General features: G+C 61.1%; 53 protein-coding genes (2 of these 53 running past the window's edge). 31 read left to right on the top strand and 22 right to left on the bottom strand.

Annotated features, from left to right (window positions below; all coding sequences use genetic code 11):
• On the top strand, positions 1-37 hold the end of the coding sequence (gene guaA / locus J3P90_RS20875; protein WP_420764167.1) for a glutamine-hydrolyzing GMP synthase. Its footprint begins 1,541 nt before the window's first position; the window shows 37 of its 1,578 coding nt (coding positions 1,542-1,578); its start codon lies beyond the left edge, outside the window; it ends in the stop codon at positions 35-37.
• Positions 38-368: 331 nt separating this feature from the next.
• On the opposite strand, the gene treR is transcribed toward guaA, so the two are convergent.
• The gene (gene treR / locus J3P90_RS20870; RefSeq protein WP_434609731.1) at positions 369-1,073 is read right to left on the bottom strand and encodes a trehalose operon repressor; all 705 of its coding nucleotides are present in this window, start codon (positions 1,071-1,073) and stop codon (positions 369-371) included.
• A gap of 234 nt (positions 1,074-1,307) precedes the next feature.
• Here treR and treP point away from each other — a divergent pair, with 234 nt between their 5' ends.
• The 7 genes from treP (at position 1,308) to tadA (ending at position 10,761) form a co-directional block, all read left to right on the top strand.
• A complete protein-coding gene (treP, locus tag J3P90_RS20865) occupies positions 1,308-2,750 on the top strand; it encodes a PTS system trehalose-specific EIIBC component (RefSeq protein WP_434609733.1) in 1,443 nt (480 codons plus the stop codon).
• 62 nt (positions 2,751-2,812) lie between these two features.
• Positions 2,813-4,459 carry an alpha,alpha-phosphotrehalase gene (gene treC, locus J3P90_RS20860; RefSeq protein WP_434609735.1) on the top strand — a complete coding sequence of 549 codons (1,647 nt, stop codon included), beginning with the start codon at positions 2,813-2,815 and terminating at the stop codon, positions 4,457-4,459.
• A gap of 143 nt (positions 4,460-4,602) precedes the next feature.
• The gene (locus J3P90_RS20855) at positions 4,603-5,826 is read left to right on the top strand and encodes a maltoporin (RefSeq protein WP_434675320.1); all 1,224 of its coding nucleotides are present in this window, start codon (positions 4,603-4,605) and stop codon (positions 5,824-5,826) included.
• 71 nt (positions 5,827-5,897) lie between these two features.
• Complete coding sequence (gene ptsP / locus J3P90_RS20850) at positions 5,898-8,432, top strand: phosphoenolpyruvate--protein phosphotransferase (RefSeq protein WP_434675319.1); 2,535 nt, start codon at positions 5,898-5,900, stop codon at positions 8,430-8,432.
• Between the two features lie 2 nt (positions 8,433-8,434).
• A complete protein-coding gene (locus J3P90_RS20845) occupies positions 8,435-8,722 on the top strand; it encodes a PTS transporter subunit EIIB (protein ID WP_434609741.1) in 288 nt (95 codons plus the stop codon).
• Positions 8,723-8,887: 165 nt separating this feature from the next.
• Complete coding sequence (locus tag J3P90_RS20840) at positions 8,888-10,264, top strand: multicopper oxidase family protein (RefSeq protein WP_420764170.1); 1,377 nt, start codon at positions 8,888-8,890, stop codon at positions 10,262-10,264.
• Entirely contained in the window at positions 10,264-10,761 is a 498-nt protein-coding gene (gene tadA / locus J3P90_RS20835; protein ID WP_420764171.1) for a tRNA adenosine(34) deaminase TadA, read from the top strand. Before J3P90_RS20840 ends, tadA begins: the two co-directional genes overlap by 1 nt.
• A gap of 197 nt (positions 10,762-10,958) precedes the next feature.
• On the opposite strand, the gene cmoB is transcribed toward tadA, so the two are convergent.
• The 8 genes from cmoB to J3P90_RS20795 all read right to left on the bottom strand — a co-directional run bounded on the left by cmoB (position 10,959) and on the right by J3P90_RS20795 (position 20,197).
• On the bottom strand, positions 10,959-11,915 hold the full coding sequence (gene cmoB, locus J3P90_RS20830) for a tRNA 5-methoxyuridine(34)/uridine 5-oxyacetic acid(34) synthase CmoB (protein WP_420764172.1): 957 nt from the start codon (positions 11,913-11,915) through the stop codon (positions 10,959-10,961).
• On the bottom strand, positions 11,912-12,655 hold the full coding sequence (gene cmoA / locus J3P90_RS20825) for a carboxy-S-adenosyl-L-methionine synthase CmoA (protein ID WP_434562463.1): 744 nt from the start codon (positions 12,653-12,655) through the stop codon (positions 11,912-11,914). The genes cmoB and cmoA overlap by 4 nt, the downstream gene beginning before the upstream one ends.
• 59 nt (positions 12,656-12,714) lie before the next feature.
• Positions 12,715-13,350, bottom strand: coding sequence for a lysoplasmalogenase (locus tag J3P90_RS20820; protein ID WP_434676595.1), 636 nt, complete (start codon positions 13,348-13,350; stop codon positions 12,715-12,717).
• A 2-nt stretch (positions 13,351-13,352) separates the two neighbouring features.
• Positions 13,353-13,745, bottom strand: a complete 393-nt coding sequence (locus J3P90_RS20815; RefSeq protein WP_434650073.1) for a protease inhibitor I42 family protein — start codon at positions 13,743-13,745, stop codon at positions 13,353-13,355.
• Positions 13,746-13,951: 206 nt separating this feature from the next.
• Positions 13,952-16,366 carry an endopeptidase La gene (gene lon / locus J3P90_RS20810; protein ID WP_420764176.1) on the bottom strand — a complete coding sequence of 805 codons (2,415 nt, stop codon included), beginning with the start codon at positions 16,364-16,366 and terminating at the stop codon, positions 13,952-13,954.
• A gap of 150 nt (positions 16,367-16,516) precedes the next feature.
• Positions 16,517-17,830, bottom strand: coding sequence for an MFS transporter (locus tag J3P90_RS20805; protein ID WP_434562467.1), 1,314 nt, complete (start codon positions 17,828-17,830; stop codon positions 16,517-16,519).
• A gap of 303 nt (positions 17,831-18,133) precedes the next feature.
• Positions 18,134-19,372, bottom strand: coding sequence for a CNNM domain-containing protein (locus J3P90_RS20800; protein WP_434562469.1), 1,239 nt, complete (start codon positions 19,370-19,372; stop codon positions 18,134-18,136).
• A gap of 12 nt (positions 19,373-19,384) precedes the next feature.
• Entirely contained in the window at positions 19,385-20,197 is an 813-nt protein-coding gene (locus J3P90_RS20795) for a cytochrome C assembly family protein (RefSeq protein ID WP_434562471.1), read from the bottom strand.
• A 206-nt stretch (positions 20,198-20,403) separates the two neighbouring features.
• Here J3P90_RS20795 and ffh point away from each other — a divergent pair, with 206 nt between their 5' ends.
• The 11 genes from ffh (at position 20,404) to J3P90_RS20740 (ending at position 30,785) form a co-directional block, all read left to right on the top strand.
• Positions 20,404-21,780 carry a signal recognition particle protein gene (gene ffh, locus J3P90_RS20790; protein WP_413794151.1) on the top strand — a complete coding sequence of 459 codons (1,377 nt, stop codon included), beginning with the start codon at positions 20,404-20,406 and terminating at the stop codon, positions 21,778-21,780.
• A gap of 251 nt (positions 21,781-22,031) precedes the next feature.
• Positions 22,032-22,283, top strand: a complete 252-nt coding sequence (gene rpsP / locus J3P90_RS20785) for a 30S ribosomal protein S16 (RefSeq protein ID WP_003198088.1) — start codon at positions 22,032-22,034, stop codon at positions 22,281-22,283.
• Positions 22,284-22,288: 5 nt separating this feature from the next.
• Positions 22,289-22,825: a ribosome maturation factor RimM gene (gene rimM / locus J3P90_RS20780; protein ID WP_420764180.1), complete on the top strand. Its 537-nt coding sequence runs from the start codon at positions 22,289-22,291 to the stop codon at positions 22,823-22,825.
• Positions 22,807-23,580 carry a tRNA (guanosine(37)-N1)-methyltransferase TrmD gene (trmD, locus tag J3P90_RS20775; protein WP_434675318.1) on the top strand — a complete coding sequence of 258 codons (774 nt, stop codon included), beginning with the start codon at positions 22,807-22,809 and terminating at the stop codon, positions 23,578-23,580. Before rimM ends, trmD begins: the two co-directional genes overlap by 19 nt.
• Before the next feature lie 45 nt (positions 23,581-23,625).
• Positions 23,626-23,976: a 50S ribosomal protein L19 gene (rplS, locus tag J3P90_RS20770; RefSeq protein ID WP_003175895.1), complete on the top strand. Its 351-nt coding sequence runs from the start codon at positions 23,626-23,628 to the stop codon at positions 23,974-23,976.
• Positions 23,977-24,102: 126 nt separating this feature from the next.
• Positions 24,103-24,999: a site-specific tyrosine recombinase XerD gene (xerD, locus tag J3P90_RS20765; RefSeq protein WP_420764181.1), complete on the top strand. Its 897-nt coding sequence runs from the start codon at positions 24,103-24,105 to the stop codon at positions 24,997-24,999.
• Between the two features lie 161 nt (positions 25,000-25,160).
• The gene (locus J3P90_RS20760; protein ID WP_420764182.1) at positions 25,161-25,892 is read left to right on the top strand and encodes a DsbC family protein; all 732 of its coding nucleotides are present in this window, start codon (positions 25,161-25,163) and stop codon (positions 25,890-25,892) included.
• A gap of 132 nt (positions 25,893-26,024) precedes the next feature.
• A complete protein-coding gene (locus tag J3P90_RS20755; RefSeq protein WP_420764183.1) occupies positions 26,025-27,329 on the top strand; it encodes a homoserine dehydrogenase in 1,305 nt (434 codons plus the stop codon).
• A 104-nt stretch (positions 27,330-27,433) separates the two neighbouring features.
• Positions 27,434-28,843, top strand: a complete 1,410-nt coding sequence (gene thrC / locus J3P90_RS20750; RefSeq protein ID WP_420764184.1) for a threonine synthase — start codon at positions 27,434-27,436, stop codon at positions 28,841-28,843.
• Between the two features lie 120 nt (positions 28,844-28,963).
• Positions 28,964-30,340, top strand: a complete 1,377-nt coding sequence (locus tag J3P90_RS20745) for a transporter substrate-binding domain-containing protein (RefSeq protein ID WP_434562475.1) — start codon at positions 28,964-28,966, stop codon at positions 30,338-30,340.
• A 157-nt stretch (positions 30,341-30,497) separates the two neighbouring features.
• Positions 30,498-30,785 carry a DUF3509 domain-containing protein gene (locus tag J3P90_RS20740; RefSeq protein ID WP_420764186.1) on the top strand — a complete coding sequence of 96 codons (288 nt, stop codon included), beginning with the start codon at positions 30,498-30,500 and terminating at the stop codon, positions 30,783-30,785.
• A 245-nt stretch (positions 30,786-31,030) separates the two neighbouring features.
• On the opposite strand, the gene J3P90_RS20735 is transcribed toward J3P90_RS20740, so the two are convergent.
• Positions 31,031-32,230, bottom strand: coding sequence for a CaiB/BaiF CoA transferase family protein (locus J3P90_RS20735; RefSeq protein WP_434609757.1), 1,200 nt, complete (start codon positions 32,228-32,230; stop codon positions 31,031-31,033).
• A gap of 147 nt (positions 32,231-32,377) precedes the next feature.
• On the opposite strand from J3P90_RS20735, the gene J3P90_RS20730 reads away from it, so the two are divergent.
• The 3 genes from J3P90_RS20730 (at position 32,378) to J3P90_RS20720 (ending at position 36,158) form a co-directional block, all read left to right on the top strand.
• Positions 32,378-32,920: a YaeQ family protein gene (locus tag J3P90_RS20730; protein ID WP_420764188.1), complete on the top strand. Its 543-nt coding sequence runs from the start codon at positions 32,378-32,380 to the stop codon at positions 32,918-32,920.
• 157 nt (positions 32,921-33,077) lie between these two features.
• Positions 33,078-34,787: a single-stranded-DNA-specific exonuclease RecJ gene (recJ, locus tag J3P90_RS20725; RefSeq protein WP_434675317.1), complete on the top strand. Its 1,710-nt coding sequence runs from the start codon at positions 33,078-33,080 to the stop codon at positions 34,785-34,787.
• Positions 34,788-35,051: 264 nt separating this feature from the next.
• Positions 35,052-36,158, top strand: coding sequence for an NADH:flavin oxidoreductase/NADH oxidase (locus J3P90_RS20720; protein ID WP_434562481.1), 1,107 nt, complete (start codon positions 35,052-35,054; stop codon positions 36,156-36,158).
• Positions 36,159-36,234: 76 nt separating this feature from the next.
• Here the strand turns inward: J3P90_RS20720 and J3P90_RS20715 are convergent, their stop codons facing one another.
• Entirely contained in the window at positions 36,235-37,860 is a 1,626-nt protein-coding gene (locus J3P90_RS20715; protein ID WP_420764191.1) for a glucan biosynthesis protein D, read from the bottom strand.
• 359 nt (positions 37,861-38,219) lie between these two features.
• Here J3P90_RS20715 and J3P90_RS20710 point away from each other — a divergent pair, with 359 nt between their 5' ends.
• On the top strand, positions 38,220-38,405 hold the full coding sequence (locus J3P90_RS20710; RefSeq protein WP_434562483.1) for a hypothetical protein: 186 nt from the start codon (positions 38,220-38,222) through the stop codon (positions 38,403-38,405).
• 45 nt (positions 38,406-38,450) lie between these two features.
• On the opposite strand, the gene J3P90_RS20705 is transcribed toward J3P90_RS20710, so the two are convergent.
• The 9 genes from J3P90_RS20705 to J3P90_RS20665 all read right to left on the bottom strand — a co-directional run bounded on the left by J3P90_RS20705 (position 38,451) and on the right by J3P90_RS20665 (position 47,379).
• On the bottom strand, positions 38,451-38,750 hold the full coding sequence (locus J3P90_RS20705; RefSeq protein WP_434609763.1) for a type II toxin-antitoxin system RelE/ParE family toxin: 300 nt from the start codon (positions 38,748-38,750) through the stop codon (positions 38,451-38,453).
• Entirely contained in the window at positions 38,713-38,976 is a 264-nt protein-coding gene (locus tag J3P90_RS20700; RefSeq protein ID WP_420764194.1) for a CopG family ribbon-helix-helix protein, read from the bottom strand. The genes J3P90_RS20705 and J3P90_RS20700 overlap by 38 nt, the downstream gene beginning before the upstream one ends.
• A gap of 145 nt (positions 38,977-39,121) precedes the next feature.
• Positions 39,122-40,546, bottom strand: coding sequence for a gamma-aminobutyraldehyde dehydrogenase (locus tag J3P90_RS20695; protein WP_434675316.1), 1,425 nt, complete (start codon positions 40,544-40,546; stop codon positions 39,122-39,124).
• A 146-nt stretch (positions 40,547-40,692) separates the two neighbouring features.
• Positions 40,693-41,505, bottom strand: coding sequence for an ABC transporter permease (locus J3P90_RS20690; RefSeq protein ID WP_434609768.1), 813 nt, complete (start codon positions 41,503-41,505; stop codon positions 40,693-40,695).
• Positions 41,495-42,442: an ABC transporter permease gene (locus J3P90_RS20685; protein WP_434609770.1), complete on the bottom strand. Its 948-nt coding sequence runs from the start codon at positions 42,440-42,442 to the stop codon at positions 41,495-41,497. Before J3P90_RS20685 ends, J3P90_RS20690 begins: the two co-directional genes overlap by 11 nt.
• A gap of 1 nt (position 42,443) precedes the next feature.
• Entirely contained in the window at positions 42,444-43,481 is a 1,038-nt protein-coding gene (locus tag J3P90_RS20680; RefSeq protein ID WP_434609772.1) for an ABC transporter ATP-binding protein, read from the bottom strand.
• A 194-nt stretch (positions 43,482-43,675) separates the two neighbouring features.
• Positions 43,676-44,827 (bottom strand): putative ABC transporter substrate-binding protein YdcS, encoded by a 1,152-nt coding sequence (ydcS, locus tag J3P90_RS20675; protein WP_434675315.1) that lies wholly within the window; start codon positions 44,825-44,827, stop codon positions 43,676-43,678.
• Positions 44,828-44,909: 82 nt separating this feature from the next.
• Positions 44,910-46,367 (bottom strand): gamma-aminobutyraldehyde dehydrogenase, encoded by a 1,458-nt coding sequence (locus J3P90_RS20670; RefSeq protein ID WP_420764200.1) that lies wholly within the window; start codon positions 46,365-46,367, stop codon positions 44,910-44,912.
• A 97-nt stretch (positions 46,368-46,464) separates the two neighbouring features.
• On the bottom strand, positions 46,465-47,379 hold the full coding sequence (locus J3P90_RS20665) for a LysR family transcriptional regulator (RefSeq protein ID WP_420764201.1): 915 nt from the start codon (positions 47,377-47,379) through the stop codon (positions 46,465-46,467).
• A gap of 185 nt (positions 47,380-47,564) precedes the next feature.
• On the opposite strand from J3P90_RS20665, the gene J3P90_RS20660 reads away from it, so the two are divergent.
• The 8 genes from J3P90_RS20660 (at position 47,565) to J3P90_RS20625 (ending at position 55,438) form a co-directional block, all read left to right on the top strand.
• Positions 47,565-48,275 (top strand): tellurite resistance TerB family protein, encoded by a 711-nt coding sequence (locus J3P90_RS20660; protein WP_434650084.1) that lies wholly within the window; start codon positions 47,565-47,567, stop codon positions 48,273-48,275.
• A 390-nt stretch (positions 48,276-48,665) separates the two neighbouring features.
• Positions 48,666-49,761 (top strand): peptide chain release factor 2 gene (gene prfB / locus J3P90_RS20655; protein WP_095963568.1). Its coding sequence is split into 2 segments (ribosomal slippage): positions 48,666-48,737 and positions 48,739-49,761, totalling 1,095 coding nucleotides; the frame shifts between segments, so codons are not numbered across the junction.
• Between the two features lie 107 nt (positions 49,762-49,868).
• A complete protein-coding gene (lysS, locus tag J3P90_RS20650) occupies positions 49,869-51,371 on the top strand; it encodes a lysine--tRNA ligase (protein ID WP_434675314.1) in 1,503 nt (500 codons plus the stop codon).
• Between the two features lie 101 nt (positions 51,372-51,472).
• Positions 51,473-52,189, top strand: coding sequence for a TetR/AcrR family transcriptional regulator (locus J3P90_RS20645; RefSeq protein ID WP_420764204.1), 717 nt, complete (start codon positions 51,473-51,475; stop codon positions 52,187-52,189).
• 87 nt (positions 52,190-52,276) lie between these two features.
• Complete coding sequence (locus J3P90_RS20640) at positions 52,277-52,831, top strand: hypothetical protein (protein WP_434562495.1); 555 nt, start codon at positions 52,277-52,279, stop codon at positions 52,829-52,831.
• Between the two features lie 13 nt (positions 52,832-52,844).
• Positions 52,845-54,146: a flavohemoglobin expression-modulating QEGLA motif protein gene (locus J3P90_RS20635; protein ID WP_434675313.1), complete on the top strand. Its 1,302-nt coding sequence runs from the start codon at positions 52,845-52,847 to the stop codon at positions 54,144-54,146.
• Between the two features lie 60 nt (positions 54,147-54,206).
• On the top strand, positions 54,207-55,112 hold the full coding sequence (locus J3P90_RS20630; protein ID WP_434650086.1) for an alpha/beta hydrolase: 906 nt from the start codon (positions 54,207-54,209) through the stop codon (positions 55,110-55,112).
• A complete protein-coding gene (locus tag J3P90_RS20625) occupies positions 55,109-55,438 on the top strand; it encodes a hypothetical protein (protein ID WP_434609784.1) in 330 nt (109 codons plus the stop codon). Before J3P90_RS20630 ends, J3P90_RS20625 begins: the two co-directional genes overlap by 4 nt.
• 186 nt (positions 55,439-55,624) lie before the next feature.
• On the opposite strand, the gene J3P90_RS20620 is transcribed toward J3P90_RS20625, so the two are convergent.
• Positions 55,625-56,416, bottom strand: a complete 792-nt coding sequence (locus J3P90_RS20620) for an OmpA family protein (protein WP_420764209.1) — start codon at positions 56,414-56,416, stop codon at positions 55,625-55,627.
• 49 nt (positions 56,417-56,465) lie between these two features.
• Positions 56,466-56,655, bottom strand: the final stretch of a protein-coding gene (locus J3P90_RS20615; RefSeq protein WP_014336761.1) for a DUF4398 domain-containing protein. 224 nt of this gene lie beyond the right edge of the window; the window shows 190 of its 414 coding nt (coding positions 225-414); the start codon falls outside the window, past its right edge; it ends in the stop codon at positions 56,466-56,468.

Here is a 56,655-nt window from a genome sequence, read left to right as displayed (position 1 = left end):
GTCGAGCAAGCCGCCGGCGACGATTGAGTGGGAGTGATGGGGCGCCGGCGCTGACCGGTAGCCTCTAGCAAGGAACACCCTAAAGCCCGCTTAATTGCGGGCTTTTGGCGTGTTGGGGGTCGGCATCTCCTTGTAGTCGGTCCGCGCCAGCACGCGGTCGGCTTCCAGATCCCTCTATTGCGGGATCAGCACTTTGTCACTGACGTGATGAGACTTGAAAGGCTCGCGTCATTGCCCGCCAAACACAAAACCGTGGCGAGGGAGCTTGCTCCCGCTGGGGTGCGAAGCGCCCCCAATCCAAGCGCGCAGGAGCAACCTGACACAACTGAATGATGCCCTATCTGTCGCTCGGACGGCCATCGCCGACCTCACCGCCGCGCCACATCCGAAAAATAAAACTTATCCAGCGTATGCCGCGATTCGGTGTACTCGAACTGCCGACCGTCCTGGAGAAAGGTCTGGTTACTCACCACGATGACATGGCTCTGGCCTTCGAGGTCCAGGTGTTGCTGGTCGTCCTTGCCGCAGCGGACCGCTTCGATGGTGCGCTGGGCGTAGGCGATCTGCAGTTGCAGGGTCTGTTCGATGAAGGCGTAGATCGACTGCACGGCGATGTCGCGGGTCAGGCCGGGGATCACGTCGCTGACGAAGTGGTTGATGTCCAGGATCACGCGCTTGCCGTCGATTCGCCGGACCCGCTTGATGCGGGTGATCTGGCTGCCGACGGGGGCCTTGATGTGCTCGAGCAGCGCTCCTTCCAAGGGTAACTGACTGAACTCGACCACTTTGGTACTGACATCGTTGCCCAGGCGCGGGTAGGTCTCCTGGAAACTGACGATGCCGCCGAGCTGGAATTCGATCGGCTGGGTCGATAGCACGAAGGTGCCCTTGCCATGGATCTTCTGGGCGAAGCCGCGCTCCTGGAGCTGTTCGATGGCCTTGCGCACCGTGCCACGACTGGCCTGATAGCTGTCCATCAGTTCGGTTTCGGAGGGCAGGCGGGCGCCTCGCTCCAGGCGTTCGGTGGTAATGCTGGTCAGCAGATCGTTGTAGATCTGGTTGTATTTGCTCATGGAGAGGGCTCTGTACCGCGCTGTTCACCGGGGCGGAACCTTACGGGCCAAGTGGGGGATTTGTCCATCCGGCTGTCACCGTTTGACGACATGAGCGTAGGACGTTTCTGGGCTCATCATAAACAAAAACATAACTCGTCTGTACGAGTTGTTGATTTAACTCGTACAGACGAGTACTTTCTCTTCCACGTGCTGTCGACTCTCAATAACAAGAATGACGCGGAAGAAAAAAGCATGAGCCACGATTACTCCAGAATCGCCAGCGAGCTGCTGCACAGCTTGGGTGGCGTCGACAATATCGAGCAGGCCGCCCATTGCGTGACGCGCCTGCGCCTGTCCCTGAATGACGCGGCGCGGGTGGACAGTGCCACGCTGAACCAGATCGACCTGGTCAAGGGCTCGTTTTTCACCGGTGGCCTGTTCCAGGTGGTCATTGGCCCGGGCGAGGTGGAAAAGGTCTACGCCGCCCTGCGCGAGCTGACGGGCCTGGCCGCCGCGACCATCGCCGACGTCAAGCGCCAGGGCGCGCAGAAGGGCAACGGGATGCAGCGCCTGGTGCGGGTGCTGTCCGATGTGTTCATGCCTATCCTGCCCGCCCTGGTGATCGCCGGCCTGCTGATGGGTGTCAACAACCTGCTGGGCGCCAAGGGCATGTTCATTGCCGGGCAAACGTTGCTCGATGCCTATCCGAACCTGGACGGCGTCTGGAGCCTGATCAACCTGATGGCCAATACCTCCTTCGTCTTTCTCCCGGCCTTGGTGGGCTGGTCGGCGGCCAAGCGTTTCGGCGGCAGTGAGATCCTCGGCATCGTGCTGGGTCTGATGCTTGTCCACCCAGACCTGCTCAACGCCTGGAACTACGGCAAGGCGGTAGCGGGGCTGGAAGGCCAGAGCCTGCCGTATTTCGATATCTTCGGCTGGTTCCGGATCGAGAAAGTCGGCTACCAGGGCCAGATTCTCCCGATCCTGTTGGCGGCCTATGTCATGAGCGTGATCGAGCGATGGTTGCGGGCCAGGGTGCCCAACGCCATCCAATTGCTGGTGATCCCCATTACCACCATTGTGATCACCGGGGTGCTGGCCCTCGCCATCATCGGTCCGGTCACCCGGCACCTGGGCATCCTGATCACCGAAGGCATGGTGGCGCTGTTCGACCTGGCGCCGGTGATTGGCGGGGCGATTTTCGGCCTGCTCTATGCGCCGCTGGTGGTGACCGGCATGCACCACATGTTCCTGGCGGTGGACCTGCAATTGATCTCGACCCAGGGCGGCACCTTCATCTGGCCGATGATCGTCATGTCCAACCTGGCCCAGGGCAGCGCGGCGCTGGCAGTGTTCTACATGACCCGCAATGCGCGGGACAAGAGCATGGCGTCGACCTCGGCGATTTCCGCTTATTTCGGCATCACCGAACCGGCGATGTTCGGGGTCAACCTGCGCTACAAATTTCCCTTCTATTGCGCCCTGGCCGGCTCGGCCCTGGGCTGCATTTTCCTGTCGCTGAACAAGATCAAGGCCTCGGCGATTGGCGTGGGAGGCCTGCCGGGGTTCATTTCCATCGTGCCGGACTACATACCGATGTTCGTGGTCGGCATGGTCATCGCCATGAGCGTGCCCTTTGCCCTGACCTGCGCCTTGAGCATGAAGATCGTTCGGCCGGGGTATCGGGTGGCCTGACACCGGGTGCTTGCACGATGAGGCCCGCAAGGCCAGTACCAAACAGACTGAAGGATTTGCACATGCAAGACTGGCAACGCTCGGTGATCTACCAGATCTACCCCAAGAGTTTCTACAGCCATGGCGGCCAGGCCACCGGTGATTTGCTGGGGGTGGTGGACAAGCTCGACTATTTGCATTGGCTGGGTGTGGACTACCTGTGGCTGACGCCGTTCCTGCGTTCGCCGCAACGGGACAATGGGTACGACATCAGTGACTACTACGCCATCGACCCCAGCTACGGCACCATGGCCGACTGCGAGTTATTAATCGCCGAGGCGCGCAAGCGCGGTATCAAGCTGATGCTCGACATCGTGGTCAATCACACGTCCATCGAGCACCCCTGGTTCCAGGCCGCCCGCAGCAGCCTCGATAACCCGTACCGCGATTTCTATATCTGGCGGGACCAGCCGAACACCTGGGAGTCCAAGTTCGGTGGGTCGGCCTGGGAGTACGAAGCCCAGACCGGCCAATATTACCTGCACCTGTTCGACCATACCCAGGCCGACCTGAACTGGGATAACCCCCAGGTCCGCGCCGAAGTGTTCAAGATGATGCGTTTCTGGCGGGACAAGGGCGTGGGAGGCTTCCGTCTCGATGTGATCAACCTGATCTCCAAGCCAGCCGACTTTCCTGACGACCACACCGACGGTCGACGTTTCTATACCGACGGTCCCAACGTTCACCGCTACTTGCAGGAAATGCACCGGGAAGTCTTCGAGGGTTTCGACCTGATCAATGTTGGCGAGATGTCGTCCACCAGCCTCGAGCACTGTGTCCGTTATTCGTGCCCGGCCTCCCGGGAACTGTCGATGACCTTCAATTTCCATCACCTGAAGGTGGATTATCCGAACCTGCAAAAGTGGGTACGGGCCGACTTCGATTTTCTCGAGCTCAAACGCATCCTGTCCGACTGGCAGAGCGGCATGCAGGCCGGTGGCGGTTGGAATGCGCTGTTCTGGTGTAACCATGACCAGCCGCGGGTGGTGTCGCGGTTCGGTGATGACGGTGAGTACCGCGTGCCTTCGGCGAAGATGCTCGCCACGGCGTTGCATTTTCTCCAAGGCACGCCGTTCGTGTACCAGGGCGAGGAGCTGGGCATGACCAATCCGGATTTCGATCACATCGAGCAATACCGCGATGTGGAAACCCTGAACATCTATCGCCTCAAGCGCAACGCCGGAGTTCCCGAAGCCGAGGCCATGGCGCCAATCATGCAGAAGTCCCGAGACAACGGACGCACGCCGATGCAATGGAGTGCCGGGCCGCACGCGGGCTTCAGTCGGGTCGAACCCTGGATTGGCGTGCCTGCCAACGCCGCTTTCATCAATGTCGAGCAACAACGAGAAGACGCGACCTCGGTGCTGCATTTCTACCGCGAGCTGATCGCCCTGCGCCGCAGCGAAGCCTTGATCCAGGACGGCGTCTATCGCCTGCTTTTGCCCGAACATCCGCACGTGTGGGTGTACCTGCGCGAAGGGCAGGGAGAGCGTCTGCTGGTGGTCAGCCATTTTTATGGGGGCAACTGCGAGGTGGAGCTGCCCGAAGGGATCCTCACCCAAGAGACGACACAGCGCTGGGTGATTGGCAACTACGAAGCGGGTGAACACCGATACCAACGGCTGCGCCTGCGGCCCTACGAGTCGTTCGTGCTGCACCTGAGCGACTGAATAAAAAACTTCCTCTGACCCAGGCAATGCCTGAAAGCGAACACGTTGCGCCAGACGCATCGTGAGCCCCTTGTCGTCGGCCAAACGGCAAACAAGGGGGGAAGTCACGGAGCAAAAAACAATAAGAAACAATGGAGAGGCGTATGAAAACAATAATAAACCGTGGCCTTGCCGCGTCCTGTATCTGCCTGGCGCTGCCGTTCCCGGTCCAGGCGCTGGAGTTTTCCGGTTATTTGCGCAGTGGCGTCGGCAGCGCGACCAATGGCCGTTCCCAATCCTGTTTCCAACTGCCTGGGGCGCAGACTAAATATCGGTTGGGCAACGAGTGCGAGCAGTACGGGGAGTTGGAGCTGCGCCAGGACTTGTTCACCCTCGACGATGGCTCGGTGTTGAGCGTGGACGGCATGGCTTCGCTGTACAACCGCTACGACCGCGCGCCGACCTTCCAGGGTGAAAACGGCGCGGCGCGCATGCCGCAGATGTATGCCCAATGGTCGAACATGCCCAGCCTGAACGGCGGATCGTTGTGGGCCGGGCGGCGGTATTACAAACGCAACGACATCCATATTTCGGATTTTTACTACTGGAACCAGAGCGCCACCGGTGGCGGGATCGAGGACGTGTTGATCGGCGGGTTGAAATACAGTTACGCCTTCTCGCGCAAGGACAACCTCTACCAGAAAGACCCGGTCAACCGGCACGACTTCAACGTCGCCGGTTTCAGGACCAACCCTGGCGGCGAGTTGGAATTTGGCCTGAGCTTCATCGATCGGGCGAACCGTCGCGACGCCCACCGCGGTTGGGCCCTGACCGCCCAGCACGTGCAGCAGGACTTCCTGGGCGGCAAGAATAAATTGGCCTTGCAATACGGCGAGGGGCCCGGAACTGGGCTGGGTTATACCGGCGACACGGGGCTGGACGACAGCAACAAGCGCTATCGTCTGGTGGAGTTTTTCGATTGGCAGGTCACGCCGCGTTTCGGCGGGCAGGTGCAGGCGGTGTACGAGAAGAACATACGCCCCGACGGCACCGACCAGGACTGGCTGTCACTGGGGGTTCGCCCGGCGTACGCCATCACCGATCAGTTCAAGCTGGTGGCCGAACTGGGCCATGACCAGGTGCAGGCCAACGATGGCACACGCAAGCTGAGCAAATTCACCTTTGCTCCCACCTGGTCGCCCAAGGGCCCGGAATTCTGGGCGCGCCCGGAAATACGGCTCTATTACACCTACGCCAGTTGGAACGCGGCGGCCCAGCGAGCAGCCAATGAGCTGGCGGCCGGTTCGGCGCTGTCCGACACCGGTGCGTTTGGTGGGGCGCGACATGGTTCCAACGTGGGCCTGCAGGTCGAATACTGGTGGAAGTGACCCGTGCAGGCGCGGGTCGCTGATCTGCGTGCCCGAGATGCGAAAAAGAACAGACAGCAGCAGGTGAAGTCATGAACACAACGCAATCCTTGCAATTGCTCGCACCGCTGTCCGGGGTCTTGATGCCTTTGGACAACGTGCCGGATCCGGTTTTCTCCAGCCGTGTGGTGGGGGATGGCATTTGTATCGATCCGACCTCGCAAACCCTTTGCGCTCCGCTGTCCGGTGTCATCGGCACGCTCCAGGACAGCGCCCATGCGGTGAGTATCACCGCTGACAATGGTGTCCAGGTGCTGATGCATATCGGCCTGGACACGGTCAACCTGGCGGGCAAGGGGTTCACCTCGCGGGTGACCATGGGGCAACGGGTCGAGGCCGGTCAGCCGCTGATCGATTTCGATGCCGACTACATCGCCTTGCACGCGCGCAGTCTGTTGACGCTGATGCTGGTGGTCAGTGGCGAACCCTTCAGCCTGCTCGTGGACGAGGCTACTTGCGTCGAGAGTGGCGTGCCGTTGTTGCAGGTGCGCCCGGGTGAGCAAGGGGCGATCGATGAGGCGCAGCCGGGGACGGTGCTGTTTTCCCGGCCGCTGGTCGTGCCCAATGAAAGCGGCCTGCATGCCCGTCCCGCCGCGGCGTTTGCCCAAGCGGCCAAGGGATTCGATGCGCATATTCAGCTCCATAAGCAGCAAGCCAGCGCCAACGCCAAATCCCTGGTGGCGATCATGGCGTTGCAGACGGCCAAGGGCGACAGTGTGCAGATCAGCGCCGCCGGTGCCCAGGCTGGGCAGGCCATCGAAGCGCTGGAGCAATTGCTGCTGTCAGGGTGCGGCGAAACAGTACGAGCGCCGCTAACGCTGGAACCGATCATCGCCGTCGAACCACCGACGCCTGGCCGGCTGCGGGGTGTTTGCGCATCGCCCGGCTCGGCGTTTGGTGAAGTGGTCCAGATCGCCTCCCAGGTGTTGGACATCGAGGCTGCGGGCGTCGGCATCGAGGCCGAGCAGGCGGCCCTTGTTCAAGCACTGGAGCAGGCGACGCAAGCCTTGAAAGCATTGCAGGACGAGGCAGCGGGCAGTGTCCAGGCACAGATTTTTCGTGCCCATCAAGAGTTGCTCGAAGACCCCACCTTGCTGGAGCAGGCCCAAGCCTTGATGGCCGCGGGCAAGAGCGCGGCGTTCGCCTGGAAAACCGCCACCGAGGCGAGTGCTGCGCTATTCCAGCAATTGGGCAGTGCCTTACTGGCCGAGCGCGCAACGGACCTGGCCGACGTCGGGCAACGGGTGCTCAAGCTGATCCTGGGCGTGCAGGACAACGCCTGGAACCTGCCCGAACAGGCGATTCTGGTGGCCGAGCAATTGACGCCCTCCCAGACCGCCAGCCTCGACACCTCACGCATCGCCGGTTTTGTGACCGTGGGCGGCGGCGCCACCAGCCATGTCGCGATCCTGGCCCGTGCGCTGGGTTTGCCATCGTTGTGTGGCGTGGCGCAAGACGTGTTGGTCTTGGATAACGGCACCCGGGTGTTGCTGGACGCTGATAGCGGTGAGTTGCACGTGAACCCGGATCAGGCCCTGATCGAGCAGCGCCAGGCCGCGGGTGAGCGGCAGCGCCAGCGACATCAACGTGACCTGGAACAGTCCGCCCTGGCGGCTCGTACCCTTGACGGTCATCGAATCGAGGTCAGTGCCAATGTCGGGTCGCTGCGGGACGTGGAGCAGGCCATGACCCTAGGGGGCGAAGGTGTGGGACTGTTGCGCTCCGAACTGCTCTACCTGGATCGCGCGCACCCACCGGGTCACGACGAGCAAGCCGCCCTCTACAGCGCCGTCGCCCGGGTTCTCGGACCTGAGCGCAACCTGGTGGTTCGCACCCTGGACGTGGGTGGGGACAAGCCGCTGGCTTATGTGCCGATGGCTCATGAAGCCAATCCATTCCTGGGCATGCGTGGTATTCGCCTGTGCCTGGAGCGACCGCAGTTGTTGCGTGAACAATTCCGGGCCATTCTCGCCTGTTCGCGGCTGGCGCGGCTGCACATCATGTTGCCCATGGTTACGCAACTGGCGGAGCTGCGCCTGGCGCGGCAGATGCTGGACGAAGAGGTCCGTCAGTTGCGGCTCGAGCACGCGCCGAAGCTGGGCATCATGATCGAAGTGCCGGCTGCTGCGCTGATGGCCGATCTGTTTGCCCCTGAAGTGGATTTCTTTTCCATCGGCACCAACGACCTGACCCAATACACCCTGGCGATGGACCGTGACCATCCTCGCCTGGCCAGCCAGGCCGACAGCCTGAATCCCTCGGTGTTGCGCCTGATCGCCCGTACGACCGAGGCCGCTCGCGCCCATGGCAAATGGGTCGGCGTATGTGGCGCGCTGGCCTCGGAATCCCTGGCGGTGCCGCTCTTGTTGGGGTTGGGCGTGGACGAATTATCGGTCAGTGTGCCGCTGATTCCGGCGATTAAGGCCTGCGTGCGTGAATGGGATCTGAAGGACTGCCGCACGCTCGCTCAACAGGCCTTGGGCCAGGACAGCGCGGAGCAGGTTCGTGACCTCCTGCGTACTCATTCATCCGGGGCCCATCCGGCCACCCTGGCCATGGAGCATTGAACATGTTCGATAAACTACAACAGGCCTTCTGGAAAGCCTTGACCCCGGACCTGGTCCCGGAAGAACCCAAGCAGCCGCCAACGGTGGACGGGCTGGCACCGGCCATCATCGCTGCATTGGGTGGCGCGGAAAACCTCAAGTCTCATCAGCCCGTGGCCTTGACGCGGCTGCGGGTGGAGCTGCGGGATGTGGCGCGCATGGATCGGGCCGGGTTGAGCGACGCCGGTGTGACGGGGGTGATGGCGCTGGACGACGGCGTGGTGCACCTGATCACTGGCTTGCAAGGCTGACTGCTCGGGGGCTGCTTGATTCATCCTCTTGTCGGAAAAGCTTAGTCGATAGCCCCCACACGTTTTTTTCATCTTGGTTTCCTTACCGTTTCTCATCTGCGGGTGTATCGTATTCGCCTTTTGCGGGCCCACCGGTCCGTCGCAGATCCAGAGGTAGTCGCGTTCATGTCTTTCACCCGTCGCCAAATACTCGGTGGCCTGGCCGGTCTTGTTGTCGTTGGTGTGGGGGCGGGAGGCGCGTCGCGGTACTGGCTGGGGAAAATGGCCGATGCCGAGGCCGGTCACGACTACGAGCTGATCGCGGCGCCTTTGGACGTGGAGCTGGTGGCCGGGCACAAGACCCAGGCCTGGGCGTTTGGCCCCTCGGCGCCGGGGACGGAGTTGCGGGTGCGTCAGGGCGAGTGGTTGCGGGTTCGCTTTATCAACCATTTGCCGGTCGCGACGACCATTCACTGGCACGGTATCCGTTTGCCGCTGGAGATGGACGGCGTACCTTATGTCTCGCAACTGCCGGTGCTGCCGGGTGAGTACTTCGACTACAAATTCCGCGTGCCGGACGCCGGCAGCTATTGGTACCACCCCCACGTCAACAGCAGCGAAGAACTCGGGCGCGGGCTGGTGGGGCCGCTGATCGTCGAAGAGCGCGAGCCCACCGGTTTCAAATTCGAACAGACCCTGAGCCTCAAGAGCTGGCACGTGGACGAGCAGGGCCAGTTCGTCGAATTCAGCATTCCCCGCGAGGCTGCGCGTGGTGGTACGGCTGGACGGTTGTCGACCATCAACGGCGTGCCGCAGGCGGTAATCGATCTGCCGGCAGGGCAGATTACCCGGGTGCGTTTGCTCAACCTCGACAACACGCTTACCTATCGCATCAACATTCCAGGCGTAGAGGCGCAGATCTATGCGTTGGATGGCAACCCCATCGAGCCGCGTCCGTTGGGCAAGGAATACTGGCTGGGGCCAGGCATGCGTATTTGCCTGGCGATCAAGGCCCCGCCGGCCGGTGAAGAATTGTCGCTGCGCAATGGCCCGGTGCGCTTGGGGACCTTGCGTTCGGTGCCAAACAATGAGGCGCCGACCCCATGGCCGCCGGCATTGCCGCCCAACCCGGTGGCTGAGCCGGACCTGGCCAATGCCGAGAAGCTCAACTTCAATTTCGAATGGGTCGGTTCGGTGTCGGTCAATGTCGACAATGGCAAGCCGCCGAGCCTGTGGCAGATCAACGGCAAGGCCTGGGACATCACCGACAAGACCTGTTCCGACCGGCCGATCGCCACGCTGAAAAAAGGCCAGAGTTACATTTTTGAATTGAAGAACATGACTCAGTACCAACATCCGATCCACCTGCACGGCATGAGCTTCAAAGTGATCGCGTCGAACCGGCACAAGGTCATCCCGTACTTCACCGACACCTACCTGCTGGGCAAGAACGAGCGGGCGCAGGTGGCGTTGGTGGCGGATAATCCGGGCGTATGGATGTTCCACTGCCATGTGATCGACCACATGGAAACCGGCCTGATGGCCGCCATCGAGGTGGCGTGATGCGCCAGATTCGTCCCGCCAAGATCATTGATCGTAGCCGTGACCAGGATTTCATGCGCGAAGCCCTGGCCCTCGCCGCACAGGGCGCCGCCTTGGGCGAAGTGCCGGTGGGCGCGGTGTTGGTGCAGGATGGCGAAATCATCGGGCGTGGTTTCAACTGCCCGATCAGTGGCCACGACCCCAGCGCCCATGCCGAAATGGTCGCCATCCGTGCCGCCGCCCAGGCGGTGAGCAACTATCGCCTGCCGGGTAGCACCCTTTATGTCACGTTGGAGCCGTGCAGCATGTGCGCCGGGCTGATCGTGCATTCACGCATCGCCCGGGTCGTCTACGGCGCATTGGAGCCCAAGGCCGGAATCGTGCAGAGTCAGGGGCAGTTTTTCAGCCAGGGGTTCTTGAACCATCGGGTACTGTTCGAGGGCGGGGTGCTGGCTGAGGAGTGCAGCACGGTGCTGAGTGAGTTCTTCAAGACACGAAGAGCCAAATCGCAAGGTTGAACACATACCCTTGTGGCGAGGGAGCTTGCTCCCGCTGGGCTGCGCAGCAGCCCCAAACCGTTCAACACAGTGCATCAGGAAAAACGGTTGGCAGCTTTTACGACTGCTGCGCAGCCGAACGGGAGCAAGCTCCCTCGCCACAATGATTGGCAGCCCTTAAGTGAGTAGGTTGCTCTCCCACAGGGGGCTCGGGCGATTTATTTGCGCGCCACAATCACCGCCCGCATCGGCGCTGGCAGCCCTTCGACGGTTTTGCTGTGGTCGGCGGGGTCGAGGAAGTCACTTAGGGATTGATACTTCATCCATTCGGTGCCGCGCTGTTCCTCCACGGTCGTCAGGCTCACGTCCACGCAGCGCACGTCGCTGAACCCGGCGCGACGCAGCCAGCGCTCCAAGGCCGGAACCGATGGCAGGAACCACACGTTGCGCATCTGCGCGTAGCGATCTTCGGGCACCAGCACTTGATGCTCGTCGCCCTCGATCACCAGGGTTTCCAGCACCAGTTCGCCGCCCTTGACCAGGCAATCCTTCAAAGCAAGTAGATGCTCGATTGGCGAGCGGCGGTGGTAGAACACGCCCATGGAAAACACCGTATCGAAGCCTTCGAGCTCTGGCGGCAGGGCCTCGAAGGGGAACGGCAGGTGCCAGGCGTTGGGCTGGGACAGGTAGCGCTGTACCGCCTGGAATTGGCAAAAGAACAGCCAGTTCGGGTCGACGCCGATCACCGTGTCGGCTCCGGCGCCCAGCATGCGCCACATGTAGTATCCGTTGCCGCAACCAACGTCGAGGATCCGCTTGCCCTTGAGATCCAGATGCGGGGCGACGCGCGACCATTTCCAATCCGAGCGCCATTCGGTATCCACATGCACGCCAAACAGATTGAACGGACCTTTGCGCCAAGGCGAAAGGCCCATCAACGCGGTACGCATTTGGGCGCGGGTTTCGTCGGAGCAATCGGCGTCCAGCGTCAGCCCATTCAGCAAATCCACCGTGGTGGGCTGCAAGAGCGGCAGCGCATCGAGGGCGCTTTGCCAACGCTCCAGGTCGCCGTGGCCCTTTTCCATCTTGACGTCGAGCTGCGTTTGCAACGTCGCGGCCCAGTCGGCCAGAGGTGTGCCGGCCAGATGGCGGGCGAGGGGAGACAGATCGATCATGGCAGGGCAATCAACGAGGCAAAGTTAAGACACTGGAACCACGGCACGACTTTCGAGAACCCGGCGGCCAGCAGGCGCTCGCGGTGCTCTTCGAGGCTGTCGGGTTTCATGACGTTTTCGATGGCGCTGCGTTTCTGGGCGATTTCCAGTTCGCTGTAGCCGTTGGCGCGCTTGAACGCCACGTGCAGCTCGGTGAGCAACGCGTGTTCCTCGGCATCGTTGAAGCGCAGCTTCTCCGAAAGGATCAGGGCGCCGCCGGGTAGCAACGATTGGCGAATGCGGCCCAATAGCGCGGTGCGCTGGTCCGGCGCGATGAATTGCAGGGTGAAGTTCAACGCCACCACCGAGGCCGGTTGAAACGTCAGGGCCAGGATGTCACCTTCGATCACTTCCACCGGCAGCAGCTCTTGGAACATCGAGTCCTGGCCGTTGAGGTATTCGCGGCAGCGCTCGACCATGGCCGAAGAGTTATCCACCGCAATCACCCGGCAACCCTCGGTGCGCACGTGGCGGCGCAATGCCTGGGTCACGGCTCCGAGGGAGGAGCCCAGGTCATAAAGCACGCTGTTGGGCTGGGCAAATTGCGCCGCGAGCACGCCGAGGTTCTCGACAATGGTCGGGTAGCCTGGCACTGACCGCTTGATCATGTCCGGGAACACCCGCACCACGTCTTCATTGAAGGCGAAGTCGGGCACCTGGGCCAAGGGTTGGGCGAATAGGCGATCGGGCTCTTTGCTCACGGCGGTTCCAGCGGCTGGGGTGTTGAAAAGGCCGGCATTTTAACCAGAAAAATGCTGCTTTAGTGCGGCTTTCGGGGGAACGCCGATGCGGTGATGCCCCACTGTCCCAGCCAGTAACTGATGATGATCAGGTAGGGCGCGGCATGGAACGGCGCCACGAACCGGTTGATCCCGATCAGGCTGTCGGAAAAGACAAACCCCAGCGCTCCAACGGCTGCGAGCAGGGCCGAGCGTTTCGGCACCTCGGTCCCCAAGCGCGCCAGGGCCCTCCAGAGCATAGCGCTGATGACCAAGCCATAGACGACCACCGGCACCAGCAGCGGCCCGAGGCCGTTCGACACCAATATTCCCAACAGCAAGGCGCCAATGCACAAGGCAATCGTCAACGGCATGAGCGCCGGGCGGCGGCAGTCACTGAGGTAGGCTTTCAAATAGGCCAGGTGCGCCAACAAAAAAGCGCCGAGCCCCAATACAAACAAATCTCCTGGCCAGGCCAGCAATACGTCGCCCACCACTGAAAATATCAGGCCCAGGCTTATCCAGCGTCGGTATTCGCCCGGCGGCGCGTCGTGCAGCCAGCCCAGCAGGGCCAGCACCGGCATCGGCTTGACCAGCAGGCACAGCAACGTGGCATGCACGCTCAGGCCATATAGAAAGGTGGCCGCACCCATCAGCGCGAGGATCAGCCAACCCACAGTCATTTCACCGAAATAGCGCAGTCAAACGTTTCCACGGGTGGCACTTCGGGTGCCCATGGCTGTTGATAAGTCAGGCGCAAGCGCCCGGTGCCGGCGTCGAACGCCTGGAAGCGCCAAGTCGAGACACCGGCGGCGCCGACGATGCCGGCGTCTTCCGGGTTACGGTAAACCTCGGGGCCGAGGCCTTTGAGAACACCGCCGGCCGAATCCTGGATGCTCCAGCGATAGCCGGTGGTGGGATTGCTCGGCAAACTCAGGATCAGGTTCTGCCCGTTTTTGAGCTGCACCGGGCATTGGCTCTGTTTTTCCACCGTCACATTGTGTTTCGGCTGTGTGGCGCAGGCGCTCAGCAAGGCGAGGCTGACGGGGACAAGCAGGCGGGTGAGGGACATAAGGGCTCCGGCATTCACGACGAACGGCGAGCATAACCGAAGATGCTACTGGGTGTGTCAGCTGGACATGTGCTGGTGCAAATGACGCCTTCGCGAGCAGGCTCGCTCCTACAAGGGTTCGTTGCGAATCACATACCGTGAACACCACAAATCCCCGGGGGAGCGGGCCTGCTAGCGATGAGGCCAATGCAGTCACTGCAGAACGATCAGAACAACACCTTCACCACGTCCGCAAACCGCTTGGCAAAGTGCACCGTGACGCCTTCCTTCAGATAGTCCGGCAGCTCCTCGAAGTTGCCACGGTTGGCTTCCGGCAGGATCAACTCATTGATTTTCTGCCGGCGCGCCGCGATGACCTTTTCGCGTACGCCGCCAATCGGCAGGACGTGGCCGGTAAGTGTCAATTCGCCAGTCATGGCCACGCCTTTCTTCGCCGGCTGGTTGCGCGCAAGGGACAGCAAGGCGCTGGCCATGGTCACGCCGGCACTCGGGCCGTCCTTGGGCGTGGCGCCTTCCGGTACGTGCAGGTGCACGAAGGCCTCGTCAAAGAACTTCGGATCGCCACCGAATTGCTTCAGGTGGGAGCTGACGTAGCTGTGGGCTATCTCCGCAGACTCCTTCATCACCTCGCCCAGTTGCCCGGTGAGCTTGAAGCCGCGATTGAGAGTGTGGATCCGCGTTGCCTCGATCGGCAACGTGGCGCCGCCCATGCTGGTCCAGGCCAGGCCGGTGATGACCCCGACGCCAGACAGCACCTGCTCGTTGCGAAATACCGGTTTGCCCAGGGAGGCTTCGAGATCCTTGGGCCCGAGCTTGATCACGGCTTTTGGATCTTCGATCAGTTTCATCACGGCCTTGCGCACCAGTTTGCCCAGTTGTTTCTCCAACTGGCGTACCCCGGCTTCACGGGCGTAGCCGTCGATCAGGGCCTTCAGGGCGCTATCGTTGATGCTGAGGCTGCCCTTGGACACGCCGGCCTTGGCCAGTTGCTTGGGCCACAAGTGACGCTTGGCGATGGCAACCTTCTCTTCGGTGATGTAGCCCGACAGGCGAATGACTTCCATGCGGTCCAGCAGCGGGCCGGGGATCGAGTCGAGGGTGTTGGCGGTGCACACAAAGAGCACTTTCGACAGGTCCAGGCGCATGTCCAGGTAATGATCGAGGAATTCGACATTCTGCTCGGGGTCGAGAGTTTCCAGCAGCGCGGACGCTGGGTCGCCCTGGTAGCTCTGGCCCATCTTGTCGATTTCGTCGAGCATGATCACCGGGTTCATCACTTCGACGTCCTTGAGCGCCTGCACCAGCTTGCCCGGCTGGGCCCCGATGTAGGTGCGCCGGTGACCCTTGATTTCGGCTTCGTCGCGCATGCCGCCGACGCTGAAGCGATAGAACGGCCGCCCGAGGGATTCGGCAATGGATTTACCGACGCTGGTCTTGCCCACGCCGGGCGGGCCCACCAGCAACACAATGGAACCGCTGATCTCACCCTTGTAGGCGCCCACGGCGAGGAATTCCAGGATGCGCTCCTTGATGTCGCCCAGCCCGGCGTGGTGCTGGTCGAGAATCTTGCGCGCATGCTTGAGATCGAGCTTGTCCTGGCCATACACGCCCCAAGGCACCGATGTTGCCCAGTCCAGGTAATTGCGTGTGACGGCGTACTCCGGTGAGCCGGTTTCCAGGATCGAGAGTTTGTTCATTTCCTCTTCGATGCGCTTCTCGGCCTGGGCCGGTAATACCTTGCCTTCAAGGCGCTGTTCGAACTGTTCCAGGTCTGCGCTGCGGTCGTCCTTGGTCAGACCCAGCTCCTGCTGGATGACCTTGAGTTGTTCCTTGAGGAAGAACTGGCGCTGATGTTCGCCGATCTTGCTGTTGACCTCGGCGGAAATTTCTTTCTGCAACCGCGCGACCTCGACTTCCTTGCGCAGCATCGGCAGGACTTTTTCCATGCGCTTGAGCATCGGCACGCAATCGAGTACTTCCTGCAATTCGCTGCCGGTGGCGGAGGTGAGCGCGGCGGCGAAATCGGTCAGCGGCGACGGGTCGTTGGGGCTGAAGCGGTTGAGGTAGTTTTTCAGCTCTTCGCTATACAGCGGGTTGAGCGGCAGCAGCTCCTTGATCGCGTTGATCAGCGCCATGCCATAGGCCTTGACCTCGTCGGTCGGCTCGCTCGGCTGGTGCGGGTATTCGACTTCCACCAGGTACGGTGGGCGGTGGTGCTTGAGCCAGGTGCGGATGCGCACGCGGGTCAGGCCCTGGGCAACGAACTGCAATTTGCCGGCTTCACGGCTGGCGTGGTGGACCTTCACCAGCGTGCCGTAGAGCGGCAGCTTCGAAGTGTCGAAATGGCGCGGGTCTTCCTGGGGTGAGTCCATGAAGAACAGCGCCAGGGAATGATGTTCGGACTTGGCCACCAGTTCCAGGGTTTCGGCCCACGGCTCTTCGTTGACGATGACCGGCAGCACCTGGGCCGGGAAGAACGGGCGGTTGTGGATAGGAATGATGTAGACCTTGTCCGGCAGGCTCTGGCCGGGCAGGGCCAGGCCGGTGCCGGAAACGGTGTGTTCGATGTGCTCGGATTCTGTGTATTCGTTATTCGCTTCAGTAGAGTGCTGGTCGCTCATGGGGCACCTGCGCAATGGGGTATGGACCTTAGATGGGGCGGGCAGGGGGTTGTTTCAATGGCGGGCAATTGTCAGCGGTTATTTCATTGATGGGTATTCAGGTGGGCGACAGGTTGGCGTGGCGAGGGGATGCCCCCCTCGCCACGCGTTTCAGCCTACGCGGTTCAGGTCGTTATGGCGTGTTTCCTTCAGGCACAGCACCGCGATCACGCTGAGCACCGCGGCAGCGGATACGTAACCGCCGACGTAGCTCAGGCCGCCCATCGCCACCAGCTTCTGCGCGAAGAACGGTGCCGCAGAAGCGCCGACAATGCCACCCAGGTTGTAGGCCGCCGACGCGCCGGTGTAGCGCACATGCGTAGGAAACAGCTCCGGCAGCAACGCGCCCATGGGCGCGAAGGTCACGCCCATCAGGAACAGCTCGATGCACAGGAACAGCGCCACGCTTCCCGTGGAGCCTTGAGTCAGTAGGGGCTCCATGAGGAAGCCCGAGGCCACCGCCAGCAGGCCGCCGGTGATGAGCACCGGCTTGCGGCCAAACCGGTCGCTTGCCCAGGCCGACAGCGGCGTGGCGGCGGCCATGAACAACACTGCAAAGCACAGCAGGCCGAGGAAGGTCTCGCGGCTATAGCCCAGGGTCGCGACGCCATAGCTCAAGGAAAATACCGTGGAGATGTAGAACAGGGCGTAACACACCACCATCGCGGCCGCGCCAAGCAGTGTCGGCGCCCAGTACTGGCTGAACAACTCCACCAGCGGGATTTTCACCCGTTCCTGGCGGGCCATGGCGTTGGCGAACACCGGCGTCTCGTGGAGCTTGAGACGTACATAGAGGCCGACGATCACCAATACGGCGCTGAGCAAGAACGGAATCCGCCAGCCCCATGAGCGGAACTGCTCGTCATCCAGGGTCATGGCAAGGGTAAGGAACAATCCGTTGGCCGCCAGGAAACCGATAGAGGGGCCCAGTTGCGGGAACATGCCGAACCAGGCGCGCTTGCCTTTCGGGGCGTTCTCGGTGGCCAGCAAGGCCGCGCCGCCCCATTCGCCGCCAAGCCCCAACCCTTGGCCGAAACGCAAAAGGCACAAGAGAATCGGGGCCCAGGCGCCAATGCTGGCGTAGCCAGGCAGCACGCCGATGAGCGTGGTACACACGCCCATCAGCAGCAGCGAGGCCACGAGTGTCGACTTGCGCCCGATGCGGTCGCCGAAGTGGCCGAACAGCGCCGAGCCCAGGGGGCGGGCGAGAAACGCGATACCGAAGGTCAGAAAGGACGACAGCATCTGTGCCGTGCCTGAGGTCTGCGGAAAGAATACCGGTCCGATGACCAGGGCCGCGGCGGTGGCATAGACGTAGAAATCATAGAACTCGATGGCGGTGCCGATGAAGCTCGCGGTCGCCACGCGGGTGGCGGAGTTGGTCGGCTCGACAGGCACTGCTTCGTTGCAGGTAGTGGTTGTCATGCGGTTGTCCCTGACAGTCATATGCTCCGTTGGAGCGAATTATTATGGTCAAACACCCAGGGATGTGGGGTGGGCGCTGTCGCTGTTTCGGGTAGGAACAGTCGCAGGGCTGAAGCGAATAGAACCGGTGAACGGCCCGGAACCGTCTGGGTGCAGGGTAGGCACGAGGTTCGGGCGGGGCTGGGTAAGCGGGTTGAGTATAGGAAGGAGGCTAACGAATCAACAAGTGAGCCCGCACACAATTTGGAACATGCGCTGAGCTTTTGTAGCGAGGGAGCAAGCTCCCTCGCCACGGTGCGGTGATTAGAGAACTACCGGCACCGAACTGTTATGCCACACCAGCACCTGGCTGACGCGGTTGTCGACGGTCTCGATGATTTCCAGGCGGTAGCGGCCGATCTTCAGGCACACCGGGCTTTCCGGGATGGTTTCCAGTGCTTCGGTCACCAAGCCATTGAGCGTCTTGGGGCCGTCGCAGGGCAAATGCCAACCGAGGGTCTTGTTCAGCTCGCGGATCGACGCGGCGCCATCGATCATCAAGCGGCCGTCGGGTTGGGGATGAACGTGGGGATTGTCGAGGCTGTGCTCGCTTTCGAACTCGCCGACAATCTCCTCCAGGATGTCCTCCAGGGTCACGATGCCCATGACTTCGCCATATTCGTCCACCACCATGCCCAAGCGGCGTTGCTGCTTGTGGAAGTTGAGCAACTGCAGCTGCAGGGGGGTGCTCTCGGGAACGAAATACGGTTCGTGGCAGGCTGCCAGCAGTGCTTCCTTGGTCAGGCTCGCATCCGCCAGTAGATGGCGAACCTGGCGGGTATTGAGGACTGCTTCGACCTGGTTGATATCGCTGTGGAACACGGGCAGGCGGGTTCGCCGATTCAGGCGCAACTGCTCGATGATGTCGCCGATGGGGTCGTCGAGATTGATCCCGTCCACCTCGCTGCGAGGGACGAGGATGTCGTTGACGGTGATGTTGTCCAGCGCATGGATACCGGAAACCGGATGCACCCGACCGCTGGTCTGTTCCTGTTCCTCGGCACGCGGCGTCGCGGGGGGCTCGTCGTCGCTTTGCTGGACCGCGCCAGCCTTGCGGGCAAAAGGGCGCAGCAGCAACTGGCTGAGGCCATTGAGCAGCCAGGCCACCGGATAAACGATTTTCAACGGCACGCCCAGCAAACCGTTGCCCAGGGCCAGCACCGCATCGGGATGACGGGTGGCGAGCGTGCGTGGCAGGTAGTCGGCGAAAACCAGCAGGGCCACGCTGGTGCCGAGCCAGGCCAGCCAGGGACCGTTTTCCAGCCAGGTGAAAATAGCCAGCCACGTGCCGATGACCACGGCGAGGGCGCGACAGAGGGTGTTGCACAGGATCAGGCTGGCCAAGGGAAAGCTGAGCTTCGCCAATGGCTTGTCGCCGGAGCGCGAGGCCCTGCGTTGGGCGAGCAGATACTGTTGGGCGGCTTCGATGGCCGTGAACAGGGCTGACCACAGGATCAGCACGACCATTACCGCAAACAATGGCCCCAAGGGCAGCCTATCCATCAGCGTCGTCCGTCAGACATGCAGGATGTATTCGCGGACCAGCTTGCTGCCGAAGTAGGCCAGCATCAGCAGGCAGAATCCCGCCAGGGTCCAACGAATGGCTTTGTGGCCACGCCAGCCGAGGCGGTTGCGACCCCACAGCAGCACGCTGAAAACGACCCACGCCAGGCACGCCAGCAGAGTCTTGTGCACCAGATGCTGGGCGAACAGGTTTTCGACGAACAGCCAGCCGGAGATCAACGACAGCGAGAGCAGGGTCCAGCCGGCCCAGAGGAAACCGAACAGCAGGCTTTCCATGGTTTGCAGGGGCGGGAAATTGCGGATCAGACCGGAGGGGTGCTTGTGCTTGAGCTGGTGGTCCTGCAACAGCAGGAGCAGTGCCTGGAACACCGCGATGGTGAACAGGCCGTAGGCGAGGATCGACAACAGGATATGCGCCAGGATGCCCGGTTCCTCGTCGATGATCTGCACGGTGCCCGAGGGCGCGAATTGCGCCAGCAGCACCGTGGCCAGCCCGAGGGGGAACAGCAGCACCAGCAGGTTTTCCACGGGGATGCGCGAGCAGGCCAGCAGCGTCAGCGCGATCACGGCCATGGCGATCAGGCTGGCGGCGTTGAAAAAGTCCAGGCCCAGGCCGATCGGCGTCATCAGGTGGGTGAACAGGCTGACCGCATGGCCGAGCACCGCCAGCACGCCGAGCGTGACCAGCAGGCGCTTGTTCGCCTTGGCGCCGGAGGCCAGACGGGTGCCCTGATAGAAGGTCGCAGCGGCATAAAGACAAGCGGCGGCGAGGGTTGCAAGCAAGCTGGGTGACAAGGGGAGCATAAATCCTGTTAGGCAGGCCCGAAAGGCGCTGAGTTTGGCATAGAACCCCTACCGCACGAAAGACCGCCGCAACCGACGGCGAGGTGTACGTCGCACGCTTCTTCGCTATAATCCGCGACCTGCCCACGCCGCAGGCTCGCCGAGCACATATTTCACGGTCTGGGCCGCCATTATCCCGGTCTTATCTGGGCCTGAAAGGATCGCGCATGTTTGAAAACCTAACCGACCGTCTCTCGCAGACGCTGCGCCATGTCACCGGCAAGGCGAAACTGACCGAAGACAACATCAAAGACACCTTGCGCGAAGTGCGCATGGCGTTGCTCGAAGCCGACGTTGCCCTGCCGGTGGTGAAGGACTTCGTCAATTCGGTGAAGGAACGCGCCGTCGGCACCGAAGTGTCCCGCAGTCTGACCCCGGGCCAGGCGTTCGTGAAGATCGTCCAGGCCGAGCTCGAAAGCCTGATGGGCGCCGCCAACGAAGACCTGAACCTCAGCGCCGTGCCGCCAGCGGTGGTGCTGATGGCCGGTCTGCAAGGCGCGGGCAAGACCACCACCGCCGGCAAGCTGGCGCGCTTCCTTAAGGAGCGCAAGAAGAAGTCGGTGATGGTGGTGTCGGCGGACATCTACCGTCCGGCGGCAATCAAGCAGCTGGAAACCCTGGCCAGCGATATCGGCGTGACGTTCTTTCCGTCCGATCTGAGCCAGAAGCCGGTGGACATCGCCCAGGCGGCTATAAAGGAAGCGAAGCTCAAATTCATCGACGTGGTCATCGTCGACACCGCCGGTCGCCTGCACATCGATGAAGAGATGATGGGTGAGATCAAGGCGCTGCATGCCGCGATCAACCCTGTGGAAACGCTCTTCGTGGTCGATGCCATGACCGGCCAGGACGCGGCCAACACCGCCAAGGCGTTCGGTGACGCACTGCCGCTGACCGGCGTGATCCTGACCAAGGTCGACGGCGACGCCCGTGGCGGTGCCGCGCTGTCGGTACGCGCCATCACCGGTAAGCCCATCAAGTTCATCGGCATGGGCGAGAAGAGCGAAGCGCTCGAGCCGTTCCACCCTGAGCGTATCGCTTCGCGCATCCTCGGCATGGGCGATGTGCTCAGCCTGATCGAGCAGGCCGAACAGACCCTCGACAAGGACAAGGCCGACAAACTGGCCAAGAAGCTGAAGAAGGGCAAGGGCTTCGACCTCGAAGACTTCCGCGACCAGCTGCAACAAATGAAGAACATGGGCGGCCTCGGCGGCCTCATGGACAAACTGCCGAACATCGGCGGCGTGAACCTGGCGCAGATGGGCAATGCCCAGGGCGCGGCTGAAAAGCAGTTCAAACAGATGGAAGCCATCATCAACTCCATGACCCCGGCCGAGCGCCGCGACCCTGAGCTGATCAGCGGTTCGCGCAAGCGTCGTATCGCCATGGGTTCCGGCACCCAGGTGCAGGACATCGGACGCTTGATCAAGCAGCACAAGCAGATGCAGAAGATGATGAAGAAATTCTCCGCCAAGGGCGGGATGGCCAAGATGATGCGCGGCATGGGCGGTATGTTGCCCGGCGGCGGCATGCCGAAAATGTAAAGAATCTGCGCCGGCTGTCATGTCGGCGTTGCCCCGCACGGAAGCGGGGATTTCCAGCAAACCCGCGCTACGCGGGAGCTGACCCGCCGTTTTTCATGACGGCTCTATGGCAAATCTTGATTGCACCGCGCCAGGCGCCGGAAAAAGTCATTTGCAAAAGTCCGGATATTCCTTAGAATATGCGGCCTTTCGGGCACCTATGCCCGCTGTGCATTTAGATTTGCAGCACCGACTACAGGAACGATGTTCACATGCTAACAATCCGTCTTGCCCTTGGCGGCTCCAAAAAGCGCCCGTTTTACCACCTGACCGTAACCGACAGCCGCAACCCGCGTGACGGTTCCCACAAGGAACAGGTTGGTTTCTTCAACCCTGTTGCCCGTGGTCAGGAAGTTCGTCTGTCCGTGAACCAAGAGCGCGTAGCCTACTGGCTGAGCGTTGGTGCACAGCCTTCTGAGCGTGTTGCTCAGTTGTTGAAGGAATCGGCTAAGGCCGCGGCCTGAGCAATATGAACGCGACGCCAAAAGATGCCGGTGATTTGATCGTTGTCGGCAAGATCTACTCTGTACATGGCGTTCGCGGCGAAGTGAAGGTGTATTCCTTTACTGATCCGATCAAGAACCTGTTGGACTACAAAACCTGGACGCTCAAGCGCGAAGGTAGCGTGAAACAGGTGGAGCTGGTCAGCGGACGCGGGAACGACAAGTTCCTGGTCGCGAAGCTCAAGGGTCTCGATGATCGTGAAGAAGCGCGTCTTCTGGCCGGTTATGAGATCTGCGTGCCGCGCAACCTGTTCCCTGAACTGACCGACGGCGAGTACTACTGGTACCAGCTGGTGGGTCTGAAGGTCATCGACCACCTCGGGCAATTGCTCGGGAAGATCGATCATCTGCTCGAGACCGGTTCGAACGATGTCATGGTGGTCAAGCCTTGCGTCGGCAGCCTGGATGATCGCGAACGCCTGTTGCCCTATACGGAGCAATGCGTGTTGGCAGTCGACCTTGAAGCAGGCGAGATGAAGGTGGAATGGGATGCGGATTTCTAAGCGTGGCTAATTTGCGCGTTGAAGTCATCACGCTGTTTCCCGAGATGTTTTCCGCCATCAGCGAATACGGCATAACCAGCCGCGCGGTGAAACAGGAGCTGTTGCAGCTCACCTGTTGGAATCCGCGAGACTACACCACGGATCGGCATCACACTGTGGACGATCGCCCGTTTGGCGGTGGTCCGGGCATGGTGATGAAGATCAAGCCCCTGGAAGATGCGCTGGTTCAGGCCAGGACGGCAGCCGGGGAGGGTGCGAAGGTGATCTACCTGTCGCCCCAAGGCCGTCAGCTGACTCAGTCGGCGGTACGCGAGCTGGCGAATTCGGATGCATTGATCCTGATTGCCGGCCGTTATGAAGGCATTGACGAGCGTTTCATTGAAGCTCATGTCGATGAAGAGTGGTCGATTGGCGACTATGTACTGTCTGGCGGCGAGCTGCCGGCGATGGTCCTGATCGATGCGGTTACACGACTGCTGCCCGGAGCTTTAGGGCATGCGGATTCCGCCGAGGAAGATTCCTTTACGGATGGTCTGCTGGATTGCCCGCACTACACCCGACCGGAGGTGTATGCGGATCAGCGTGTTCCCGACGTGTTGCTAAGTGGCAACCACGCGCACATCCGGCGTTGGCGTTTACAGCAGTCCCTTGGTCGGACCTATGAACGACGCGCCGATCTTCTGGAAAGCCGCTCGCTTTCTGGAGAAGAGAAGAAGCTGCTCGAGGAATACATCCGCGAGCGGGACGATAGTTAACAACGTATCGATGGTAAGTCCGTTGACTTGCCTTAGGAGCACAGCATGACTAACAAAATCATCCTTGCACTCGAAGCAGAGCAGATGACCAAAGAGATCCCTACCTTTGCCCCAGGCGACACCATTGTCGTTCAGGTGAAAGTGAAGGAAGGCGACCGTTCGCGTCTGCAAGCGTTCGAAGGCGTTGTTATCGCCAAGCGTAACCGCGGCGTAAACAGTGCATTCACCGTTCGTAAAATCTCCAACGGTGTTGGCGTAGAGCGTACTTTCCAGACCTACAGCCCGCAAATCGACAGCATGGCTGTGAAGCGTCGCGGTGACGTGCGTAAAGCCAAGCTGTACTACCTGCGTGACCTGTCGGGTAAAGCAGCTCGCATCAAGGAAAAACTGGCTTAAGTCCAGCTTCCGATGCAAAAAAAAGCAGCCTGCGGGCTGCTTTTTTGTTGCCTGCGATTTGTGCTTTGAGCACTCTTCACTCGTCGTTTTTTATTCGACGCAGCCTTCGCTAGCTCATGAGTCTTTATGCCAGCCATCGACCATCCACTGATAGACCAGTTCCTCGACGCCCTGTGGCTGGAGAAGGGGCTCTCCGATAACACCCGCGGCGCCTATCGCAGCGACCTGGCCTTGTTCAATGGCTGGTTGCAGGAACAGAACCTGGAATTGATCAACGCCGGAAGGGAATTGATCCTCGACCATCTGGCGTGGCGTTTGGAGCAGAACTATAAACCCCGCTCTACCGCCAGATTTCTTTCCGGGTTGCGTGGCTTCTATCGCTATTTGCTGAGGGAAAAAGTGATTGCGGTGGACCCGACCTTGCGCGTGGAAATGCCGCAACTGGGCCGTCCGCTGCCAAAATCCCTGTCGGAAGCGGACGTGGAAGCATTGCTGGCGGCCCCCGACCTCAGTGACCCCATCGGCCAGCGCGACCGAGCGATGCTGGAAGTGCTGTACGCCTGTGGTTTGCGGGTCACCGAACTGATCAGCCTGACACTTGAGCAAGTGAACCTGCGCCAGGGCGTGCTGCGGGTGATGGGCAAGGGCAGCAAGGAACGCCTGGTGCCCATGGGCGAGGAAGCGATCGTCTGGGTCGAGCGCTACATGCGCGATGCGCGTCATGACCTGCTGGGTGGGCGTCCCAGCGATGTGCTGTTTCCGAGCCTGCGCGGCGAGCAGATGACCCGCCAGACTTTCTGGCACCGCATCAAGCACCAGGCCAAGGTGGCGGGAATCAATAAATCGCTGTCCCCCCACACCTTGCGCCATGCCTTCGCCACGCACCTGCTCAATCATGGCGCTGATCTGCGGGTAGTACAGATGTTGCTGGGACATAGCGACCTGTCCACCACCCAGATCTACACCCACGTGGCTCGGGCGCGGTTGCAGGACCTGCACGCCAAGCATCATCCCCGCGGCTGAAGAAGGACCCCACAGATAAGCGCTCGCCATTGCCTTGCATCACCGGCATTCGGCCACGCCAGCCTTATGTGGTAGGCTTTCCCGGTTTGCACGGTGGGCGGCTGGAACCCGAATCTGCGGGTCGTTGGTTCCCGTCCCATTTGTTCGCCTCAGGAGTCCTCATGCGTTTGATCCAGATGTTCACCGCCGCCGCCATTGCGTTGGCCAGCACCTTTGCCATCGCCGACGACGCGGCTGACCAGGCTATCCGCAAGAGCCTGGCCAACCTCGAGCTCGAAGTGCCGATCGAAGCCATCTCTGCCAGTCCCATGTCCGGGCTCTATGAAGTCAAGCTCAAGGGCAGCCGCGTGCTGTACGCCAGCGCCGACGGCCAGTACATCGTCCAGGGCAACCTGTTCACGCTCAAGGACGGCAAGCCGGTCAATCTCACCGAGATCACCGAACGCCAGGGCATTTCGAAGTTGATCAACGGCATCCCGGTCGCCGAAACCGTGGTCTATCCAGCAGTCGGCGAAACCAAGTCGCACATCACCGTGTTCACCGACACCACCTGTCCTTATTGCCACAAGCTGCACGCTGAAGTGCCCGAGCTCAACAAGCGCGGCATCGAAGTGCGTTATGTAGCGTTCCCGCGCCAGGGCCTGGGCTCGCCGGGTGACGAGCAGTTGCAAGCGGTCTGGTGTTCCAAGGACAAAAAAGCGGCCATGGACAAGATGGTCGATGGCAAGGAGATCAAGTCCGCCAAGTGCGAGAATCCGGTTTCCAAGCAGTTCGCCCTCGGCCAGTCCATCGGCGTCAACGGTACGCCGGCCATCGTTTTGGCAGACGGCCAGGTGATTCCGGGCTATCAGCCGGCGCCGCAAGTCGCCAAACTGGCTTTGGACGCAAAATGACCTGCGTCGATCCGCTTTTGAAGATCACGGCTCGGCGAAAACGTTCGTCGGGCCGTTAAACACAAAGTCGCGTTGCTGCGCGGCTGTATTTCACGGCCGACCTTGCGTCGGCCGTTTCATGGGGAGTCAAGAGTGAATCCGGTCAAAGTAGGCATCTGTGGGTTAGGTACCGTCGGTGGCGGCACCTTCAACGTACTTCAGCGCAACGCCGAGGAAATTGCTCGTCGTGCCGGGCGTGGAATCGAAGTGGCACAAATTGCCATGCGCACGCCAAAGCCTCAGTTCCAGACGACCGGTATTGCGATTACCAACGATGTCTTCGAAGTGGCCACGAACCCTGAGATCGACATCGTAATAGAGCTGATGGGCGGCTATACCGTTGCCCGAGAGCTGGTACTCAAGGCCATCGAGAATGGCAAGCATGTGGTCACCGCGAACAAGGCGCTTATCGCCGTTCACGGTAATGAAATCTTCGCCAAGGCACGAGAGAAAGGCGTGATCGTGGCGTTCGAAGCCGCCGTGGCGGGTGGCATCCCAGTGATCAAGGCGATTCGCGAAGGCCTGTCGGCCAACCGTATCAACTGGCTTGCGGGAATCATCAACGGCACCGGCAACTTCATCCTCACCGAGATGCGCGAGAAAGGTCGCACCTTCGAGGACGTCCTCACCGAGGCCCAGGCCCTGGGTTATGCCGAGGCGGATCCAACCTTCGACGTGGAGGGCATCGACGCGGCGCACAAGCTGACGATCCTGGCTTCCATCGCCTTTGGTATACCGCTGCAATTCGACAAGGCCTACACCGAAGGCATCACCAAGCTGACCACCGCTGACGTGAACTATGCCGAAGCCTTGGGCTACCGCATTAAACACCTGGGCGTGGCGCGCAGCACCGCCAGCGGCATCGAATTGCGCGTACACCCGACGCTGATCCCGGCCGACCGCCTGATCGCCAACGTCAACGGTGTGATGAACGCAGTGATGGTCAATGGTGATGCCTCCGGGTCGACGCTGTTCTACGGGGCTGGCGCGGGCATGGAGCCGACTGCATCGTCGGTGATCGCCGACCTGGTGGATGTGGTTCGCGCGATGACCTCGGATCCAGAGAACCGTGTGCCGCACCTGGCCTTCCAGCCGGATTCGCTGTCGGCCCATCCGATTCTTCCGATCGATGCTTGCGAAAGTGCCTACTACTTGCGTATCCAGGCCAAGGACCATCCGGGCGTATTGGCCCAGGTGGCGAGCATTCTTTCGGAGCGCGGCATCAACATCGAGTCGATCATGCAGAAGGAAGTCGAGGAACATGATGGCCTGGTGCCGATGATTCTGCTGACCCATCGCGTGGTCGAGCAGCGCATCAACGATGCGATTGCGGCATTGGAAGCGCTCCAGGGGGTCGTTGGCCCAGTGGTCCGTATCCGCGTCGAACATTTGAACTAATTTAGCGGCAAGCTATAAGCTGCAAGCTGCAAGTAAAAGCCGAACCGCTTTTCACTTGTAGCGTGCAGCTTGAGGCTTGAAGCTCAAACCGAAGGTTTGCCCCTATGCGCTATATCAGCACCCGCGGCCAGGCACCGGCCCTGAATTTCGAAGATGTCCTGCTGGCCGGCCTGGCCACGGATGGCGGTCTTTATGTGCCGGAGAACCTGCCACGTTTCACACAGGAGGAGATTGCCTCCTGGGCCGGCCTGCCGTACCACGAGCTGGCTTTCCGGGTCATGCGCCCGTTTGTTGCCGGCAGCATTCCGGACGCCGATTTCAAAAAGATTCTGGAAGAGACCTATGGGGTCTTTTCCCACAATGCCATCGCACCGTTGCGCCAGCTAAACGGTAACGAATGGGTCATGGAGCTGTTCCACGGTCCGACCCTGGCGTTCAAGGATTTCGCCCTGCAGCTGCTCGGCCGCCTGTTGGACTACGTGTTGCAAAAGCGTGGCGAGCGCGTGGTGATCGTCGGCGCAACGTCCGGCGACACCGGCTCGGCCGCGATCGAAGGCTGCAAGCATTGCGAGCACGTCGATATTTTCATCCTGCACCCGCACAACCGCGTCTCGGAAGTGCAGCGTCGGCAGATGACGACGATCTTCGGCGACAACATCCACAACATCGCCATCGAAGGCAACTTCGATGACTGCCAGGAAATGGTCAAGGCCAGTTTCGCCGACCAGAGCTTCCTCAAGGGCACCCGGTTGGTGGCGGTGAACTCGATCAACTGGGCGCGGATCATGGCCCAGATCGTCTACTACTTCCACGCGGCGCTGCAGTTGGGCGGCCCGGCCCGTTCGGTGGCGTTCTCGGTGCCTACCGGCAACTTCGGCGATATTTTCGCCGGTTACCTGGCGCGCAACATGGGCCTGCCGATCAACCAATTGATCGTCGCCACCAACCGCAACGACATCCTGCATCGCTTCATGAGCGGTAACCAGTACGTCAAGGAAACCCTGCACGCCACGCTGTCACCTTCGATGGACATCATGGTGTCGTCGAACTTCGAGCGCCTGTTGTTCGACTTGCACGGTCGCAATGGTGCCGCGATTGCCGGCCTGATGGACAGCTTCCGCCAGGGTGGCGGTTTCAGCGTCGAAGCCGAGCGCTGGACCGAAGCCCGCAAGCTGTTCGACTCCCTTGCAGTGGATGACGCGCAGACCTGCGAAACCATCGCCGAGGTGTTCGAGCAGAGCGGTGAGCTGCTCGACCCACACACCGCCATTGGCGTGAGAGCTGCACGCGAGTGCCGCCGCAGCCTGGATACCCCGATGGTCGTCCTGGGCACCGCACACCCGGTCAAGTTTCCGGAAGCCGTGGAGAAAGCTGGCGTAGGAAAAGCGCTTGAACTGCCTGCACATCTTTCGGATTTGTTTGAGCGAAACGAGCGTTGCACGGTGTTGCCCAATGACTTGAAAGCCGTGCAGGCCTTTGTCAGCCAGCATGGCAACCGCGGCAAGCCTCTCTGATAGCTGGAAGTTGTCACATTTTGAAGCCCGTCTCCTGACGGGCTTTCTTGTTTCTGCATGCCAAACTGGCCGGGTTTCCGCCCTTGGAGGGACGGGCGGGTAATCTCGAAGGAAGTGCAGATGTTGTTCTTTATACGTTGCAAACCAGTGATGAGCTGGATGATGGGCCTGGTGTTTTTGTTTGGGGCGCCATGGGGAGGCGCGGCCCAGTTGGCGGCCTCTGGCAAGCCACCGTTCGAATCCAGCGGACGGATCGCGCTCGATGCCCAGGAGCTGAAGTGGATCAGCGAGAACCCTCGCGTCGTCGTCGCCTCGATGCAGTTCCCGTTGTACCTGTTCAAAAATGAACGTGGGCAATGGAACGGGCTGAACGACGATATTCTCCGGCGTATCGAGCACATGACCGGACTTGAATTCGTTCATCGGGAGTCGTTCTCTCCCGATCAATTAATGGCCCTGTTGGAAAAAGGCGAGGCCGACATGACGACTACCCTGGCGATGAATGACGAGCGCAGGGAGTTCTTGAGTTTCAGCCATGCCTTCGGAGGTTCCGGTTGGGTCTTCGTCGGACGTGACGCAGAGCCCGCACTTCGTTCGCTGGAGCAACTCGAAGGCAAGGTGCTGGTGTTGCCGGCACGGCATGCGTTGGAGTCGGAGATCAGGCGCAATCATCCAGCCATCGAGTTGCGCACGGTCAAGACGTACGGTGAAGCTCGGGCGCTGGTGGAAAGCGGTGAAGCCTACGCCACCATTGAAAATGAAACCGGCGCGCACCTGTACCCTGCGGGGCAGCTGCAAGTAGGAAGCAATCTCGAAGGCAAGTGGGAGCCCGACTATCTGGCTGTGCGCCAAGACCTTCGGCCATTGTTAAGCATCCTGAACAAGGCGCTGGAAGCGTTCCCCGCCGAAGAGATGCGAGCGCTGCGCTCGAAATGGCTGACAGGCATCGCTCCCCATCCGTCACCGTCTTCCTGGTTGTACATCAAACAGTGGGGCTACTGGTGTGTGGTCGTGTTCGGGGTGTTTGGCCTGTTGTCCCTGCTGTCGCTGTTATGGAACCGACGCCTGCAGGTCCAGATTGATCAACGGCTCAAGGTCGAGGCCGTACTCAATGACCAACTGAAGTTCCAGCGAGCCCTGATGGACGCGATTCCCGATCCGATCTTCATTCGCGACCTGGAAGGTCGCCTGATCATGTGCAACAAAAGTTATGAGGATCAGTTCGAGACTCGCTTCGAGAAGCTGCTGGGCACGCGCCTGACCGATTCCGCGACGTTTCCAGCAGCAACCGCCGAATTGTTGCACGGCGAGTTGATGGAGCAGCTGCAAACCCGCCAGCCGCGTTTTGTGGACCGCCAACTGATGTTCAGCGGTGGCTTGCGGGACATCTATCACTGGTCAGTGCCGTTCTATGGGGCCGATGGTCAGTTGCGCGGTCTGCTGGGAGGGTGGATCGATGTTGGGCATCGTTGGCGCCGCAACCGCTTCCTGGCTTGATGATGGCCGTGCCTGTTGCCAACCTGTCATATTGGGCGCGCATGCTCGGTTGAACACGCTGCAAAAGTGTCGGTTCGTTGCGCTGGCAGAACTTTAGGCCATGGCCCACGGTCACTTAATGTGCAGTTGTTTTCTCGGACTATTGAAGGGTGATCGAATGGAAAGTATCAGCCTGTTGCTGAATGAAGCCTTGAGCCCGTATCAGGTCACGCTCACTCCCTCCGGTGCCAAGGGTGAATGCCTGGTAACGCTGAAAAACCCCACGGGGGCCATCATGGTCGAGCGGGTGTTCAACCAGGCCCAGCTGGCCGACAAGCGCCAGCTCACCGACGTGGTCGATGGCCTGCACCGCGATGTACTGATCGCCGAAGGCCGCCTGGAGCCCTGCGTGATCGCGGCTTTGCGTAATCTGGCAGGGGACAAGGCCATGGCTGTCCCTAATTGAGCGACGGTTTGAGGGAACCTTCCTACGTCCCTGTGAGTCAGACCTTTTACCAACAAGAGCGAGCATTGTGCTCCGGTGCTTGTCGCTTGTTGCACGGACCTTGAATGGTCACGTTTAACCCCGAGTTGTCTCCCCACTTCTCGGGGTTTCTTTTTGCCTGGCGTTCAGGGCTTGGCTCGTTCTATCCCGCCAAGGGGCATCGCTCCCACAGTTACAGATCTGACAACGTGCTTTAGCTGCTTATCTCAAATAGCACCATCGGCCCGCAGTTTGGCGATCCGCTGCGCATCGTAGCCCAGCTCGCCGAGTACCTGTGCCGTGTGCTCACCCAGCGCCGGCCCGACCCATTCGGATGTGCCCGGCGTGTCCGACAGTTTCGGTACGATGCCCGGCATCTTGAACGCCTTGCCGTCCGGCAGCTTGGCCTGCAAGAACATTTCCCGGGCGAGAAACTGCGGGTCGCTGAACATGTCTTCGGCGCTGAAGATACGGCTGGCCGGTACTCCGGCCTGGTTCAGTTGGTCGATGACAGCCTCCAGCGGCAGTGAGTTGACCCAGCGATCAATCACGCCATACAGCTCGTCGCGGCGACTGTCGCGTCCATCGTTGCCGGCCAGTTGCGGGTCGTTGGCCAGGTCGTCGCGGCCGATGATCTGCATGAAGCGCTTGAAGATTGCGTCACCGTTAGCGCCGATCTGCACGTGCTTGCCGTCGGCACTGGTATGGATGGATGACGGGGTGATGCCGGGCATGATATTGCCGGTGCGCTCGCGGATGAAGCCGAACACATCGAACTCCGGCACCATGCTTTCCATCATGGCGAAGATCGCCTCGTACAGCGCCACGTCCACCACTTGTCCGGTCCCGCCATTTACCTCGCGGTGACGCAAGGCCATCAGTGCGCCGATCACGCCCCAGAGTGCGGCAATGGAGTCGCCGATTGAAATTCCGGTACGCACTGGCGGACGATCCTCGAAACCGGTGATGTAGCGCAGGCCGCCCATGGATTCGCCGACGGCGCCAAACCCCGGTTGATCCTTCATCGGCCCGGTCTGGCCGAAACCGGAGAGCCGCACCATGACCAGTTTAGGGTTCAGCGCGTGCAATACGTCCCAGCCCAGACCGAGCTTTTCCAGCACGCCCGGGCGAAAATTCTCGATCAGGATGTCCGCTTCGCCGATCAGCTGTTTCAGGATCGACAGGCCTTCGGGGTGCTTGAGGTTCAGAGTCAGGGACTTTTTATTGCGTGCCTGGACGAACCACCACAAGGACGTGCCTTCATACAGCTTGCGCCATTTGCGCAGCGGATCGCCGCCGTCGGGGGATTCGACCTTGATCACCTCGGCACCGAATTCACCGCAGATCCGCGAGGCGAAAGGGCCGGCGATCAAGGTGCCGAGTTCAATGACTTTGACGCCGGCAAGGGGTTTGGCAGTAAGCGACATGACGAATCCTGTAGGACAAAGGCAGAACGAATAGAGCGTTTTATCATAGGCCAACGCCTGTCGCCGCAGGTTGATGGTCGGCAATTCGTGGATTGGCCGCCTCATCGGTTAGACTTGCCGACTTTCCTCGTATCAAGAAGCCCGTTCATGGCCCAGCCGTCCACGACCTACAAATTCGAACTGAACCTCACCGACCTCGACCGCAGTGTGTATGAGAGCGTGAAGCAGACCATCGCCCGCCATCCTTCGGAAACCGAGGAACGCATGACCGTGCGCTTGTTGGCCTACGCGTTCTGGTACAACGAGCTGCTGGCGTTTGGTCGTGGCCTGTCAGACGTCGATGAACCTGCCCTGTGGGAAAAAAGCCTGGATGACCGTGTCCTGCATTGGATCGAAGTCGGCCAGCCGGATGCCGAACGCCTGACGTGGTGCTCGCGTCGTACCGAGCGCACCAGCCTGCTGGCCTATGGCAGCCTGCGTGTCTGGGAGGGCAAGGTGATTCCAGCCGTGAAGACCCTGAAAAACGTGAACATCGCCGCCGTGCCCCAGGAAGTCCTCGAAACCCTGGCCAAGGACATGCCCCGCGTCATCAAGTGGGACGTGATGATCAGCGAAGGGACCATTTTCGTGACCGACGACCGTGGCCAGCATGAAGTCCAGTTGCAATGGTTGCTGGGCGAGCGTGGTTGAGCCATTGACAAGTATTGAGTGAACTCATTGTGGCGAGGGAGCTTGCTCCCGCTTGGGTGCGCAGCGCCCACAATCAAGGGGGCCGCTACGCAGCCCAGCGGGAGCAAGCTCCCTCGCCACGGTCCAGGACCAAAAAGTAGAGAAATGTCCGTCCCCCATGCGCATAGAACCCCGCCAACTGCCCGACACCCTACCGTTCCTCGGTGACCTGCCGCCCCTGTTGACCCGCCTGTACGCAGCACGCGGCGTGCAGTCCGAGGCCGAACTGGACAAGAGCCTGGCGCGCTTGATTCCGTTCCAGCGGCTCAAGGGGATCGACGCCGCGGTGGATCTGTTGGTGGCGGCGCTCGAGCAACGCCAGCGGATCCTGATTGTCGGCGACTTCGACGCCGACGGCGCGACGGCCAGTGCCGTGGGTGTGTTGGGCCTGCGGCTGCTGGGCGCGGCTCATGTCGATTACCTGGTGCCCAATCGCTTCGAATACGGCTATGGCTTGACGCCGGAGATCGTCGAAGTCGCCCTGACACGCGAGCCACAGTTACTGATCACCGTGGACAACGGCATTTCCAGCGTGGAAGGCGTGGCGGCGGCCAAGGCGGCGGGCCTGAAGGTGCTGGTTACCGATCACCATTTGCCTGGGTTGGAGTTGCCGCAGGCCGATGCCATCGTCAACCCGAACCAGCCGGGCTGCGAATTCCCAAGCAAGGCTTTGGCGGGCGTCGGGGTGATTTTTTATGTACTGATGGCGCTGCGGGCGCGCCTGCGCGGCCTGGGCTGGTATGCCAGCACGCCCCAGCCGAACATTGGTGAGCTGCTGGACCTGGTGGCGCTGGGCAGCGTGGCCGACGTGGTGCCCCTGGACGCCAACAACCGGATCCTGGTTCATCAGGGTCTGGAGCGTATTCGCGCTGGCCGCGCGCGTCCCGGGATCAAGGCCATCCTGGAAGTGGCCAAGCGCGATCCGTCGCGCATCACCTCCACGGACCTGGGTTTCATCGTCGGTCCACGACTGAATGCGGCGGGACGCCTGGACGACATGAGCCTGGGCATCGAATGCCTGCTGACCGCCGACCCAACGCTGGCCCGTGAGATGGCGGCCCAGCTGGACGGCATGAACCAGGATCGCAAATCCATCGAGCAGGGCATGCAGCGTGAAGCCCTGGCTCAGCTCAAGGACCTGCCGGTGGAGTCGATGCCGTTCGGCTTGTGTCTGTTCGACCCGCAATGGCACCAAGGCGTGATCGGTATCCTCGCCTCGCGCATGAAGGAGCGTTATTTCCGTCCGACCATCGCTTTCGCCGATGCCGGCGACGGTCTTCTGAAGGGCTCCGGTCGTTCGGTGCCGGGCTTCCATATCCGCGATGCCCTGAGTGTCGTTGCGGCACAGCATCCAACCCTCATCAGCAAATACGGCGGCCACGCCATGGCGGCGGGGCTGACATTGCCCGAGGCGAATTTTCCGTTGTTCGCCGAGGCATTCGACGCTGAAGTACGTAGGCAACTGCGTGAGGAGGACCTGACTGGACGAATGCTGTCGGACGGCACCCTGGCGGTCGAGGAATTCCATCTGGAACTGGCCCGGGCACTGCGCCATGCGGGACCGTGGGGCCAGCATTTCCCGGAGCCAGTGTTCCACGGTGTTTTCCAGTTGGTCGAGCAGCGAGTGGTGGGCGAACGTCACTTGAAGGTTGTTCTCAAAAGTGAGTGCGGCTCGCTGAAGCTCGATGGCATCGCCTTTGGCATCGACCGTGAGATCTGGCCGAACCCGACTGTGCGCTGGGTGGAACTGGCCTACAAGCTTGACCTCAACGAGTTTCGTGGCCAGGAAACGGTGCAACTGATGATCGCCCATATCGAGCCGCGATAGCAGAACCCAAGCGAAACCTGTGGCGAGGGAGCAAGCTCGCTTGCCACAAGACCCTGGCAAACAGCTTGGCCGCCCAGGGTCGGTTTTTGGAATCGGAACCCTCCCTCCTTCGAAGTTGTCGACTAGTCTCTAAGCACTGCTTGATAGCCCTTGTGACGTCTTGTCGGATTTTTTGCCCGCGGGGGCGGGCGTTGTACCTTTTTGTCACTCGTCGACTTTTCAAACAGAACCCTGGAGCCTGCCCACTGATTCGAGAGGTGCCCCATGAGTCTGCTGCTGGAACCCTATACCCTTCGCCAATTGACCCTTCCCAATCGCATCGCGGTTTCGCCGATGTGCCAATACTCGAGCGTCGATGGCCTGGCCAACGACTGGCACCTGGTACACCTTGGCAGTCGCGCCGTGGGCGGCGCCGGGCTGGTGTTCACCGAAGCCACCGCAGTCACCGCGGACGGCCGTATCACCGCCCAGGACCTTGGGTTGTGGAACGATGAGCAAATCCCGGCGCTGCAACGCATCACCCGTTTCATCACCGCCCAAGGGGCCGTCCCCGGCATCCAGCTGGCGCACGCAGGTCGCAAGGCAAGTACCTGGCGGCCCTGGTTGGGCAAGCATGGCAGCGTCAAGCCGGAGGAGGGCGGCTGGGTGCCGGTCGGTCCTTCGCCAATCGCCTTCGACCCACAACACACCCAGCCGATGCAATTGGACGAGGGGCAGATCGCTGGCGTCATCCAGGCATTCGTGGACGCGGCCAAGCGTGCCCTGACCGCAGGCTTCAAGGTGGTCGAGGTCCATGCGGCCCACGGTTACCTGCTGCACCAGTTCCTGTCGCCCTTGAGCAACCAGCGCCGCGATCAATACGGCGGGTCGTTCGAAAACCGTATCCGGCTGGTGCTGCAAGTGACTGAAGCGGTGAGGGCGGTGTGGCCAGAAGAACTACCGGTGTTCGTTCGCGTCTCCGCCACCGACTGGGTCGAAGACGGTTGGAACCCGGACGAAACCGTGGAACTGGCGCGACGATTCAGGATGTTGGGGGTGGACTTGATTGACGTGTCGTCGGGCGGAACCGCCGCGAATGCGGAAATTCCCACCGGCCCGGGTTATCAGACCCGCTTCGCCGAGCGGGTACGCAAGGAGTCGGAAATTGCCACCGGCACCGTGGGCATGATTACCGAGCCGGCCCAGGCCGAGCACATCCTACGCACCTGCCAGGCCGATATCATCTTCCTCGCCCGGGAATTGTTGCGCGATCCGTATTGGGCCTTGCATGCCGATGATGACTTGGGTGGGCGCAAGGCCACTTGGCCGGCGCAGTACCAGCGGGCGACGCATCGGGACCAGCCGATCCATGAGTCGGATCTGCGGGACTGAATTGGCGATGAAACAAAAAGCCCCGGTCATTGGCCGGGGCTTTTCGTTTTTTGTTTATCGGGTGTCCAGAGTCGGTTCAGGGATACTTACGCCGATCCGGCGCCGGCGGGAAATACTGGTACAGCCAGGTCTCGCTCAACGTGCGGTCCTTGGAACGCAGGAAGAGCCGCATCTCTACCGGGTCCACGCGATCGTCGGTCGGGTACCAGTCGAAAGTAATGCGGTAGCCCTTGATCGCGTCCAGTACCAACACGTTGAAGTCCTTGACCTCGCCGTGGGAGCAGGTCACGACCGGTTCGATACCGGTGCCCGGTGGCAACTGGTCGAGGCCACCGCCGGTGAAGTCCACGGCAAAGCGCCGCGCCCAGACGGTCGGGTAATGCTCGCCGGGTGCCCAGCCTTCGATGAAGCCGCCCATGCCGGAGCGGGTGGCATCGACACGCGCCAGGTCGGTGCTCACGGGTGGCAAGGCACTCCAGTAGAGCTTGTAGCCGTAATTCAGCGAATCACCGGCGGCGACGGGTTTTTTCGGGGTCCAGAACGCGACGATGTTATCCAGGGTTTCGCCGGTTGTAGGAATTTCCAACAGATCGACTGAGCCTTCTCCCCATGCGGTCGTAGGCTCGACCCACAGGCTCGGACGTTTGCTGTACCAATCCACGGTGTCCTGGTAGCTGTCGAAGTCATGGTCGGTCTGCACCAGCCCGAAGCCTTTCGGATTCTTGTCGGCGAACGCGTTGAATTGCAGGGTGGCGGGGTTGTTCAGCGGGCGGCAGACCCATTCGCCGTTGCCGCGCCACATGGCCAGCCGGTCGGAGTCGTGGATTTGCGGGTGAATGGTGTCGCACATGCGCCGCTCGACCGTGCCGCAGCTGAACATACTGGTCATCGGCGCGATGCCCAGTTGCTCAATGGCGGTACGGGCATGGATGTGCGCATCGATTTCCATGACGACCCGGGTCGGCTGGCAATCGATATCGAAACGATAGGCGCCGGTGGCGCTGGGCGAGTCGAGCAGGGCGTAGACCACGAAACGGGTGCTGTTCTTGTCCGGGGTTTCGAACCAGAACTTGGTGAAATCCGGAAACTCCTCGCGCTTCTTCGCATAGGTGTCGATGGCCAGGCCCCGGGCCGACAGCCCGTACTGGCCGCTGGCATCGACGGCGCGGAAATAGCTGGCCCCCAGGAATGAAACGATGTCGTGCCGGTCCAGCTCCGGTGCCTTGAACACCCGGAAACCCGCGAAGCCCAGGTCACCGGTCAATTGCGAGGTATTGACCGTGGTCTTTTCGTAGTTGAACAGCTCCGGGCGGAAATGCACCTCACGGGCCATACGCGTCTTTGGGTCGACGCTGTACATGCGAACCGGTTGCTTGAAACCCATGCCGACATGGAAGAACTGCGCGTCCAGTTGCCCGTCCAGCTCATTCCACAGGGAGTGGTTGGCGTCGTACCGGATGGCATTGAACTGCAGCGGCGACATCTGGGCCAGGGTCGGTGGCAGGACTTGCTTGGTGTCGACGTAGCGGCTCTCGGCCAGCCGCCGGGCCTGATCCTTCAGCCCTTTGAAATCGAAGGGACGGGCTTCGCCGTCGGCGGTCTGGTCAGCGGCCCAGGCGCGTGCGGCCATGAGTCCCGACGCCGATAGCCCGGTGTAGGCGGCGAAGGCCATGGAGGCCTTGAGCAAATTCCTGCGGTGCATAAATACAACCTTAATCAAAGCAATCCCGAGCCGATCCTGGCAACAGAGATTGAAAAAGGAGTTCGGACATGCCTTTGGCCAAACGCGACGAACGTAAGAACAGATACCTGAGAGCTGGATCGGTTCACCGAGGCGCAAAATCATAGGGGAAATGCGAGCTTGGAGAGACAGGAAAGCGTGACCTGGTCAAAATTTCTTACAGTTATTTCCTTTTTTATGAACATTTTGGGTTTTTTTGACTAATTACTCTAAAACTCCCTTTTCACCCGATGAATCCTCCCTATTCTTGAGTGTGAAGGACGATGTAACCGGTTCACCGGGCGCTATCAGGTCAACTCGACGTAACAGAAGGACAAGTCATGACGAAAATACAGGGCCTTACCGAAATGCTGGGAGTCTTCCCGGGCCTGATCAACGCGCGCAAGAAACGCCGGCTCAGCCGGGAAGAATTGAGATTGGTCGAACGGTACCGGGAGCTGTCGGAAAGCGACCGGATCGCCATGCGCTACCTGCTGGATGCGATGCGCAGTGTTTCGCGGTTTTGAATACCGATGGAGATCGGCGGCTGGGTCGGGACGTGTTAGTCGGCGTTACTGCTCTGACCAGTCCTGGGGGCGCTCGGTGCGCTGGTGCAATACTCGCAGGACCTGCAGTTGCCCATGCAAGAGTCGGTAAGGCGCAAAAAACGGATAGCGCGTCAGCACCAGCTCTCGGATATCGGGAGCAGGTGAGGGACGACCCGAGCCAGGAAAACGCTGCAGTTGCTGCAACGTTTCAAGGATCGTGAGGACGACCTCATCAGCATCGTCCGGGCCGATAGCGTGGGAGTAATATTCATGGATCGAGTCGAGGTCACTCTGTGCTTTGTCGGTCAGTACGATGCTCGGCACGCTTTGCCCACTTAGCCTTCACGGCGTCCAGGTCGGTCAGATGTCCAGCATCGGCATCCGCCATGCCTTCGCTGATCGCTTGCAGATGCCACGATTCGGCTTCCACATATCGAACCAATGCACGCTTGAGGTGATATTGACGGTCGCGGTCGGTGGCGGCAGCCAGCAAGTCCAATTGCTGGGCCAGACCTTCCTCGACACGAAAGGACAAAACGGGCGAGGCCATGGTTCATCTCCTGGATGTATACATTGTAGACACCCTAGGCGCTGCCAGAATCTCCGTCAACCGGCGGCGTGCACCGATCGACGAAAACCTTAGCAGGACGAACGCGGGGCAGGCATGGGCATGTGTTGCCAACGTTGTCTTTACATCAGTGCTTGAACATCACATGCCGCACCACCGTGTAATCCTCCAACCCATACATGGACATGTCCTTGCCGTAGCCAGAACGTTTCTGACCGCCATGGGGCATTTCGCTGACCAGCATGAAGTGGGTATTCACCCAGGTGCAGCCGTATTGCAGCCGCGCCGAGAGGCGATGGGCGCGGCCGATGTCGGTGGTCCATACCGATGAGGCCAGTCCGTAGTCCGAATCGTTGGCCCAGGCCAACACTTGCGCTTCATCAAGGAACGGCGTGACGGACACCACCGGGCCGAAGACTTCGCGGCGGACGATTTCGTCATCCTGCTGGGCATCGGCCAGCACTGTCGGTTCGAAAAAGAAACCGTTGCCTTCTACCGCCTTGCCCCCGGTGACCAGGCGGATGTGGGGCTGGGCGATGGCTCGCTCGACGAAGGCGGCCACTCGGTCACGATGCTGGGCAGTGATCAGCGGCCCCATCTCGGTGTCGGGCTCGTTCTGCAGACCGTACTTGATGCTGGCGACGGCGGCGCCGAGTTTCGCGACAAACTTGTCGTAGATGCCTTGCTGGGCGTAGATGCGGCAAGCGGCGGTGCAATCCTGGCCAGCGTTATAGAAGCCGAAGGTGCGGATACCTTCCACCGCAGCGTCGATGTCGGCATCATCGAAAATGATCACCGGGGCCTTGCCGCCCAACTCCATGTGCATGCGTTTGACGCTGTCGGCGGTACTGGAAATGATGTTCGAGCCAGTGGCGATGGAGCCTGTGAGGGATACCATGCGCACTTTCGGGTGGGTGACCAGCGGGTTGCCCACGGTTTGCCCGCGGCCGAAGATCACGTTGAGCACGCCCGCCGGAAATATCTCTGATGCCAATTCCGCCATGCGCAACGCTGTCAGCGGCGTCTGCTCCGACGGCTTGAGCACCACCGTGTTGCCGGCGGCCAGGGCGGGGGCGATTTTCCAGGCAACCATCATCAACGGGTAATTCCACGGTGCGATGGACGCGATGACGCCCACCGGGTCGCGACGGATCATCGAGGTGTGGCCCGGCAGGTATTCGCCGCCCGCCGAGCCGTTCATGCAGCGACTGGCGCCGGCAAAGAAGCGGAACACGTCGGCGATTGCCGGGATTTCGTCGTTCAGCGCGGCGTTGAACGGTTTGCCGCAGTTATCCGATTCCAGTTTCGCCAGTTCCTCGCCATGGGTCTCGATGGCGTCCGCCAGCTTGAGCAGCAACAGGGAACGGTCCTTGGGCGGCACCTGCGACCAGGATTCGAAGGCGTTGTCGGCAGCGCGGACCGCGGCATCGACCTGGGCCTCGCTGGCTTCGTTGATTTCCACCAGCACCCGGCCCAGGGCCGGATTGAAAACGGCCTGGCCAGGGCCCTCGCCGTTGACGAGGTGGCCGTTGATAAGCAGTTTGGTTTGCATGTCCATGTCCTCTTGAACGTTAGTGCTTTTCTGTGGGAGCGAGCCTGCTCGCGAAGGCGTCCATGCAGCCGACATCTGTGTTGAGCGCTGGTCAGTCATCGCGAGCAGGCTCGCCCCCACAGGGGATAATCATCTTGGCGGCGAATCTATTTCCCACCGCTCCCCGCCACGCTTTCGCCACCACGGGTCAGGTAATACGCGCCGAGGATCGGCAACATCGTGACCAACATCACCAGCATCGCCACCACATTGGTTACTGGGACGTCGCGAGGGCGGCTGAGCTGGTTGAGCAGCCAGAGCGGCAAGGTGCGCTCGTGGCCGGCGGTGAAGGTGGTGACGATGATTTCATCGAACGACAAGGCAAACGCCAGCATCCCTCCGGCCAGCAGGGCCGACCCCAGGTTGGGCAGGACGATGTAGCGAAAGGTCTGCCAGCCGTCGGCGCCCAGGTCCATCGAGGCTTCGATCAGACTATGGGACGTGCGGCGCAGGCGGGCGATGACGTTGTTGTAGACGATCACCACGCAGAAGGTTGCGTGGCCGACGATGATGGTGAACATCCCCGGCTCGATGCCCAGGCTCTTGAAGGTCGCCAACAGCGCAATGCCGGTGATGATCCCCGGTAGGGCAATCGGCAGGATCAACATCAGGGAAATGCCTTGTTTGCCGAAGAAGTCCCGGCGATACAGCGCCGCCGAGGCCAGGGTGCCGAGCACCATGGCGATCAGCGTGGCGACAGCCGCCACTTGCAACGACAACTTGATCGCTTCCAGCACGTCCGGGCGCGAAAAGGCCACGCTAAACCATTTCAACGTCAGGCCCTTGGGCGGGAAGCTGAACGCGGCGTCTTCGGTGTTGAAGGCATAAAGGAAGATGATCAGGATCGGGAAGTGCAGGAACACCAGCCCGCCCCATGCCGCGATGCGCAGGCCCCATGACGCTCGAGAGTCAGAGTGCATCGAAAGCCCCCAGTCGCTTGACGATGGAAAGATAGATGGCGATCAGCACGATGGGCACCAGCGTGAATGCCGCGGCCATGGGCATGTTGCCGATGGCGCCTTGCTGGGCGTAGACCATGCTGCCGACGAAGTAGCCCGGCGGGCCCACCAGTTGCGGCACGATGAAATCCCCCAGGGTCAGCGAGAAGGTGAAGATCGAGCCGGCCGCGATGCCTGGGACCGACAGCGGCAGGATCACCTGCATGAATGTCTGGTGTGGACGGGCGCCCAGGTCCGCCGAGGCCTGCAGCAGCGACGGCGGCAGGCGTTCCAGGGATGCCTGGATCGGCAGGATCATGAACGGCAGCCAGATGTAGACGAACACCAGGAAGCGCCCCAAGTGCGATGTGGACAACGTGCTGCCGCCCACGCCGGGAATCTCCAGCGCCCATTGCAGCAGCGGCCCCAGGCCCAGGTGCTGGACGAACCATTGCGCCACGCCGCCTTTGGCCAGCAACAGCGTCCAGGCATAGGCCTTGACGATATAGCTGGCCCACATCGGCAGCATCACCGCGATGTAGAAGAACGCCTTGGTCTTGCCGCTGGTGTGGCGCGCCATGTAATAGGCAATCGGGAACGCAACCAGGGCGCTCGCGATGGACACGGCAATCGCCATGGTCAGGGTGCGAGCGATGATGTCGAAATTCGATGGCTGAAACAGTGCTGAAAAATTCGCCAGGGTCAGGTCCGGCGTGACCGCCATGGTGAAGTCGTCGAAAGTGTAGAAGCCCTGCCAGAGCAGGGTCAGCAACGAACCCAGGTAGATCGCGCCGAACCAGATCAGCGGAGGCACCAGCAGCATCGACAGATACAGATTCGGTCGTCGGTAAAGCAGATTCGAAAAGCGCCGCAACGCCGAGCCGTGCGTCGCTGTTTGAGCCATGGCCAGGGTGCTCATCTCAGACCTCGCTGCCGACGGTGTCGTGCAGGGCAACCATCGCCTCGCGGGCCCAGCGCACGGCCAGGTGCTGGCCGGCCTGATGCCGGGTGCCGTTGTCGCTCCACTGGGTGTTGGCCTGGCTGAGGCTCAGGGTCTGGCCGTTTTCCAGCTTCAATTCGTAGCGTGTCGCGCTGCCTTGGTACTGGATGTCATGGAGCAGGCCATTGACCTCTATTTCATGACTCGCCAGCGGTCCTTCGGCAAAACGCACGTGTTCCGGACGAATCGAGAACGGCTGTGGATAACCGCTCAGTTGTCGCGCCAGTTCGCCGCGGATCACGTTGGAGGTGCCGACGAATTCGGCAACGAAGGTAGTGGCCGGTTTCATGTACAGGTTGCGCGGCGTATCGACCTGTTCAATGCGGCCCTTGTTGAACACCGCCACGCGATCGGACATCGACAACGCTTCGGTCTGGTCATGAGTAACGAAAATGAAGGTGATGCCCAGCTGCCGTTGCAGCTTCTTCAGTTCGCCTTGCATCTGTTCACGCAGCTTCAAGTCGAGGGCGCCCAGCGGCTCGTCCAGCAACAATACCCGTGGGCGATTGACCAACGCACGGGCCAGGGCGACACGCTGGCGCTGGCCGCCGGAAAGTTGCACCGGCTTGCGCTCGCCGTAGCCGCCCAGGGCTACCATCTCCAAGGCTTCGTCGGCGCGCTTGATGCGCTCGGCCTTGGCGACGCCTTTGACTTTCAAGCCATAGGCCACGTTGTCGCGCACATTCATATGGGGGAACAGGGCGTAGTCCTGGAAAACCGTATTCACGTCCCGCTGGTAGGGCGCAAGACCCACGGCTTCTTCACCGTGGATACGGATCGAACCGGCGCTGGGTTGCTCGAAGCCTGCGATCAGCCGCAGGCAGGTGGTCTTGCCGGAGCCGGAAGGGCCCAGCATGGAGAAGAACTCGCCGTCCTGGATGTCGATGGAGACCCGATCGACGGCCTTCACATCGCCGAACTGACGGGACACATGGGTGAACTGGACTGCAAGTGTCATGGTGCGGGGCTCCACAAAACGGGGCGCTATGAATATTGAAATGCAATCCCGTGGCGAGGGAGCTTGCTCCCGCTGGCGGGCGAAGCACGCCCAAAACCGACCGATGCGGTCTTGCCTGTTTCACCGCATCGGCTGGTTTTGGGATGGCTGCGCCATCCAGCGGGAGCAAGCTCCCTCGCCACGGAGATAGTGCGTTAACGCCCACCCATGATCGCTATGTAATCCTGGGTCCAGCGGCTGTACGGTACGAACTTGCCACCCTCGGCCTGGGGCGTTTTCCAGAAAGCGATCTTGTCGAACTGGTCGAAACCGTTGGTTTTGCAACCTTCGGCGCCCAGCAGTTCGCTGCCTTTGCACGCCTCGGGCACGGCAGGCAAGGAGCCGAACCATGCGGCCACGTCACCCTGGACTTTCGGTTGCAGCGACCAATCCATCCACTTGTAGGCGCAGTTGGGGTGCTTGGCCTCGGCGTGCAGCATGGTGGTGTCGGCCCAGCCGGTGGCGCCTTCTTTGGGAATGGTCGAGGCGATTGGCTGTTTCTCGTTCATCAAACCGTTGACCTGATACGGCCAGGCGCCGGACGCCACCACGCCTTCGTTCTTGAAGTCGCTCATCTGCACGGTGGTGTCATGCCAGTAGCGGTGAATCAACGGTTGCTGGGCCCGTAGCAATTGGAGCACAGCCTTGTACTGGGTTTCGTCGAGCTGGTACGGGTCCTTGATACCCAGTTCAGGTTTGGCGGCCATGAGATAAAGCGCCGCGTCGGCGATGTAGATCGGGCCGTCGTAGGCTTGCACGCGCCCCTTGTTCGGCTTTCCGTCGGGCAGGTTCTGGGCTTCGAACAGCACGCTCCAACTGGTCGGTGCCTGCTTGAATACCTGGGTGTTGTACATCAACACGTTTGGGCCCCACTGGTAGGGCGTGCCGTAGGTCTGTTGATTGACCACATACCACGGCGCGTCTTTGAGGCGCGGGTCGAGGTTTTTCCAATTGGCGATCAGCGCGGTGTTGATCGGCTGCACGCGTTTGCCGGCAATCAGCCGCAACGAGGCATCGCCCGAAGCAGTGACGAGGTCATAGCCGCCCTTGCTCATCAGGCTGACCATTTCATCGGACGTGGCGGCGGTTTTCACGTTGACCTTGCAGCCGGTTTCCTTTTCGAAACCGGTGACCCAGTCATAGGCCTTGTCGCTTTCACCGCGTTCGATGTAGCCCGGCCAGGCGACGATATCCAATTGGCCTTCGCCGGCACCAATGGCCTTGAGCGGTTCGGCGGCCTGGACGCTGACGCTGGTCAGCAGCGCCGTGGTGATTGCACTGAGCAATACGGTCTTGTGCGCGTACATGGAAATCCCTCTTGCTTTAATTATGGTCGGGGCAGTTTTTTGAGAACGTGTCGCTGGTTATTGTTTTAGCTTAGCTGCAAGCTCAAAGCTCCCGGCCATGCCGGGCCATGATATGGCGCACCACGCTGTAGTCCTGGAGCGAATCGCTGGACAGATCTTTCCCATAGCCCGAGCGTTTCAAGCCGCCGTGGGGCATCTCGCTGACCAGCATGAAATGGCTGTTGATCCAGGTGCAGCCGTATTGCAGCCGTGCCGCCACTTGCATCGCCTTGTCCAGGTTCTGGGTCCATACCGAGGAGGCCAGGCCATATTCCGAATCGTTGGCCCAGTCCACCGCTTGGCTGAGCTCGTCGAAGCGGGTCACGGTGACCACCGGGCCGAACACTTCCCGTTGGACGATCTCATCGCTTTGCTTGCAGCCGGCCAGCAGCGTCGGCTGATAGTAGAAACCGGCCCCGGAATGCACCGCCGCACCGGTGATGCGTTCGATGTGCGGCTGGCCAAGGGCTCGCTCGACAAAACTGGCGACACGGTCGCGCTGGCGCACGCTGATCAGCGGGCCGATTTCATTGTCGGCGTCGCGCTTGCCGGCAAAGCGCAGGCTGCCGACCGCCGCGCCGAGTTCCGCCACCAGCCGGTCGTGGATACCGGCCTGGGCGTAGATCCGGCAGGCGGCGGTGCAATCCTGTCCGGCGTTGTAATAACCATAGGTGCGCACGCCCTCGATCACCGCTTGGAGATCGGCGTCGTCACAGACAATCACCGGGGCCTTCCCACCCAGTTCCAGATGCGTGCGCTTGAGGGTTTTCGCCGCCGCCTGAAGGATCTTCTGGCCGGTGACGATATCGCCGGTCAGCGAGACCATGCGCACCTTCGGATGGCTGACCAGATGGCTGCCGACGCCTTCGCCGCCACCGCAGATGATGTTGATGACGCCGGGCGGCAGGATCTCGGCCAGTATTGGCGCCAGGGCCAGGATCGACAGCGGCGTGTGCTCGGAAGGCTTGAACACCAAGGTATTGCCAGCGGCCAGGGCCGGGGCGATCTTCCAGGCCGCCATCATGATGGGGTAGTTCCACGGCGCGATGGAGGCCACCACGCCGATCGGGTCGCGGCGCACCATGCTGGTGTAGCCCGGCAGGTATTCACCGCTGAGCTGGCCGGTCTGGCAGCGCACCGCGCCGGCAAAGAAACGGAACACATCCACCGTGGCGCTCAAATCATCCTGGCGAGCCAGGTGCAAGGGCTTGCCGCAGTTCAAGGATTCGAGACGGGCCAGGTGATCGGCATTTTTTTCGATGGCGCTGGCGATTTCCAGCAGCAGGTTCGAGCGTTGTTGCGGCGTGGTACGTGACCAGCCGCCGAAGGCGTGATGAGCCGCGAGGATCGCGGCTTCGACCTGTTCGATACTGCCCTCGGCGATTTGCGCAACCACTTCACCCGTGGCCGGGTTGAGAATCGGCTCGACAAAACCCTCGCCGGCCGCCAATTCTCCGTTGATCAACAACGCGGTACACAACGGGGTTTGCGTGCCAGCCATGTTTTATTTCTCGAGTTGTCAGCAGTCTTGAGGATTCAGCAAGACTAGTGCGCACTCGCAAGGCCTACAAATTCGAAATACTCAACGCTGCGTTCGATTAAATCGATGGCTTGCGTCCGCCATGGGATTGTTCCCGAGCGACCGCCAGGAACGGGTCGACCGAGGCCGGGCGTGCAGTTCCCCGGCGCCAGGCCAGCCCGACATCCAGCGTCTGGTTGAGGTCGGCGATGGGGCGCGCCTCGATGATGTCGCCTTCCAGCGACCAGGGGCGGTAGGTCATGTCCGGCTGGATCGAAACACCCAGGCCGGCCGCCACCAGGCTGCGTACCGCTTCGGTCGAGGCTGTGCGGAGGGTGATTTGCGGTTGCAGGCCGGCGCCGCGCCACAGGCGTTGCGCGTTGCGGTCCATTTCATCGACGTTCAATTGGATCAGCTGTTCCCGGGCGACATCCGCCAGGTGGATGCTGTCGTTTTCAAGCAGCGGATGCTGCGCCGGCAACCACAAGCGATGGGGTGAGTGGGTCAGCACTTCGGTCTGCAGGGCGTGGCGGTCTTCCAGGTTGGAGAGGATCAGCACGCCGACATCGATCTCGCCGCTGACCAACAGATGTTCGATGTAGGGACGTTCGTCCTCCATAACCCGGATTGCCACATTGGGGTAGGCGCGCTGGAAACGGGTCAGGAGATCCGCCAGGTAGTAACCGGCGACCAGGCTGGTCACGCCGATGGTGATCTGGCCGGCCACCTGGTCGGTGCTTTGCTGCAGGCTACGCTTGGCGTTATCGACCGTGGCGAGAATCAGATGGGCCTGGCGCAGGAACTGGTGTCCCTGGTGGGTCAGCGTCATGCCTTTCGCGTGGCGGTTGAACAGGCTGACGCCGATTTCCTCTTCCAGTTGCTGGATTGCCAGGGTCAAGGTCGATTGGGAGATGAATGCGGTCTGCGCGGCGGCGGAGATCGAGCCGGTCTCGGCCACTGCGATGAAATGACGGATCTGGCGCAGGGTCATCATGACGCACATCCTGAGATCGGATTTATCGAGACCTTGAAGTGTATATCGTTTTTATCGAATGTTGCCGGCGAGACTCTGGTTGCCCAGGCAACATCTCGAAGCAATGTGACCAGGGGTAGTAGGGCACTTTCGTTCTAGGCTGAGGGCCTTATGATCCGGTTAACCCGAATGCGTGGAGGCGGCAAATGAACACCCGTGGATTGCTCGATCAGTTACTCAAGTCCGGTCAGGAAATGTTGCAGAACAAGGGCGGCGGTTCGCAAGGCAAGCCATCCAGCGGCCTGGGCGGTTTGCTCGGCGGCTCCGGCAACCTGGGCGGCATGCTGTCCGGCGCGGGGGGCGGGGCGCTGGCGGCGAGCGCCATGGGCATGCTGCTGGGCAACAAGAAAGCCCGCAATTTTGGTGGCAAGGCGCTGGCTTATGGTGGCCTGGCTGCCCTGGGCGTGATTGCCTACAAGGCTTACGGCAATTGGCAGGCCCAACAGGGCAACGCGCCGAAAACCGAGCCGCAGACCCTGGACCGCGTGCCGGCGGCGCAAGTCGAGCAACACAGCCAGGCGATTCTCAAGGCTCTGGTCGCGGCGGCCAAGGCTGACGGCCATGTGGATGACCGCGAGCGGCAGTTGATCGAAGGCGAATTCACCAAGCTCGATAACGACCAGGAGCTTCAACACTGGCTGCATGCCGAGCTCAACAAACCGCTGGACCCCACCGACGTGGCACGTGCCGCAAGCACCCCGGAAATCGCCGCAGAGATGTACATCGCCAGTGTGATGTTGGTGGACGAAGAGAATTTCATGGAAAAGTCCTACCTCGACGAACTGGCGCGGCAGTTGAAGCTGGAGCCGGGATTGAAGGCGGAACTGGAAAAGCAGGTGCGCCAGGCGGCTGCCTGATCTGTTCGTAGAGTAATTGGAAGAGTTGAAACTATACCTGTGGAGGGTTGCTGCGGGATCAGTCCCAGCCGTCGCTGCTGATCCTCCGACCTTCCGGCCGGCAATCGGGTGGGGGTGGAATAGGTTTGCGGCGAAAGATGCTTTTCGTGGCGAGGGAGCTTGATCGCGCTGGGTTGCGCAGCAGCCCTAAAATGGCTCCCTCGGTCAACCTGACACACCGAGCCAACTGGTTTCAGGGGCGCTGCGCGCCCCAGCGGGAGCAAGCTCCCTCGCCACAGGGGGCGTACGCGGAATCTCATTGCCCCTAAAGCCGCCGGGCGGGCTGCCGCTGGCGTTTGATTACGTTATACTCGCCGGCTTTCAAAAGTTCGCCAACGAGTGCTGCCCGCCATGGAAATCAACCCGATCCTGAACACTATCAAGGACCTGTCCGAGCGCTCCGAAACTATTCGGGGGTATCTTTGACTACGATCAAAAGCATGAGCGCCTGACCGAAGTCAATCGCGAGCTTGAAGATCCGAATGTCTGGAACAACCCTTCCTACGCCCAGGAACTGGGCCGCGAGCGTTCTGCGCTGGCGCAGATCGTCGAGACCCTGGACGAATTGTCCAGTGGCCTGGCCGATTGTCGCGACCTGCTGGACATGGCTGTCGAAGAGAACGACGAAGGCGCGGTCGGCGATGTCGTCGCCGAACTGACTCGCCTGGACGAGAACCTCGCCAAGCTGGAATTCCGTCGCATGTTCAGCGGCGAGATGGACATGAACAACGCCTACCTGGACATCCAGGCCGGTTCCGGCGGCACCGAAGCCCAGGACTGGGCCAACATCCTGCTGCGCATGTACCTGCGCTGGGCTGACAAACGCGGTTTCGACGCCACGATCATGGAACTGTCCGCCGGCGAAGTCGCCGGGATCAAGGGCGCCACCGTGCACATCAAGGGCGAATACGCCTTTGGTTGGCTGCGGACCGAGATCGGCGTGCACCGCCTGGTACGCAAGAGCCCGTTCGACTCCGGCAACCGGCGCCACACCTCATTCTCGGCGGTATTCGTCTCTCCGGAAATCGATGACAACATCGAAATCGAGATCAACCCGGCCGACCTGCGCATCGACACCTACCGCTCCTCCGGTGCCGGTGGCCAGCACGTAAACACCACTGACTCGGCCGTGCGGATTACCCACGTACCGACCAACACGGTGGTGAGTTGCCAGAACGAACGTTCCCAGCACGCCAACAAAGACACCGCGATGAAAATGTTGCGGGCCCGCTTGTACGAGCAGGAAGTGCAGAAGCGCAACGCCGCGTCCCAGGCACTGGAAGACACCAAGTCCGACATCGGCTGGGGTCACCAGATCCGTTCGTACGTGCTCGACGCCTCGCGGATCAAGGACTTGCGTACCAGCATCGAACGCAGCGACTGCGACAAAGTGCTCGATGGCGACATCGATGAATACCTGATCGCCAGCCTCAAGCAAGGGCTGTAACGCGACACCCACGCGGTGGGCAGGCACGCTTGCACGCAAGCGAGGCCTGCCCACAAACTCCGGCCCGGGGCCGGGGGCAACGAACCTGTGATGGAATCCTTAAAGACATGAGCGACCTAGAACTCGACCCGCAAGCCCTGCAACAGGAAGAAAACTCCCTGATCGCCCTGCGCAAGGAAAAGCTTGCTGCCGAGCGCGAGAAGGGCCAGGCCTTCCCCAACGACTTCCGCCGCGACGCGTATTGCGACGTCCTGCAGAAGAAGTACGCAGACAAGACCAAGGAAGAGCTGGCCGAGGCGGCGATTGCGGTCAAGGTTGCCGGTCGCATCATGCTCAACCGTGGTTCGTTCATGGTGATCCAGGACATGACCGGGCGCATTCAGGTCTACGTCAACCGCAAGACCCTGCCGGAAGAAACCCTGGCCGCCGTCAAGACCTGGGACCTGGGCGACATCATCGCCGCCGAAGGCACCCTGGCCCGCTCCGGCAAGGGCGACCTGTACGTCGAAATGACCAGCGTGCGCCTGCTGACCAAGTCCTTGCGCCCGCTGCCGGACAAGCACCACGGCCTGACCGACACCGAGCAACGTTACCGCCAGCGCTACGTCGACCTGATCGTCAACGAAGACGTGCGCCAGACCTTCCGCGTGCGTTCGCAAGTCATCGCCCACATCCGCAGCTTCCTGATGAAGCGTGACTTCCTGGAAGTCGAGACGCCGATGCTCCAGACCATCCCTGGCGGCGCGGCGGCCAAGCCGTTCGAAACCCACCATAACGCCCTGGACATGGAAATGTTCCTGCGTATCGCCCCGGAGCTGTACCTCAAGCGCCTGGTGGTCGGCGGCTTCGAGAAAGTGTTCGAGATCAACCGCAACTTCCGTAACGAAGGCGTTTCGACCCGGCACAACCCCGAGTTCACCATGCTCGAGTTCTACCAGGCCTATGCTGACTACGAAGACAACATGGACCTGACCGAAGAACTGTTCCGCGAACTGGCGCAGTTGGTCCTGGGCAGCACCGATGTGCCATACGGCGACAAAGTGTTCCACTTCGGCGAGCCGTTCGTGCGCCTGTCGGTGTTCGATTCGATCCTCAGGTACAACCCTGAGATCACCGCCGCCGATCTGCAGGACATCGACAAGGCCCGTGCCATCGCTAAGAAGGCCGGCGCCAAGGTGCTTGGCTTCGAAGGCCTGGGCAAGCTGCAGGTGATGATTTTCGAAGAGCTGGTGGAGCACAAGCTGGAGCAGCCGCACTTCATCACCCAGTACCCGTTCGAAGTATCGCCGCTGGCCCGTCGCAACGACGAAGACCCAAGCGTGACCGACCGCTTCGAGCTGTTCATCGGTGGCCGGGAAATCGCCAACGCCTATTCCGAGCTCAATGACGCGGAAGACCAGGCCGAGCGCTTCATGGCCCAGGTAGCCGACAAGGACGCGGGCGACGACGAAGCCATGCACTACGACGCCGACTTCGTCCGCGCCTTGGAGTACGGCATGCCGCCGACCGCAGGTGAAGGCATCGGCATCGATCGCCTGGTGATGTTGCTGACCAACTCGCCGTCGATCCGGGATGTGATCCTCTTCCCGCACATGCGGCCCCAAGCGTAATGGTCTGAATCAAAAAGCCGCCTCGATGGGCGGCTTTTTATTGCCTGTCTGGTACAAACGTATCAATTGGTTACTTCTGAAATAGCGAGGAAACACCTGTCGTGAATCGTGCAATGGCTCCAGAAGGTGCAGCGGGCGTCGCCACTGCTGTCGCTGAAAGTGTTCAGTACCAGGGTCGCAAGGCCAGCCGACAGGGCAGTGAACAGCGCCGCCAGGACATTCTCGACGCGGCCATGCGCATCGTCGTGCGCGATGGCGTGCGGGCCGTGCGACACCGCGCGGTGGCCGCCGAAGCGGGCGTGCCGCTGTCGGCCACCACTTACTACTTCAAGGACATCGACGACCTGCTCACCGATACCTTCGCCCAGTACGTGGAGCGCAGCGCGGCGTTCATGGCCAAGCTGTGGACCAACAACGAGGGGCTGCTGCGTGAAATGGTCGCCTACGGGGACGGCAGCGCCGAGTCGCGCTCGCAATTGGCCGACGACATTGCGCGGATGACCGCTGATTATGTGCAGCATCAGTTGCAGAGTCGTCGCGACTATTTGATGGCCGAACAGGCCTTTCGCCAGGAAGCGCTGCTCAACCCACGCCTGGCGGAACTGGTTCGTTCTCATCAACGAATCCTGCTCCATGGCACCTGTCAGTTTTTCCAGGTGTTGGGCTCGCGCGAGCCGCAACAGGATGCCAAAGTGTTGACGGCGATTATCGGTCGGATGGAATATCAGGGCTTGCTCAATGGCGCCGAGCCTGTCGCTGAAGAAGACATGCTCGGCATCCTGACCCGCTACATGCACCTGGTACTGGCGTCGGTGTAGCCCTTATTGGGGTACAACAGGTCCCCCGTGGCGAGGGAGCAAGCTCCCTCGCCACAAGACAAAGCGCTGAAGCCATAGGGAGTTCCAATGAAAGCCTGGCATGCCGTTGTTCTGGCCGTGTCGTTGCTGCTGCTCAGTGGGTGCCTGGTGTCGTTCAAGGCGCCGTTGCCCGACAGCGAAGCCGCGCCCAAGGGCCTGCTCGGCCAATGGACCAGCACCAACGCCTGGGGCGAGCCGTTGAACCTGGAGCTGACGCAAGTCGGCAAGCACCGCTACCAGGCCATCAGCTACTTCAGGGCCAAGCCCCGGGAACGCGAAGCCATTCCCGTGACGGTCTCCCGACACGGCAGCCGCTGGTACCTGTCGGCCAAGGTGCCGGCCCGCTATGGCGGACATTTCGTCATTGCCGGTTTCGAACTGACCGACAAACAGGAACTGGTGGTCTACAACCTGGACATGGAACAGATCAACCAGGCCATCGGCCAGAAGCTCCTCAGTGGTCAGCCGAACCCAAGCGAAGAGGGCGATGGCGTGCTGGTGGACAGCGACATGGTCAAGGTGTTCAGCTACCTCGACGACCCAGCCAATTCCGACGTGTTCTCGGAAGCCGTGCGCTATCAGCGACTGGCCAAATCCCAATAACTGCTACAAGCGGATGTTTTTTTCACAGGAGTTCCGGGTGGACGATTACCAGCAGACGATACGCACCTTGTCCGATCGCATTGTGCTGGCGCAGACGCCGATTCGAATCCTCGACGCGGTGAAGTGGGACGAGAACATCCGCAAAGGTTTTCTCAAGACCAAGGGCAAGGAAATGCCCGCCGTGGACCGCGACTATTATCTCAACCGACCGCTGTCGTTCGATTCCAGCAAAGTGAAGCTGGAGTTTCAGAACATCGAGCGCGACATCACCCGCCAACTCGGGCAGTTCAACCCGGTTGGCCAGATCATGCGCCGCATGTGCAAGGAATACCGCATGGTGGTGCGCATGCTCGAAGCGCGCGGCACCGAGGACTTCGGGCTGATTTCCCAGGAGCTGTATGGCGCGGCGTCCGACGCCTTCCACGCCGGTGACCCGACCCTGGCCGACCTGGGGCTGATGCTGTCCGATTACCTGAACAACATCGATGGCCGTGGCGACCTGAAGGACGAGCCCAAGGTCCTCAGCGCCAAGGAAGCCGTGAGCCTGTTGCAGCATCGCCTCAACCGGGTGTTCGGCGAAGCCGAGGAAACCATCCGCGTGTTCGAGTCCGACGGGATCGTGGCCGACGCGGCGGCGGGCGCCGACTACATCAAGATCCGCACCGACGCGATGTTCAACGAGCGCGATGTGCGCGCCCTGGAGGTCCATGAAGGGCTGGTGCACGTCGGCACCACCCTCAACGGCCTGAACCAGCCGATCTGCACCTTCCTGTCCAAGGGCCCGCCCTCGTCGACAGTGACCCAGGAAGGCCTGGCGATCCTGATGGAGATCATCACCTTCGCGTCTTACCCGAGTCGCTTGCGCAAACTCACCAACCGCACTCGTGCCATTCATATGGTGGAAGAGGGCGCCGATTTCCTGCAGGTCTACGAGTTCTTCCGTGAACAGGGCTTTGAAATGGCCGAAAGCTACGGCAACGCCAGTCGGGTTTTCCGTGGTTCGGTGCCGACCGGACTGCCGTTCACCAAAGACTTGTCCTACCTCAAGGGCTTCATCATGGTTTACAACTATATTCAGCTGGCCGTGCGCAAAGGCAAGCTGGAGCAGGTGCCGTTGCTGTTCTGCGGCAAGACCACCCTGGAGGACATGCGCACGTTGCGCCAGTTAGTGGATGAAGGCCTGGTCGTACCGCCCAAGTACCTGCCCGACCAATTTCGCGACATGAACGCGCTGTCGGCCTGGATGTGCTTCTCCAACTTCTTGAACCACCTGAGCCTGGACCGAATCGAAGCGGATTATTCCAATATCCTTTGAATAACACCCCATCCTTTGTGGGACCGTGTTTCAACCTGAGTTTTAGCGAGGCTTCACCGGATGCGAACCCTCGGCATCATTTGCCTGCTGCTGGCCCTGAGCGGTTGCAGCTCCCTGCTGTTCTACCCCGAACGCGGCCTGCCGTTTACCCCGGAACGGGCCAAGCTTGACTACCGCGACGTCACCCTGACCACCGCCGATGGGCTGAAGCTGCGGGGTTGGTGGCTGCCGGTGAAGCCGGGTGTAGAGGTCAAGGGCACGGTGCTGCATCTTCACGGCAACGGCGGCAACCTGGCCTGGCACCTCGGCGGGAGCTGGTGGTTGCCGGAGCAGGGTTATCAAGTCTTGATGGTCGATTACCGTGGCTATGGCGTTTCCGAAGGCGAGCCGAGCCTGCCGGCGATCTACCAGGACATCGACGCCGCGTTCAATTGGCTCGACCAGGCGCCGGAAGTGCGGGGCAAGCCGTTGGTGCTGCTCGGCCAGAGTCTCGGTGGCGCGCTGGCGGTGCATTACCTGGCCGAGCACCCGCAGCGCCAGCAGCAGCTCAAGGCCTTGGTGCTCGACGGCGTGCCCGCCAGTTATCGTGATGTAGGGCGTTTCGCTCTTGGCACCTCATGGCTGACCTGGCCACTCCAGGTGCCGCTGTCGTGGCTGGTGCCGGACGGCGACAGCGCCATCGGCTCGATCGCGCAATTGAACGGCGTACCGAAACTGATCTACCACAGCCTCGACGATCCGATCGTGCCCCTTTCCAACGGCATCCGCTTGTATCAAGCTGCGCCGCCGCCACGGGTGCTGCAACTGACCCGTGGCGGGCATGTGCAGACCTTCGCCGACCCAACCTGGCGAACCGTGATGCTGCGCTACCTCGACGACCCCCGGCACTTTGACGGCCTGCGCCGCCTGGGCGAAATTCCGAATTACCCGAAATCACCCGTTGAATCACCTGAGAATCCGCAATGAGCGAAGAACGTAACGCCATCCCCCTGATAATCACAGGTATCTGCAGCATCCTCGGCACCGTCGCGGCGCTCTGGTACTACGGCTACCTGCATTTCGCCAAGCCCGAGGATGCGTTGCTGCTCAACGAGTTCACCATGCTCAAGACCGTTCCGGGGGAGGACTACAAGGTTTCCCTGGAGCCGGCGCCGCAAGTGGCCCAGTGCATCGAGGGCGTGCTGGTGTTGTTCGACACCGAACAGAAAGGCCTGACCGGTGTGCTGATCAACGAGAAGAAGCGCGCGGTGCGGTGCATGGGGCAGGAGACCCCACAAAAACTTCAGCCTTAAGCGAGACCCCTGTGGGAGCGAGCTTGCTCGCGATAGCGGTGGTTCAGCAGCATTGATAGTGCCTGACACTCCCCTATCGCGAGCAAGCTCGCTCCCACAAGGATCGTGTGCAGCCAAATAAATTTGATCATAAAAAAGCCCCGCCTGATTGAAGTCAGGCGGGGCTTTTGAGTTGCAGTCAACCGATCAGTTGGCGCTCATGGTCGAACGCGGGGCGACGGGCTGGTTGTCGTTGGAGATGGTGACCTCCACGCGACGGTTCATGGCGCGGCCCGAGACGCTGGTGTTGTCGGCGACCGGGAATTCCTTGCCGTAGCCCTGAGTCACGATGCGGGCCGGGTCGACGCCCATTTTCACCAGGGCGGTGCGCACGGAGCTGGCGCGGCGTTCGGACAGCGATTGGTTGTAGGAGTCCGAACCGGTGCTGTCGGTGTAGCCTTCGATGATCACCTTGCGATCCGGGTTTTCCTGGAGGAACTGCGCCAGTTTGCTCACGTTAGTCATACCGCTGGTACGCAGGTCCGACTTGTTGGTGGCAAACAGCACGTCGCCGAAGGTCACCAGCGTACCGCGCTCGGTCTGCTTGGCGTTGAGGCTGTCCTGCAACTGCTTGATCTGCGCGTTGCGGGCTTCCAGCAGTGCGCGGGCGCGTTCGTCACCGGCGTTTTTCAGCTCGGCTTCGGCGTTGCGCAGGGCAATGGTCTGCTTGGCCACTTCGACACGCTGGTTGGTCAGGTAGGCCAGTTGGTCGACCTTGGCTTCGTCCTCGTTATCCATGTAGGCCTTGTCGGCCTTGGCGAGAAAATCGGCAGCGTCCTTGGTTTCCAGGGCCGCGACCTTGGTGGCCGCCGGGTCGGCCTGCAAGCCGTTGTAGTTGGTGCGCGCCTGTTCCAGGTTCGCGTTCGGATCGTGGGAGCAAGCGGCCAGGGCTACGCAGGCGGCAAGCAGGGCGGGCATCATGAAATGTTTGTGCGTCATAGTCTGTCGTCCTTTTATCAATGAGAAGTGCGTCGTGGCTCGAACCGGGTCACTGGACCTTGTTCATGCCTTCCTGACGCAGTTCCTGAACCCCTTTCTGGGAATCCTTGAGGGCCTGTTCGGCCTTGGCGGCCTGGGCCTTGCGCTCGGCGACGCGGGCATCCCATTCGGCCTGTTCGGCCAGACGCTTGGCCTCTTCGTAATTCTCGTCGTGCATGGCGATCTCGGCCTGCTTGAGC

Source organism: Pseudomonas sp. D3-10 (assembly GCF_051132175.1).
Taxonomy (GTDB): Bacteria; Pseudomonadota; Gammaproteobacteria; order Pseudomonadales; family Pseudomonadaceae; genus Aquipseudomonas.
Note: the sequence above shows the minus strand (reverse complement) of the source record. Positions and strands in the feature narration are given on the sequence as shown.

What these genes read in the sequence shown, in the direction of transcription:
- treR (WP_434609731.1), bottom strand. Translation starts at nt 1,073, where the DNA reads ATGAGCAAATACAACCAGATCTACAACGATCTGCTGACCAGCATTACC.
- treP (WP_434609733.1), top strand. Translation starts at nt 1,308, where the DNA reads ATGAGCCACGATTACTCCAGAATCGCCAGCGAGCTGCTGCACAGCTTG.
- treC (WP_434609735.1), top strand. Translation starts at nt 2,813, where the DNA reads ATGCAAGACTGGCAACGCTCGGTGATCTACCAGATCTACCCCAAGAGT.
- J3P90_RS20855 (WP_434675320.1), top strand. Translation starts at nt 4,603, where the DNA reads ATGAAAACAATAATAAACCGTGGCCTTGCCGCGTCCTGTATCTGCCTG.
- ptsP (WP_434675319.1), top strand. Translation starts at nt 5,898, where the DNA reads ATGAACACAACGCAATCCTTGCAATTGCTCGCACCGCTGTCCGGGGTC.
- J3P90_RS20845 (WP_434609741.1), top strand. Translation starts at nt 8,435, where the DNA reads ATGTTCGATAAACTACAACAGGCCTTCTGGAAAGCCTTGACCCCGGAC.
- J3P90_RS20840 (WP_420764170.1), top strand. Translation starts at nt 8,888, where the DNA reads ATGTCTTTCACCCGTCGCCAAATACTCGGTGGCCTGGCCGGTCTTGTT.
- tadA (WP_420764171.1), top strand. Translation starts at nt 10,264, where the DNA reads ATGCGCCAGATTCGTCCCGCCAAGATCATTGATCGTAGCCGTGACCAG.
- cmoB (WP_420764172.1), bottom strand. Translation starts at nt 11,915, where the DNA reads ATGATCGATCTGTCTCCCCTCGCCCGCCATCTGGCCGGCACACCTCTG.
- J3P90_RS20815 (WP_434650073.1), bottom strand. Translation starts at nt 13,745, where the DNA reads ATGTCCCTCACCCGCCTGCTTGTCCCCGTCAGCCTCGCCTTGCTGAGC.
- lon (WP_420764176.1), bottom strand. Translation starts at nt 16,366, where the DNA reads ATGAGCGACCAGCACTCTACTGAAGCGAATAACGAATACACAGAATCC.
- J3P90_RS20805 (WP_434562467.1), bottom strand. Translation starts at nt 17,830, where the DNA reads ATGACAACCACTACCTGCAACGAAGCAGTGCCTGTCGAGCCGACCAAC.
- J3P90_RS20800 (WP_434562469.1), bottom strand. Translation starts at nt 19,372, where the DNA reads ATGGATAGGCTGCCCTTGGGGCCATTGTTTGCGGTAATGGTCGTGCTG.
- J3P90_RS20795 (WP_434562471.1), bottom strand. Translation starts at nt 20,197, where the DNA reads ATGCTCCCCTTGTCACCCAGCTTGCTTGCAACCCTCGCCGCCGCTTGT.
- ffh (WP_413794151.1), top strand. Translation starts at nt 20,404, where the DNA reads ATGTTTGAAAACCTAACCGACCGTCTCTCGCAGACGCTGCGCCATGTC.
- rpsP (WP_003198088.1), top strand. Translation starts at nt 22,032, where the DNA reads ATGCTAACAATCCGTCTTGCCCTTGGCGGCTCCAAAAAGCGCCCGTTT.
- rimM (WP_420764180.1), top strand. Translation starts at nt 22,289, where the DNA reads ATGAACGCGACGCCAAAAGATGCCGGTGATTTGATCGTTGTCGGCAAG.
- trmD (WP_434675318.1), top strand. Translation starts at nt 22,807, where the DNA reads ATGGGATGCGGATTTCTAAGCGTGGCTAATTTGCGCGTTGAAGTCATC.
- rplS (WP_003175895.1), top strand. Translation starts at nt 23,626, where the DNA reads ATGACTAACAAAATCATCCTTGCACTCGAAGCAGAGCAGATGACCAAA.
- xerD (WP_420764181.1), top strand. Translation starts at nt 24,103, where the DNA reads ATGCCAGCCATCGACCATCCACTGATAGACCAGTTCCTCGACGCCCTG.
- J3P90_RS20760 (WP_420764182.1), top strand. Translation starts at nt 25,161, where the DNA reads ATGCGTTTGATCCAGATGTTCACCGCCGCCGCCATTGCGTTGGCCAGC.
- thrC (WP_420764184.1), top strand. Translation starts at nt 27,434, where the DNA reads ATGCGCTATATCAGCACCCGCGGCCAGGCACCGGCCCTGAATTTCGAA.
- J3P90_RS20745 (WP_434562475.1), top strand. Translation starts at nt 28,964, where the DNA reads ATGTTGTTCTTTATACGTTGCAAACCAGTGATGAGCTGGATGATGGGC.
- J3P90_RS20740 (WP_420764186.1), top strand. Translation starts at nt 30,498, where the DNA reads ATGGAAAGTATCAGCCTGTTGCTGAATGAAGCCTTGAGCCCGTATCAG.
- J3P90_RS20735 (WP_434609757.1), bottom strand. Translation starts at nt 32,230, where the DNA reads ATGTCGCTTACTGCCAAACCCCTTGCCGGCGTCAAAGTCATTGAACTC.
- J3P90_RS20730 (WP_420764188.1), top strand. Translation starts at nt 32,378, where the DNA reads ATGGCCCAGCCGTCCACGACCTACAAATTCGAACTGAACCTCACCGAC.
- recJ (WP_434675317.1), top strand. Translation starts at nt 33,078, where the DNA reads ATGCGCATAGAACCCCGCCAACTGCCCGACACCCTACCGTTCCTCGGT.
- J3P90_RS20720 (WP_434562481.1), top strand. Translation starts at nt 35,052, where the DNA reads ATGAGTCTGCTGCTGGAACCCTATACCCTTCGCCAATTGACCCTTCCC.
- J3P90_RS20715 (WP_420764191.1), bottom strand. Translation starts at nt 37,860, where the DNA reads ATGCACCGCAGGAATTTGCTCAAGGCCTCCATGGCCTTCGCCGCCTAC.
- J3P90_RS20710 (WP_434562483.1), top strand. Translation starts at nt 38,220, where the DNA reads ATGACGAAAATACAGGGCCTTACCGAAATGCTGGGAGTCTTCCCGGGC.
- J3P90_RS20700 (WP_420764194.1), bottom strand. Translation starts at nt 38,976, where the DNA reads ATGGCCTCGCCCGTTTTGTCCTTTCGTGTCGAGGAAGGTCTGGCCCAG.
- J3P90_RS20695 (WP_434675316.1), bottom strand. Translation starts at nt 40,546, where the DNA reads ATGCAAACCAAACTGCTTATCAACGGCCACCTCGTCAACGGCGAGGGC.
- J3P90_RS20690 (WP_434609768.1), bottom strand. Translation starts at nt 41,505, where the DNA reads ATGCACTCTGACTCTCGAGCGTCATGGGGCCTGCGCATCGCGGCATGG.
- J3P90_RS20685 (WP_434609770.1), bottom strand. Translation starts at nt 42,442, where the DNA reads ATGAGCACCCTGGCCATGGCTCAAACAGCGACGCACGGCTCGGCGTTG.
- J3P90_RS20680 (WP_434609772.1), bottom strand. Translation starts at nt 43,481, where the DNA reads ATGACACTTGCAGTCCAGTTCACCCATGTGTCCCGTCAGTTCGGCGAT.
- ydcS (WP_434675315.1), bottom strand. Translation starts at nt 44,827, where the DNA reads ATGTACGCGCACAAGACCGTATTGCTCAGTGCAATCACCACGGCGCTG.
- J3P90_RS20670 (WP_420764200.1), bottom strand. Translation starts at nt 46,367, where the DNA reads ATGGCTGGCACGCAAACCCCGTTGTGTACCGCGTTGTTGATCAACGGA.
- J3P90_RS20665 (WP_420764201.1), bottom strand. Translation starts at nt 47,379, where the DNA reads ATGATGACCCTGCGCCAGATCCGTCATTTCATCGCAGTGGCCGAGACC.
- J3P90_RS20660 (WP_434650084.1), top strand. Translation starts at nt 47,565, where the DNA reads ATGAACACCCGTGGATTGCTCGATCAGTTACTCAAGTCCGGTCAGGAA.
- lysS (WP_434675314.1), top strand. Translation starts at nt 49,869, where the DNA reads ATGAGCGACCTAGAACTCGACCCGCAAGCCCTGCAACAGGAAGAAAAC.
- J3P90_RS20640 (WP_434562495.1), top strand. Translation starts at nt 52,277, where the DNA reads ATGAAAGCCTGGCATGCCGTTGTTCTGGCCGTGTCGTTGCTGCTGCTC.
- J3P90_RS20635 (WP_434675313.1), top strand. Translation starts at nt 52,845, where the DNA reads ATGTTTTTTTCACAGGAGTTCCGGGTGGACGATTACCAGCAGACGATA.
- J3P90_RS20630 (WP_434650086.1), top strand. Translation starts at nt 54,207, where the DNA reads ATGCGAACCCTCGGCATCATTTGCCTGCTGCTGGCCCTGAGCGGTTGC.
- J3P90_RS20625 (WP_434609784.1), top strand. Translation starts at nt 55,109, where the DNA reads ATGAGCGAAGAACGTAACGCCATCCCCCTGATAATCACAGGTATCTGC.
- J3P90_RS20620 (WP_420764209.1), bottom strand. Translation starts at nt 56,416, where the DNA reads ATGACGCACAAACATTTCATGATGCCCGCCCTGCTTGCCGCCTGCGTA.